General features: G+C 65.5%; 59 protein-coding genes, 1 tRNA gene, 1 pseudogene and 1 riboswitch (2 of these 62 only partly in view). Of the genes and pseudogenes, 34 read left to right on the top strand and 27 right to left on the bottom strand.

The window, feature by feature from the left end; translation table 11 throughout:
* A protein-coding gene (gene bla, locus FG91_RS20540) for a subclass B3 metallo-beta-lactamase (RefSeq protein ID WP_037519055.1) crosses the window boundary here: on the bottom strand, positions 1-567 show its 5' portion. Its footprint begins 348 nt before the window's first position; only the first 567 of its 915 coding nucleotides appear in the window; it begins with the start codon at positions 565-567; the stop codon falls past the left edge of the window.
* A gap of 93 nt (positions 568-660) precedes the next feature.
* Here bla and FG91_RS20535 point away from each other — a divergent pair, with 93 nt between their 5' ends.
* A complete protein-coding gene (locus FG91_RS20535) occupies positions 661-1,536 on the top strand; it encodes a LysR family transcriptional regulator (RefSeq protein ID WP_037518899.1) in 876 nt (291 codons plus the stop codon).
* Between the two features lie 54 nt (positions 1,537-1,590).
* Positions 1,591-1,797: a hypothetical protein gene (locus FG91_RS20530; RefSeq protein ID WP_037518897.1), complete on the top strand. Its 207-nt coding sequence runs from the start codon at positions 1,591-1,593 to the stop codon at positions 1,795-1,797.
* A 134-nt stretch (positions 1,798-1,931) separates the two neighbouring features.
* Here the strand turns inward: FG91_RS20530 and FG91_RS20525 are convergent, their stop codons facing one another.
* Entirely contained in the window at positions 1,932-2,282 is a 351-nt protein-coding gene (locus FG91_RS20525; protein ID WP_037518895.1) for a DUF2200 domain-containing protein, read from the bottom strand.
* A 198-nt stretch (positions 2,283-2,480) separates the two neighbouring features.
* Between FG91_RS20525 and FG91_RS20520 the strand changes: the two genes are divergently transcribed.
* Positions 2,481-2,684, top strand: a complete 204-nt coding sequence (locus FG91_RS20520; protein ID WP_037519052.1) for a DUF6980 family protein — start codon at positions 2,481-2,483, stop codon at positions 2,682-2,684.
* Positions 2,685-2,704: 20 nt separating this feature from the next.
* Here FG91_RS20520 and serB read toward each other — a convergent pair whose 3' ends face one another.
* Positions 2,705-3,589, bottom strand: coding sequence for a phosphoserine phosphatase SerB (gene serB, locus FG91_RS20515; RefSeq protein ID WP_037518891.1), 885 nt, complete (start codon positions 3,587-3,589; stop codon positions 2,705-2,707).
* On the opposite strand from serB, the gene miaA reads away from it, so the two are divergent.
* From miaA to FG91_RS20465, 10 genes are all read left to right on the top strand, one after another.
* Positions 3,588-4,562 (top strand): tRNA (adenosine(37)-N6)-dimethylallyltransferase MiaA, encoded by a 975-nt coding sequence (gene miaA / locus FG91_RS20510; RefSeq protein ID WP_037518889.1) that lies wholly within the window; start codon positions 3,588-3,590, stop codon positions 4,560-4,562. The genes serB and miaA overlap by 2 nt on opposite strands.
* 73 nt (positions 4,563-4,635) lie before the next feature.
* Positions 4,636-6,390 carry an acetolactate synthase 3 large subunit gene (locus FG91_RS20505; RefSeq protein ID WP_037518887.1) on the top strand — a complete coding sequence of 585 codons (1,755 nt, stop codon included), beginning with the start codon at positions 4,636-4,638 and terminating at the stop codon, positions 6,388-6,390.
* 5 nt (positions 6,391-6,395) lie between these two features.
* Complete coding sequence (gene ilvN / locus FG91_RS20500) at positions 6,396-6,914, top strand: acetolactate synthase small subunit (RefSeq protein WP_037518885.1); 519 nt, start codon at positions 6,396-6,398, stop codon at positions 6,912-6,914.
* Entirely contained in the window at positions 6,911-7,378 is a 468-nt protein-coding gene (locus tag FG91_RS20495) for a hypothetical protein (protein WP_037518883.1), read from the top strand. Before ilvN ends, FG91_RS20495 begins: the two co-directional genes overlap by 4 nt.
* Before the next feature lie 59 nt (positions 7,379-7,437).
* Positions 7,438-8,478 (top strand): ketol-acid reductoisomerase, encoded by a 1,041-nt coding sequence (gene ilvC / locus FG91_RS20490; RefSeq protein WP_037518881.1) that lies wholly within the window; start codon positions 7,438-7,440, stop codon positions 8,476-8,478.
* Positions 8,479-8,691: 213 nt separating this feature from the next.
* Positions 8,692-9,324 carry a DUF6151 family protein gene (locus FG91_RS20485; protein ID WP_235212121.1) on the top strand — a complete coding sequence of 211 codons (633 nt, stop codon included), beginning with the start codon at positions 8,692-8,694 and terminating at the stop codon, positions 9,322-9,324.
* An 18-nt stretch (positions 9,325-9,342) separates the two neighbouring features.
* On the top strand, positions 9,343-10,479 hold the full coding sequence (locus FG91_RS20480; RefSeq protein ID WP_037518880.1) for an 8-amino-7-oxononanoate synthase: 1,137 nt from the start codon (positions 9,343-9,345) through the stop codon (positions 10,477-10,479).
* On the top strand, positions 10,476-11,084 hold the full coding sequence (gene bioD / locus FG91_RS20475) for a dethiobiotin synthase (RefSeq protein ID WP_037518879.1): 609 nt from the start codon (positions 10,476-10,478) through the stop codon (positions 11,082-11,084). The genes FG91_RS20480 and bioD overlap by 4 nt, the downstream gene beginning before the upstream one ends.
* Before the next feature lie 156 nt (positions 11,085-11,240).
* Positions 11,241-12,497 (top strand): adenosylmethionine--8-amino-7-oxononanoate transaminase, encoded by a 1,257-nt coding sequence (locus FG91_RS20470; RefSeq protein ID WP_037518877.1) that lies wholly within the window; start codon positions 11,241-11,243, stop codon positions 12,495-12,497.
* Positions 12,498-12,750: 253 nt separating this feature from the next.
* Positions 12,751-13,581: a 23S rRNA (adenine(2030)-N(6))-methyltransferase RlmJ gene (locus tag FG91_RS20465; protein WP_037518874.1), complete on the top strand. Its 831-nt coding sequence runs from the start codon at positions 12,751-12,753 to the stop codon at positions 13,579-13,581.
* Between the two features lie 20 nt (positions 13,582-13,601).
* Here the strand turns inward: FG91_RS20465 and FG91_RS20460 are convergent, their stop codons facing one another.
* Positions 13,602-13,922: a hypothetical protein gene (locus FG91_RS20460; RefSeq protein ID WP_037518873.1), complete on the bottom strand. Its 321-nt coding sequence runs from the start codon at positions 13,920-13,922 to the stop codon at positions 13,602-13,604.
* A gap of 597 nt (positions 13,923-14,519) precedes the next feature.
* Here FG91_RS20460 and FG91_RS20455 point away from each other — a divergent pair.
* Complete coding sequence (locus FG91_RS20455; RefSeq protein WP_037518872.1) at positions 14,520-14,933, top strand: hypothetical protein; 414 nt, start codon at positions 14,520-14,522, stop codon at positions 14,931-14,933.
* A gap of 211 nt (positions 14,934-15,144) precedes the next feature.
* Here the strand turns inward: FG91_RS20455 and FG91_RS20450 are convergent, their stop codons facing one another.
* Entirely contained in the window at positions 15,145-16,251 is a 1,107-nt protein-coding gene (locus FG91_RS20450; RefSeq protein WP_052187984.1) for a helix-turn-helix transcriptional regulator, read from the bottom strand.
* A 196-nt stretch (positions 16,252-16,447) separates the two neighbouring features.
* Between FG91_RS20450 and FG91_RS20445 the strand changes: the two genes are divergently transcribed.
* The 8 genes from FG91_RS20445 to FG91_RS20415 all read left to right on the top strand — a co-directional run bounded on the left by FG91_RS20445 (position 16,448) and on the right by FG91_RS20415 (position 23,866).
* Positions 16,448-17,086 carry a YceI family protein gene (locus tag FG91_RS20445; protein ID WP_037518871.1) on the top strand — a complete coding sequence of 213 codons (639 nt, stop codon included), beginning with the start codon at positions 16,448-16,450 and terminating at the stop codon, positions 17,084-17,086.
* An 88-nt stretch (positions 17,087-17,174) separates the two neighbouring features.
* Positions 17,175-17,528, top strand: a complete 354-nt coding sequence (locus tag FG91_RS21185; RefSeq protein WP_052187983.1) for a hypothetical protein — start codon at positions 17,175-17,177, stop codon at positions 17,526-17,528.
* A gap of 128 nt (positions 17,529-17,656) precedes the next feature.
* Complete coding sequence (locus FG91_RS20435; protein WP_052187981.1) at positions 17,657-18,145, top strand: rhodanese-like domain-containing protein; 489 nt, start codon at positions 17,657-17,659, stop codon at positions 18,143-18,145.
* 203 nt (positions 18,146-18,348) lie between these two features.
* Positions 18,349-20,013, top strand: a complete 1,665-nt coding sequence (leuA, locus tag FG91_RS20430) for a 2-isopropylmalate synthase (RefSeq protein ID WP_037518869.1) — start codon at positions 18,349-18,351, stop codon at positions 20,011-20,013.
* Positions 20,014-20,124: 111 nt separating this feature from the next.
* On the top strand, positions 20,125-20,856 hold the full coding sequence (locus tag FG91_RS21915) for a hypothetical protein (RefSeq protein ID WP_152568199.1): 732 nt from the start codon (positions 20,125-20,127) through the stop codon (positions 20,854-20,856).
* A complete protein-coding gene (locus tag FG91_RS21910; RefSeq protein WP_152568198.1) occupies positions 20,853-21,449 on the top strand; it encodes a hypothetical protein in 597 nt (198 codons plus the stop codon). Before FG91_RS21915 ends, FG91_RS21910 begins: the two co-directional genes overlap by 4 nt.
* A 721-nt stretch (positions 21,450-22,170) precedes the next feature.
* Entirely contained in the window at positions 22,171-23,157 is a 987-nt protein-coding gene (locus tag FG91_RS21180) for a hypothetical protein (RefSeq protein WP_052187979.1), read from the top strand.
* Positions 23,158-23,245: 88 nt separating this feature from the next.
* Positions 23,246-23,866, top strand: a complete 621-nt coding sequence (locus FG91_RS20415; protein WP_037518863.1) for a hypothetical protein — start codon at positions 23,246-23,248, stop codon at positions 23,864-23,866.
* Between the two features lie 31 nt (positions 23,867-23,897).
* Here FG91_RS20415 and FG91_RS22105 read toward each other — a convergent pair whose 3' ends face one another.
* Positions 23,898-24,062, bottom strand: coding sequence for a hypothetical protein (locus FG91_RS22105; protein ID WP_161785683.1), 165 nt, complete (start codon positions 24,060-24,062; stop codon positions 23,898-23,900).
* Positions 24,063-24,539: 477 nt separating this feature from the next.
* Positions 24,540-24,743: riboswitch (cobalamin riboswitch) on the top strand.
* A 118-nt stretch (positions 24,744-24,861) separates the two neighbouring features.
* Between FG91_RS22105 and metE the strand changes: the two genes are divergently transcribed.
* The 4 genes from metE to FG91_RS20395 all read left to right on the top strand — a co-directional run bounded on the left by metE (position 24,862) and on the right by FG91_RS20395 (position 28,280).
* Entirely contained in the window at positions 24,862-27,174 is a 2,313-nt protein-coding gene (metE, locus tag FG91_RS20410) for a 5-methyltetrahydropteroyltriglutamate--homocysteine S-methyltransferase (RefSeq protein ID WP_037518861.1), read from the top strand.
* A complete protein-coding gene (locus tag FG91_RS20405) occupies positions 27,164-27,568 on the top strand; it encodes an acyl-CoA thioesterase (protein WP_443027750.1) in 405 nt (134 codons plus the stop codon). The genes metE and FG91_RS20405 overlap by 11 nt, the downstream gene beginning before the upstream one ends.
* A gap of 152 nt (positions 27,569-27,720) precedes the next feature.
* Positions 27,721-28,050: a DUF2384 domain-containing protein gene (locus FG91_RS20400; protein WP_037518857.1), complete on the top strand. Its 330-nt coding sequence runs from the start codon at positions 27,721-27,723 to the stop codon at positions 28,048-28,050.
* A gap of 8 nt (positions 28,051-28,058) precedes the next feature.
* Complete coding sequence (locus FG91_RS20395; protein WP_235212120.1) at positions 28,059-28,280, top strand: hypothetical protein; 222 nt, start codon at positions 28,059-28,061, stop codon at positions 28,278-28,280.
* Between the two features lie 134 nt (positions 28,281-28,414).
* Here the strand turns inward: FG91_RS20395 and FG91_RS20390 are convergent, their stop codons facing one another.
* The 3 genes and pseudogenes from FG91_RS20390 to FG91_RS20380 all read right to left on the bottom strand — a co-directional run bounded on the left by FG91_RS20390 (position 28,415) and on the right by FG91_RS20380 (position 31,267).
* On the bottom strand, positions 28,415-29,677 hold the full coding sequence (locus tag FG91_RS20390) for an RNA polymerase sigma factor (protein ID WP_037519037.1): 1,263 nt from the start codon (positions 29,675-29,677) through the stop codon (positions 28,415-28,417).
* A 135-nt stretch (positions 29,678-29,812) separates the two neighbouring features.
* Positions 29,813-30,163: pseudogene (locus FG91_RS20385) on the bottom strand (YciI family protein); the annotation flags it as partial.
* A gap of 90 nt (positions 30,164-30,253) precedes the next feature.
* The gene (locus FG91_RS20380) at positions 30,254-31,267 is read right to left on the bottom strand and encodes a GlxA family transcriptional regulator (protein WP_052188004.1); all 1,014 of its coding nucleotides are present in this window, start codon (positions 31,265-31,267) and stop codon (positions 30,254-30,256) included.
* Between the two features lie 127 nt (positions 31,268-31,394).
* Between FG91_RS20380 and FG91_RS20375 the strand changes: the two genes are divergently transcribed.
* Both FG91_RS20375 and FG91_RS20370 read left to right on the top strand, forming a co-directional pair.
* A complete protein-coding gene (locus tag FG91_RS20375; protein ID WP_037519033.1) occupies positions 31,395-32,222 on the top strand; it encodes an alpha/beta fold hydrolase in 828 nt (275 codons plus the stop codon).
* 53 nt (positions 32,223-32,275) lie between these two features.
* A complete protein-coding gene (locus FG91_RS20370; RefSeq protein WP_037518850.1) occupies positions 32,276-32,770 on the top strand; it encodes a hypothetical protein in 495 nt (164 codons plus the stop codon).
* A gap of 104 nt (positions 32,771-32,874) precedes the next feature.
* Here FG91_RS20370 and FG91_RS20365 read toward each other — a convergent pair whose 3' ends face one another.
* Positions 32,875-33,753, bottom strand: a complete 879-nt coding sequence (locus tag FG91_RS20365) for an OmpA family protein (RefSeq protein WP_037518847.1) — start codon at positions 33,751-33,753, stop codon at positions 32,875-32,877.
* Positions 33,754-34,059: 306 nt separating this feature from the next.
* Between FG91_RS20365 and FG91_RS20360 the strand changes: the two genes are divergently transcribed.
* Positions 34,060-35,031: an NAD(P)H-dependent flavin oxidoreductase gene (locus FG91_RS20360; protein WP_037518844.1), complete on the top strand. Its 972-nt coding sequence runs from the start codon at positions 34,060-34,062 to the stop codon at positions 35,029-35,031.
* On the opposite strand, the gene FG91_RS20355 is transcribed toward FG91_RS20360, so the two are convergent.
* From FG91_RS20355 to ccmC, 10 genes are all read right to left on the bottom strand, one after another.
* The gene (locus FG91_RS20355) at positions 35,026-35,508 is read right to left on the bottom strand and encodes an AHH domain-containing protein (RefSeq protein ID WP_235212119.1); all 483 of its coding nucleotides are present in this window, start codon (positions 35,506-35,508) and stop codon (positions 35,026-35,028) included. The genes FG91_RS20360 and FG91_RS20355 overlap by 6 nt on opposite strands.
* Positions 35,505-36,350, bottom strand: coding sequence for a hypothetical protein (locus tag FG91_RS20350; protein WP_037518842.1), 846 nt, complete (start codon positions 36,348-36,350; stop codon positions 35,505-35,507). Before FG91_RS20350 ends, FG91_RS20355 begins: the two co-directional genes overlap by 4 nt.
* A gap of 100 nt (positions 36,351-36,450) precedes the next feature.
* Positions 36,451-38,412, bottom strand: a complete 1,962-nt coding sequence (locus FG91_RS20345) for a potassium transporter Kup (RefSeq protein ID WP_037518840.1) — start codon at positions 38,410-38,412, stop codon at positions 36,451-36,453.
* Positions 38,413-38,451: 39 nt separating this feature from the next.
* The gene (locus tag FG91_RS20340) at positions 38,452-39,123 is read right to left on the bottom strand and encodes a tetratricopeptide repeat protein (protein WP_037518838.1); all 672 of its coding nucleotides are present in this window, start codon (positions 39,121-39,123) and stop codon (positions 38,452-38,454) included.
* Positions 39,120-39,548, bottom strand: coding sequence for a cytochrome c-type biogenesis protein CcmH (locus FG91_RS20335; RefSeq protein WP_037519029.1), 429 nt, complete (start codon positions 39,546-39,548; stop codon positions 39,120-39,122). Before FG91_RS20335 ends, FG91_RS20340 begins: the two co-directional genes overlap by 4 nt.
* Before the next feature lie 2 nt (positions 39,549-39,550).
* Positions 39,551-40,081: a DsbE family thiol:disulfide interchange protein gene (locus tag FG91_RS20330; protein ID WP_037518836.1), complete on the bottom strand. Its 531-nt coding sequence runs from the start codon at positions 40,079-40,081 to the stop codon at positions 39,551-39,553.
* Positions 40,078-42,048: a heme lyase CcmF/NrfE family subunit gene (locus tag FG91_RS20325; protein WP_037518835.1), complete on the bottom strand. Its 1,971-nt coding sequence runs from the start codon at positions 42,046-42,048 to the stop codon at positions 40,078-40,080. Before FG91_RS20325 ends, FG91_RS20330 begins: the two co-directional genes overlap by 4 nt.
* Before the next feature lie 100 nt (positions 42,049-42,148).
* The gene (gene ccmE / locus FG91_RS20320; protein ID WP_037518832.1) at positions 42,149-42,586 is read right to left on the bottom strand and encodes a cytochrome c maturation protein CcmE; all 438 of its coding nucleotides are present in this window, start codon (positions 42,584-42,586) and stop codon (positions 42,149-42,151) included.
* Complete coding sequence (locus FG91_RS22220) at positions 42,583-42,738, bottom strand: hypothetical protein (protein ID WP_162835129.1); 156 nt, start codon at positions 42,736-42,738, stop codon at positions 42,583-42,585. Before FG91_RS22220 ends, ccmE begins: the two co-directional genes overlap by 4 nt.
* A gap of 3 nt (positions 42,739-42,741) precedes the next feature.
* A complete protein-coding gene (ccmC, locus tag FG91_RS20315) occupies positions 42,742-43,476 on the bottom strand; it encodes a heme ABC transporter permease CcmC (RefSeq protein ID WP_037518830.1) in 735 nt (244 codons plus the stop codon).
* 253 nt (positions 43,477-43,729) lie between these two features.
* Between ccmC and FG91_RS20310 the strand changes: the two genes are divergently transcribed.
* On the top strand, positions 43,730-46,282 hold the full coding sequence (locus tag FG91_RS20310; protein ID WP_037518827.1) for a TonB-dependent receptor plug domain-containing protein: 2,553 nt from the start codon (positions 43,730-43,732) through the stop codon (positions 46,280-46,282).
* Between the two features lie 34 nt (positions 46,283-46,316).
* Here the strand turns inward: FG91_RS20310 and FG91_RS20305 are convergent, their stop codons facing one another.
* The 3 genes from FG91_RS20305 to FG91_RS20295 form a co-directional block, all read right to left on the bottom strand.
* A complete protein-coding gene (locus FG91_RS20305) occupies positions 46,317-46,670 on the bottom strand; it encodes a YbaN family protein (RefSeq protein WP_037518824.1) in 354 nt (117 codons plus the stop codon).
* A gap of 134 nt (positions 46,671-46,804) precedes the next feature.
* A complete protein-coding gene (locus FG91_RS20300; protein WP_037518821.1) occupies positions 46,805-47,854 on the bottom strand; it encodes a Glu/Leu/Phe/Val family dehydrogenase in 1,050 nt (349 codons plus the stop codon).
* Positions 47,855-47,966: 112 nt separating this feature from the next.
* Positions 47,967-48,043 (bottom strand) — tRNA-His (locus FG91_RS20295).
* Positions 48,044-48,157: 114 nt separating this feature from the next.
* Here FG91_RS20295 and FG91_RS20290 point away from each other — a divergent pair.
* Positions 48,158-48,841 (top strand): prolyl hydroxylase family protein, encoded by a 684-nt coding sequence (locus FG91_RS20290; RefSeq protein ID WP_052187976.1) that lies wholly within the window; start codon positions 48,158-48,160, stop codon positions 48,839-48,841.
* A gap of 90 nt (positions 48,842-48,931) precedes the next feature.
* Here FG91_RS20290 and FG91_RS20285 read toward each other — a convergent pair whose 3' ends face one another.
* Positions 48,932-49,675 carry an SIMPL domain-containing protein gene (locus tag FG91_RS20285; protein WP_200878497.1) on the bottom strand — a complete coding sequence of 248 codons (744 nt, stop codon included), beginning with the start codon at positions 49,673-49,675 and terminating at the stop codon, positions 48,932-48,934.
* A gap of 134 nt (positions 49,676-49,809) precedes the next feature.
* Here FG91_RS20285 and FG91_RS20280 point away from each other — a divergent pair, with 134 nt between their 5' ends.
* Positions 49,810-51,585: an ABC-F family ATP-binding cassette domain-containing protein gene (locus tag FG91_RS20280; RefSeq protein WP_037518818.1), complete on the top strand. Its 1,776-nt coding sequence runs from the start codon at positions 49,810-49,812 to the stop codon at positions 51,583-51,585.
* 175 nt (positions 51,586-51,760) lie between these two features.
* Here the strand turns inward: FG91_RS20280 and FG91_RS20275 are convergent, their stop codons facing one another.
* Entirely contained in the window at positions 51,761-52,246 is a 486-nt protein-coding gene (locus tag FG91_RS20275) for a DUF6456 domain-containing protein (RefSeq protein ID WP_037518816.1), read from the bottom strand.
* 87 nt (positions 52,247-52,333) lie between these two features.
* Between FG91_RS20275 and FG91_RS20270 the strand changes: the two genes are divergently transcribed.
* Positions 52,334-52,894, top strand: coding sequence for a helix-turn-helix domain-containing protein (locus tag FG91_RS20270; protein ID WP_037518813.1), 561 nt, complete (start codon positions 52,334-52,336; stop codon positions 52,892-52,894).
* A gap of 18 nt (positions 52,895-52,912) precedes the next feature.
* The gene (locus tag FG91_RS20265; protein ID WP_200878496.1) at positions 52,913-54,070 is read left to right on the top strand and encodes a glycosyltransferase; all 1,158 of its coding nucleotides are present in this window, start codon (positions 52,913-52,915) and stop codon (positions 54,068-54,070) included.
* A 61-nt stretch (positions 54,071-54,131) separates the two neighbouring features.
* Here FG91_RS20265 and secF read toward each other — a convergent pair whose 3' ends face one another.
* Both secF and secD read right to left on the bottom strand, forming a co-directional pair.
* Positions 54,132-55,112, bottom strand: a complete 981-nt coding sequence (secF, locus tag FG91_RS20260) for a protein translocase subunit SecF (protein WP_037518806.1) — start codon at positions 55,110-55,112, stop codon at positions 54,132-54,134.
* Positions 55,113-55,127: 15 nt separating this feature from the next.
* Positions 55,128-55,144 carry the final stretch of a protein translocase subunit SecD gene (gene secD, locus FG91_RS20255; protein ID WP_037518804.1) on the bottom strand. Its footprint extends 1,597 nt past the window's final position, so 17 of the gene's 1,614 nt are visible here — the last part of the coding sequence; its start codon lies beyond the right edge, outside the window — the gene reads right to left on this strand; its stop codon occupies positions 55,128-55,130.

Raw genomic sequence — 55,144 nt, 5'->3', positions numbered from 1 at the left:
CGCCTTGCCCAGCTTCAACACTTCACCATCCTTCACCACGCGCAGCCGCGTCACGGCTGGCCAGCTGCCGCCGTAAGCGAGTTGCGGGTCGTCCGCCGCATGTTTGCCCGTGCGCAGCCCTTCGGCGCCGCGCGCGCTCGCGACCACCGTCGCGCCGGTGTCGCGCACCAGCGCGGCGATCCCGCCGGCATGGTCGAAATGCGGTTCGGTGCTCAGAATAAATTTGATGTCTTTGGGATCGAAGCCGAGCGCACGGACATTGGCGAGGATCGCGGGCGCCGCCTGCGGCAACGCGCCATCGACCAGCACCAGCCCGTCGCCGGTATCGATCAGCGCGACGCTCAGCCCGCCGAAGCCGACGAGATAGCTCGTCCCGAAAATCTTCTCAGGTCTGGCAGGCGCCAGCCATTCGGCCGCACGCGAAGCCGCAATCGGCCGCGTTAACGGGTCGTCCGCACCCGGCGCAACCCCGCCCGCCACCGTCTGCGCCTTCGCCTCCTGGACGAGCGGCAGCGGCACATGGCTCACGCCCGCCAGCCAGGCGGCAATTGTCATCATCGCGATCATATCCGTCTCCTTCCCCGCCGGGATGCCGCGCCGCGCCGCCGCCCACAAAGCATGATTTCTCGACAAAGCCATGAGAATAATTGATGACAGGCCATGGACCGCGCCCAGCTCCCCCTGAACGCCCTCCGCGCCTTTGAGGCTGCGGCGCGCCACCTCAATTTCACCCGCGCCGCGATCGAACTCTGCGTCAGCCAGGGCGCCGTCAGCCATCAGGTCGCGCAGCTCGAACGCCGCCTCGGCACGCGCCTCTTCCACCGCCTGCCGCGCGGGCTCGCGCTCACCGACGAGGGCCACGCGCTCGTCCCAGTCGTCGCCGATGCCTTCGACCGCGTCGCCGCTACGCTCGACCAATATACCGATGGCCATTTCCGCGAGGCGCTCAAGGTCGGCGTCGTCGGCACCTTCGCGACCGGCTGGCTACTCCCACGCCTCGACGCCTTCGCGCGCCTGCACCCCGCGATCGACCTCCGCATCTCGACGAACAACAACCGCGTCGACCTCGCGGGCGAGGCGCTCGACTATGCGATCCGCTTCGGCGACGGCGCCTGGCACGGCACCCACGCCGAACCCTTGCTCGCCGCGCCGATGGCGCCGGTCTGCGCCCCCGCGATCGCCGCGCGCCTCAAGAACCCCGCCGACCTGATCCACGAGCGCCTGCTGCGCTCGTACCGCGCCGACGAATGGGCGCTCTGGTTCGCCGCCACGGGCGTCCCCGTCCCCGTGCTGCGCGGTCCCGTCTTCGACAGCTCGGCGTTGATGGCGACCGCCGCTGCCGCGGGTCAGGGCGTCGCGCTCGCGCCGCCTTCGATGTTCACCCGCGAACTCGCCGCCGAGCTGCTCGTCCAGCCCTTCGCGGTCACGATCGACGCCGGCCGCTACTGGCTCACCCGCCTGATGTCGCGCCCCGAAAGCGACGCGATGCTGCGCTTCCGCGGCTGGCTGACCGATGAAATCGCCGCGACCGCATAACCATCCCGCTTTCCCCACTGGACAGAATCATCGCGCTGCCGCTACCCGGCCGCCATGGGTATCACCGCAACGATCATGAACACCGCCACCGGCCAGCCGATCCAGAAAATGACCTTCGGCCGCATGCCGAAACCCTGGGCCAGCTTCAACCTCGCAACCGGCGAACTCGTCACCGCCGAACGGATCGACGTGGGCAAACCCGAACCCGGCAAATTCGCCGCGACGGTCCATGTATGGGTCAAGGTCAAGGCGAAGGACTGACGCCAGTCCTGTGGACGGCGCGGCCACTTCCAACCGCCGCGCCGACACAAATTTCCGCGCTAGTGTTGACGACGTAAACATCGATCGCATTTGAACAGCGCTAATGTTAACATTGTTAATATCGACGAGAGAAATCAGCTCCGCAAGATCTTCTCCATCGCCTTCCCTTTGGCGAGTTCGTCGATCAGCTTGTCGAGATAGCGGACCTCGCGCATCAGCGGCTCTTCGATATTTTCGACGCGAACGCCGCAGACCACGCCCGTGATCAGCTCGCGCGACGGGTTGATCGCGGGCGCATGCGCGAAGAAATCCTCGAAATTCGTCCCCTTGGCGAACTCGGCCTCGAGCGCTTTCTGGTCATATCCGGTCAGCCAGCGGAAAATCTCGTCAACCTCGGCTTTCGTGCGCCCCTTCTTCTCCGCCTTGGCAATATAATGCGGATAAACGCTCGCGACGCTCATCGAATAGATGCGGTGCTTCGTCATAGGACCTCCACATCGAACACCATAACCACCGCCCGCGCCTTCGTCATCCCGGACTTGATCGGGGTCCCGTTTGTCTACGCGCCGGGAGGGACTGATTGGTGGACGCTCCCCAAGCTTCGTGAAGAGGTGGGGAACGTCGTCTCCCGGCCATCGCGGTCATTGCTGGCCCCACATTTTCTGGCATAAGCAGATATGGCCATGACCATTTCTTGCTGCGAACGAATGAACGCTGATTTGCATCGCGAATGCCCGGTTCATGAGGACCGCACCGATTGTCCCGATGCATTCGTCATCGAGATGAATGGGGGCTTTGGCCTGATGGTTCATGACGGCGGAAGCAGCGCCGTGGAAATTGCATTCTGTCCATGGTGCGGAGCGAAGTTGCCTGCGATGGCCCGCTAACGGCCGATGGCCGCTACGCCCTACCCCAGCACCCAGCTCCGCCGCGGATAACCCTGCGCCCACAGCAATGCCGTCAAATCATGATGCCGGATCACCGCCGCCGCCGCCTCGCCCGCCGCGGGGTGCGGATAATAGCCGACCCCCAGCCCCGCCGAGGTGATCATCGGAATGTCGTTCGCGCCGTCGCCGACCGCCATCGTCTCGGCGAGCGGCAGGCCATGCTTCGCCGCCTCGGCCTTCAGCGTCTCCAGTTTCGTTTTGCTGTCGACGATCGGCTCGCGCACCTTGCCGGTCAGCTTGCCGCCGGCAATCTCCAGCTCGTTCGCGACCACCTTGTCGAACCCGATCGCCTCGCCCACCGGCCCGGCGAAGGCGGTGAAGCCGCCCGAAATCAGGATCGAGTGCGCGCCATGCGCCTTCATCGTCTGCACCAAGGTGCGCGCCCCGCGCGTCAGCCGCACGCGCTCCATCCGGCAATCGACCAAAGTCGTCTCGGGCATCCCCGCGAGCAATCCGACGCGCTCCTCCAGCGCGGCGCGGAAATCGAGCTCCCCGCGCATCGCGCGCTCGGTGATCGCCGCGATCTGCGGCTTCAGCCCCGCATAATCGGCGAGTTCGTCGATGCACTCGACGGTGATCATCGTCGAATCCATGTCGGCGATGATCAGCTTCTTCGTCCGGTCGCCCAGCGGCTGCACGACGATGTCGAGCGAACCATGGTCCATCAGCGCCAGTTCCTTGCGCGCGCTGACCAGGCTGCCGTGAAATACGATGTCCGCCGCGTCATGCTCGTCGATCCAGTGCGGGGCGCCGACATCGTGGCCCGTCGCGGCGAGCCGGTCGATCCCCTCGCGAACCACCTCGTCGGTCAGCTTTCCTGCTGCTATCAGCGTCGCGACGAACATGGCATCTCCTTCTTTCTCGACCGCCAACGCGCGGCCTCCCGTGGCACTTATCGCCGGACCCACCGCCAGCGGCAAGAGCGCTTTGGCGGTCGCGCTCGCAAAATCTCTTTGCGGGACAGGCCGGGACGCGCTCGTCGTCAACGCCGACGCGAGCCAGGTCTATGCCGACCTTCGCATCCTCTCCGCACGCCCGACCGGCGAAGAGATGGAGGGCATATCCCACCGCCTCTTCGGCCACATCGACGCCGCCGACGCGCATAATGCCGTGCGCTGGGCGGACGAAGCACGCGACATCATCGCCGAAGCACACGCTGCGGGGCAAATTCCCATCCTCGTCGGCGGCACCGGCCTCCACATGCGCACGCTGCTCCACGGCATCGCGCCGGTGCCCGAGATCGATCCCGATATTCGCGAGGCAGTCCGCGCGCTCCCCGTGGCCGACGCGCACGCCGCGCTGGCCAAGGCCGATCCCGACGCCGCCGCACGCCTGAACCCCGCCGACACCACCCGCGTCGCGCGCGCGCTCGAAGTCGTGCGCTCGACCGGCCGCACCCTCGCCGACTGGCAGCGGGCGATCGCGGGCGGCATCGCCGACCAGATCGCGCTCGCCCCGCTGGTTCTCTTGCCCCCGCGCGACTGGCTGCGCGACCGCTGCGACGCGCGCCTCGTCCAGATGTTCGAACGCGGCGCGGTCGAGGAGGCCGAAGCCCTGCTCGCGCGCGGCCTCGACCCCGACCTGCCCGCGATGCGCGCGATCGGCGTCCCCCAGATCGCCAGCCATCTTCGCGGCGACATCACCCGCGCCGAAGCGCTCGAGCTGACGCAAGCGGCAACGCGCCAATATGCAAAGCGCCAATATACGTGGTTCCGCAACCAGCCCCCCGCCGACTGGCTGCGCCACGTCGAGTCATTAAACATCGATTCTATCAAGGAATTAGCAATAATATTACGTGATAAGCTGTTGACAAGATAGAATCATACACCTATTGCCCGCACCCTGTTGCAGCGCACAAGCGCTGCCTTTTTGTATTGGAAGGAGTTTCGTCGTGACGGAAATGAGTGGTGCCGACATGGTGGTTCAGGCGCTGGTCGACCTCGGGGTCGATACAGTGTTCGGCTATCCGGGCGGCGCGGTCCTTCCCATCTATGACGCGCTCTACAAACACCCCACGATCAAGCACATCCTCGTCCGCCACGAACAGGCGGCGACGCACGCGGCGGAAGGCTATGCGCGCTCGACCGGCAAGCCCGGCGTCGTGCTCGTCACCTCCGGCCCCGGCGCGACCAATGCCGTCACCGGCATCACCGACGCTTTGCTCGATTCGATCCCGATGGTCGTGCTCACCGGGCAGGTTCCGACGACCTTGATCGGCACCGACGCCTTTCAGGAATGCGACACGGTCGGCATCACGCGCCACTGCACCAAGCATAATTATCTCGTGATGGACCCCGACCGCCTCGGCCCGATCATGCACGAGGCGTTTCATATCGCGACGCACGGCCGCCCCGGCCCCGTCGTGATCGACATCCCGAAGAATGTGCAGGTCGCGACCGGCACTTATTCGGTGCCCGAGTTCATCCAGCACAACAGCTATCGCCCGCAGGTCGAACCCGACGCCGACGCGATTTCGCAGGCTATCGACATGATCGCCGCGGCCGAGCGCCCGGTTTTCTACACCGGCGGCGGGGTGATCAACGCCGGCCCCGACGCGAGCGCCGCGCTGCGCCAGCTCGTTTCGCTCACCGGCGCGCCGATCACCTCGACGCTGATGGGGCTCGGCGCCTTCCCCGCCGACGATCCGAAATGGCTCGGCATGCTCGGCATGCACGGCACCTATGAAGCGAATATGGCGATGAACCGCGCCGACCTGATCATCGCAGTCGGCGCGCGCTTCGACGACCGTGTAACGGGCCGCCTCGACGCCTTCTCGCCCGATTCCAAGAAAATCCACATCGATATCGACCGCAGCTCGATCAACAAGATCGTGCCCGTCGACCTCGCCGTCGTCGGCGACGCCGGCCGCGCGCTCGATGCGCTGATCGCCGCGTGGCAGGACAAGGGCCATAAGGCGCGCGACCTTGGCGAATGGTGGCGCCGCGTCGACGGCTGGCGCGCGACGCGCTGCCTCGACTTCCCCGAAAAGAAGGAAGCCAGCGCCGAAATCATGCCGCAGCGCGCGGTGAAGGCACTGTTCGACGCGACGCGCGGCCGCGACCCGATCATCACGACCGAGGTCGGCCAGCACCAGATGTGGGCGGCGCAGCATTTCGGCTTCTCGGCCCCCAACCGTTGGCTCACCAGCGGCGGGCTCGGCACGATGGGCTATGGCTTTCCCGCCGCGGTCGGCGCGCAGATCGCGCACCCGAACCGCCTCGTCATCTGCATCGCGGGCGAAGCCAGCTTGCAGATGAACATCCAGGAAATGGGCACGGTCGCGCAGTACCGCCTGCCGGTGAAGATCTTCATCCTCAACAATGAATGGATGGGGATGGTCCGCCAGTGGCAGGAACTCACCTATGAAAGCCGCTATTCGAACAGCTATTCGGACAGCCTGCCCGATTTCGTGAAGCTCGCCGACGCCTATGGCTGGACGGGCCTGCGCATCGACAATCTGGGGCAGCTCGAGGACGGCATCAAGAAGATGATCGAGACCCCGGGTCCGGTGATCGTCGACTGCCGCGTCGCGCAGCTCGCGAACTGCTTCCCGATGATCCCGTCGGGCGCGGCGCACACCGACATGATCCTCCAGCCGAGCGACGTCACCGGCACGATGGACGACGAAGCCAAGGCACTGGTGTAACTCACATGAAAATCAAAACCGAAGCCGGCGAGCGCCACGTGCTCGCCATCACCGTCGATAACGAAGCCGGGGTGCTCGCCAAGATCACCGGGCTGTTCACCGCGCGCGGCTATAATATCGAAAGCCTGACGGTGGCCGATATTACCGCCGACCACGCGCTGTCGCGCATCACCATCGTCACCTCGGGCCCGCCGCCGATCATCGACCAGATCATCGCGCAGCTCGACCGGCTCGTCCCCGTGCACAAGGTCATCGACCTCAACGACGCGGGCGAGGCGCATGTCGAACGCGAAATCGCGCTCGTGAAGGTCGCGGGCACCGGCGACAAGCGCATCGAGGCGCTGCGCATGGCCGACGTCTTCCGCGCCAAGGTCGTCGACACGACGCTCACCAGCTTCATTTTCGAAATCACCGGGACGAGCGACAAGGTCGACCGCTTCATCGCCTTGATGCGCGAATGCGGGCTGGTCGAGGTCGGCCGCACCGGCGTCGTCGCCATCGCCCGCGGGTCGGAGGCGCTATGATCGGCTTGTTCCTCCCGATGGCGCTTTCCATGGCGCCGGCGGCTGCCGACCGCCTCGACCTGAGCCGGATCGCCAGTACGACGACGATGGAAGGCACCTGTCGCAAGCTGATCCTTCCCGGCGGTGGGGACAACACCTCCCGCTGCGCTGGCAAGATCGCCCACATCACGTATCGCGACGGCCGCTCAAGCTTTCGCATCGCGGTGGCCGGCAACATTTTGATCGGCTTCTACGGCAATGAGAAGGCTGCAACCGGCGACACCGCCACGTTGGTCGTAACCAATATCCTCGTCACCCCGCCCTTCGGCAGGGGCGCCGATGTCCTCAATGCGGAGGGCGAGTGCCGCTTCACCGCCCCCGGTGCCGGCCCCGCTCAAGTCGAGTGCAAGGCGACGAGACCGGGGGAAGCTTACGAGCTTTCATTCGCATCCGATGGCAAACCCCCGACCGTAGAGCGGCCCTAGCCTCTCTGGTTCTTCGCAATTTCGCCTCCGGGCAGTTCACACCAAGGAAAAGAATTATCATGCAAGTCTACTACGATCGCGACGCCGACCAGGATCTGATCAAGGGCAAGAAGGTCGCCGTCGTCGGCTACGGCAGCCAGGGCCATGCGCACGCGCAGAACATGCGCGACAGCGGCGTCAAGGAAGTCGCCATCGCGCTCCGTCCCGGTTCGGCAACCGCGAAGAAGGCCGAAGCCGCCGGCTTCAAGGTGCTTTCGAACAAGGAAGCCGCCGAATGGGCCGACGTGATCATGATCGCCGCCCCCGACGAGCATCAGGCAAAAATCTACGCCGATGACATCGGCCCGAACATGAAGCCCGGCGCAGCGCTCGCCTTTGCGCACGGCCTCAACATCCACTTCGGCCTGATCGACGCGCGCCCCGACATCGACGTCTTCATGGTCGCGCCCAAGGGCCCCGGTCACACGGTGCGCAGCGAATATCAGAAGGGCGGCGGCGTCCCCTGCCTGATCGCGGTCGCGCAGGAAGCACAGGGCGCGGGCGCGTCGGGTAACGGCTTCGCCAAGGCGCTCGCCCTCTCCTACGCCAGCGCCGTCGGCGGCGGGCGCAGCGGCATCATCGAGACGACCTTCAAGGAAGAGTGCGAAACCGACCTCTTCGGCGAACAGGCGGTGCTCTGCGGCGGCATCACCCACCTGATCCAGGCGGGTTTCGAAACGCTCGTCGAGGCGGGCTACGCCCCGGAAATGGCTTATTTCGAGTGCCTCCACGAAACCAAGCTGATCGTCGACCTCCTCTATGAAGGCGGCATCGCGAACATGCGCTATTCGATCTCGAACACCGCCGAATATGGCGACATCAAGACCGGCCCGCGCATCATCACCGACGAAACGAAGAAGGAAATGAAGCGCGTCCTCGCCGACATCCAGTCGGGCCGCTTCGTGAAGGACTTCGTGCTCGACAACCAGGCCGGCCAGCCCGAACTGAAGGCGAGCCGCAAGGCGGCCGCCGCGCATCAGCTCGAAAAGACCGGCGCTGAACTCCGCGCGATGATGCCGTGGATCGCCAAGAACCAGCTCGTCGACAAATCGAAGAACTGACGCAAATCCTCCCTGTGGCCGCAAGCCATGGGGAGGGGGACCGCCGCGAAGCGGTGGTGGAGGGGCGGCAACGTCGCGTTACAGCCTCTCCGTCAGCGCTTCGCGCTGCCACCTCCCCATCGCTGCGCGACAGGGAGGATTGGAACAATAGTTGATGACCTCCAGCCCTGACCCTCCAAAGGCTTCCGCAATCGTGGGCAACGGACTAGGGGGATGGCGATGACATCCGATCTCTCCTTCGCCTGCGACTGCGGAACCGTTACCGGAACGATGCGCGTCACGTCCGGCGAGGGCGACCATGTCGTCTGCCATTGCACCGACTGCCAGGATCTCACGCACCATCTCGGCCACGCCGAACGCCTGCTCGACGCGCACGGCGGCACCGCACTCTACCAGACGCGATGCGCCCGCATGCGCCTCGACACCGGGCGCGACCGCCTCGCCTGCCTCCATCTGACCGACGCTCCAACGCTGCGCTGGTACGCCGCCTGCTGCCGCACGCCGCTGTTCAACACATTCAAGAACGGCAAGCTCCCCTTCATCACCATCCTGACCGCAACCTGCGATCCGGCAAGACGCGAGCAGGTCTTCGGACCACCACGCGGTCATCTCTTCACGCAGGACGCGATCGGCGACGCCAGCCAGCTGCCCAAAATGGGCACGCCGACGCTGATGCGCCGCTTTTTCGTCCGCGCGATCAAGGACATCGTCTCGGGCGACCGGCGGAAAGCCGCGCTCTTCGACGCAACAACCCTCGAACCGATCGCAACCCCGCACCGGCTGACCGGCGAAGAACGGGCGGCGCTGGAAGGGCGCCGAACCAAAGCGGGCCCCGATCCCACTTAAAAACATCGACAGGACAGAATGACCAACTCTCCCTTCACCGCCCATCACGCCGATCTCGCGGCGCTCGCGCATGACAGCCGCCGCCGCACCCTCGCGCCGCGCGCCGGCCGCGATTTCGCATCGAACGACTATCTCGGCCTCGCCGATAGCGAAGCGCTCCGCGAAGCGCTCACGGCAGGCATCGAGCGCGGCCTCCCCGCAGGCTCGGGCGGCTCGCGCCTGCTCCGCGGCAACCACGCCGAGCATGAAGCGCTCGAAGCGCATGCCGCGCGCCATTATGGCAGCGAAGCCGCGCTCTTCTTCCCCACCGGCTTCGCCGCCAACGCCGCGCTGTTCGCGGCGCTCCCGCAGCGCGGCGACCTCGTCGTCCACGACGAACTCATCCACGCGAGCGCGCACGACGGCATGAAGCTCGGCCGCGCCGGCCACGTCGCGGCGACGCACAACGACGCACAATCCTTCGACGACATCATCGCGCGCTGGCGCGCCGGCGGCGGCGCGGGCACGCCGTGGATCGCGGTCGAAAGCCTCTACAGCATGGACGGCGACCGCGCCCCGCTCGCCGATCTCGCCGCGGTCGCCGACCGCCACGACGCGGTGCTCGTCGTCGACGAAGCCCACGCGACGGGCGTGTTCGGCCCCGGCGGCGCCGGCCTCGCCCACGGCCTCGCACGCCGCGACAACCTCATCACCCTCCACACCTGCGGCAAGGCGCTGGGCGCCGAGGGCGCCTTGCTCTGTGCCCCCGCGATCGCGACCGACTTCCTCGTCAACCGCGGCCGCCCCTTCATCTTCTCGACCGCGCCTTCGCCGCTGATGGCGTGGCTCGTCCGCCACGCGATCGAGATCGTCGCGAACGAGCCCGAACGCCAGGCACGCCTCCACAGCCTCGTCCGCCACGCCGCCGAGCGCCTCGTGCCGCTCGGCATCCCCGCCAGCGGCACGCAGATCCTGCCCGTGATCATCGGCGACAACAACCGCACGATGCGCATCGCAGGCCAATTGCAGGGCGCGGGCTTCGACATCCGCGGCATCCGCCCGCCCACCGTCGCGCAGGGAACCGCACGCCTGCGCATCGCCATCACGCTCAATGTTGACGAAGCTAACATCGACGATATGGCCGACGCCCTTGCCTCGGCGATGGCCGCGGCATGACGCGCTTCGTCGTCACCGGCACCGACACCGGAATCGGAAAAACCATCTTTTCCGCCGCTTTGGCGCAGGCAAGCGGCACGCCTTACTGGAAACCGATCCAGTCGGGCCTCGAAGAGGAAACCGACAGCGAAGCCGTCGCCCGCCTCGCCGGCGTACCGATTCACCCCGAAGCCTACCGCCTCGTCACCCCCGCGTCGCCGCATCTCGCCGCCGAAATTGACGGCGTTAACATCGACGTCGACACGCTGACCCCGCCCCCCGGCAACCTCATCATCGAAGGCGCCGGTGGCGCGCTCGTCCCCGTCACGCGCACCACACTCTACGCCGACCTCTTCGCGACATGGCAGATCCCGGTGATCGTCTGCGCGCGCACCGCGCTCGGCACGATCAACCACAGCCTGCTCACGATCGAAGCCCTGCGCGCGCGCGGCGTCCCGATCCACGGCCTCGCCTTCCTCGGCGACGCGGTGGAAGACAGCGAGGCGATCATCGCGAAGATCAGCGGCGCCCGCCGCTTGGGCCGCCTGCCCACCATCGATCCGCTGACCAGCGAAACGCTCGCCACCGCATTCAGCGCGAACTTCGACATCGCCGACTTCCTCTAATTTTCGTCATCCCCGCGGAGCCGGAGGCGGCGCGCAGCGCCAACGCGGGGACCCAGCGCAACGAAAAACTCCGCCCGCAGGGTGACAATCTGAAACGTGAGGGCAGAACTGGGTTCCCGCTTTCGCGGGAATGACGAAGGAGTATAGGAACGCGCCATGAGCACCCCCACCTCCCCCGTCTGGCACCCCTTCACCCAGCACGGCCTCGGCGACCCCATCCCGCTGATTTCGCACGCCAAAGACGCGCGCCTCTACGACGCGAACGGCCAAAGCTGGATCGACGCCATCTCCTCTTGGTGGGTCACCACCCACGGCCACGCGCATCCGCGCATCATGACCGCGATCCGCGCCCAGACCGAAAAGCTCGACCAGCTCATCTTCGCCGGCTGGACGCACGAACCCGCCGAGACGCTTGCCGCCGAGCTGATCCGCATCACCCCCGACCCGCTCACGCGCGTCTTCTTCTCGGACTCGGGCTCGACCAGCGTCGAGGTCGCGCTCAAGATGGCGCTCGGCTACTGGTATAACATCGGCGAGGCGCGCAGCCGCATCCTCGTCCTCGAGCATAGCTATCATGGCGACACGATCGGCACGATGTCGGTCGGCGAACGCGGCGTCTACAACCGCGCCTGGCAGCCGCTGCTGTTCGACGTCGACACCATCCCCTTCCCGCACGAAGGGCTCGAACAGAGGGCGCTCGACGCACTCGAAGCCGCCTGCGCCCAAAAGCCCGCCGCCTTCATCGTCGAACCGCTCATCCTCGGCGCCGGCGGCATGCTCATCTATCCCGCATGGGTACTCGCCGAGATGCGCGCGATATGCGCGCGCCACGGCGTGCTCTTCATCGCCGACGAGGTGATGACCGGCTGGGGCCGCACCGGCACGCGCTTCGCCTGCGATCAGGCGGGCGTGATCCCCGACATCGTCTGCCTCTCGAAAGGCCTCACCGGCGGAAGCCTGCCGCTCGCGGTCACCCTCTGCATCGAGCCGATCTTCGAAGCGCATTTCTCGACCGACCGCGCCAAGACCTTCTATCATTCGTCGAGCTACACCGCGAACCCGATCGCCTGCGCCGCCGCGAACGCCAACCTCGAAATCTGGCGCGACGAACCCGTCCAGCAGCGCATCGACACGCTCGCCGACGCACAGGCCGCACATCTCTCGTTGCTCAGCCACGACCCGCGCGCCCAAAACCCCCGCCGCCTCGGCACCATCGCCGCGCTCGACATCGTCGTTTCCGACAGCGGCTATCTCTCGAACCTCGCCCCGCGCCTCATCGCTTTCTATCGCGACCACGGCGTCCTCCTCCGCCCGCTCGGCAACACGCTCTACGTCATGCCGCCCTATTGCATCACCGCCGACGAGCTGGCGCAGGTGTGGGGGGCGATCAGCGCCTCGCTCGGCACCATATAGGACAGTGGCGGGAAACGACCGATCCAAGTCATTCGACATTGGGCGGGTGCAGGTCCGCTACTGACAGACGCGGACGTCGAAGCGCCGCAGTCAAAGCCAATCGCATCCGGCTCCTTGAGGCCTTGTGCAGAATGCTTTGAAGGTTTCCGCCCGACTCTATACGGGCACCGGATTGGTTGCTTCCATCGCCTCGCGCCCGGCTTCCGTGCCCAGCCGTTGGTATAGAGGCAGATCGCCAGGATACTGAATTACAATGAATTATCGCCATAGCTTTCATGCTGGAAACAGCGCCGATGTCGTAAAGCACTGCCTGCTCATCGCCCTCGTGCGGGCGTTGCAGCTCAAAGAGAGCCCGCTCACCCTGATCGACACCCACGCCGGCTGCGGCCTGTACGACCTTGGCGGCGATGACGCGCAACGCACCGGCGAGGCTACACAGGGCGTAGTGCGCGCCTTTGCCGACACGAACCCGTTGCTGGACGACTATCGCGCCGCCGTACAGGCGGTAAATGCCGGGGAAGAGCCGCGCCTCTATCCCGGATCGCCGCGCTTCTTGGCGCAGCTTCTGCGTCCGCAGGATTTTCTGATCCTGAACGAGAAACATCCCGAAGACGTCTATGCCCTGCGAGGCGCGATGCGCGACACATCCGCCGCCGTGCATGAGCGCGACGCCTACGAGTTTTGGCTGGCGATGCTGCCGCCCCGCACCGCGCGCGGCGTGGTGGTGGTCGACCCGCCGTACGAGCAGACCGATGAACGCGCGCGTATCACCGCCACCCTCGCCGCGGCCCACCGCAAATGGGCGCATGGCGTGACGGTCGTCTGGTATCCGCTGAAAGACCGCGCCACGCATGTGCGGTGGAAGGCGCAGCTACGTAAGCTCGGCATCCCGAAGTTTCTGGTGGTGGAGCATTGGTTGTACGATAGCGATCAGCCCGACATCTATAACGGCGCGGGCCTTTTTATCGTCAACCCGCCCTATGCCTTCACGCAGGCGCTGCCGCCTCTGCTGGAAGCCCTGCGCGCCGCGCTGGCGCCGGAGGGGCATAGGGGCCAGATCACAACCGATTGGTTGGGCGATTAAGATAAACCTTCATCTTCCGTTTAGTCGCCGTTGGCATCAACCATGAAGACCGTCGGCTTGCCGCGAGAAGCCGGGTCCCATCCTGCCGACAATGCCGCTCGCACCCCTCGCGAGGCTATCGCGTCGTTGATCTGCGAACGCCCTTTCGGCAATCCTTTCAACAGGCGCTTTGGCGTCGGAAATTCCAGCACGGCTTCGCGTGGCATATCTCTCTGGCGCAAGGCGACCGTCATGCCCTTCCAGCCATCGGAAGAGGATAGTTGGGGCTCGCTCAGGAGTTCCCAGTCATATTTGACACCATCGATTTGGACGGTGCCGCCGCGGCCGTGCATGTGAAGCATGGGATGCCCTTAGCATGTTAGGCGCGGCGCTCCAGTCGGTTCACATCAAAGATCGGCTGCCGGAACATTTGCCGGTCAAGACAGCCGCTCCGCGGCGACGATATCGACCGATTGCTGCCATAAAGATCCTCCCTGTCGCGCAGCGATGGGGAGGTGGCAGCGCGAAGCGCTGACGGAGGGGTTATGACGCGCCGTTGCGACCCCTCCACCACCGCTTCGCGGAGTGTAGGGTTGGATTGCCCCCGGCAATCCAACCCTACACTCCGGGGGACTGGACGACCCAACACTCCCCCTCCCCACGGCTTCGCCGCAGGGAGGATCTTTATGGCCGCTCCCCACCCCATAGCAGCCTATCCCGATCCTCGTTGAAATTTCGCACCTGCCGGGATGACGCACCCGCGCTGCGACGAACGACCGGAACGGGGCTGGTTTTTCATTTCCGAAACACCATCTGAGTAACATCGGCCCCGCGCCGGGCCGCCGCATTCCCGTTCCCGCCGAAAGCGCAATGGGTTACGCCGGACGAGTTCGGCTTAGGTTCATCTCCGCACGGCAATCTGCGCCGCGGGGATACGGGGTATGGGAACGCGATCGATAATGAAGAAAACAGCCGGCCTCCTCCTCCCCCTCTTCGCGGCGCTCGCCTTCGCCGCGCCCGCACTGGCGCAGAATGACAGCTCGCTCGCGCAATCGGGCGAGCCGCCGCAGCGCACCTCGGTCCTCTATACCTATGGCGACGAACCGTGCCCCGAACCCAAAGGCGACGAGATCGTCGTCTGCGCGCAGCAGCCCGAGACCGAACGCTACCGCGTGCCCAAGGAATTGCGCGAGGAGCTGAAGGAAGACGTCCCCGCCGGCGGCGGCAGCTGGGCCTCGGCCGTCGACGGCTATAACAATGGCGCCGCGGCAGCGAGCCGCCCGAACAGCTGCTCGCCCGTCGGCAGCTACGGCTTCACCGGCTGCGCCGCCGCGGCGATGCGCGAATGGTTCGAGGCACGCCGCGCGCCCTAGGGTCAGGGCCTAGCCCTCCGCTCGTCGCATATACCCCGGACAGGGTATGACACCCGCAACAGATCGATGATACCCGCCGCCGATCAACGGCTTGCCTCGGCCTGCCGGTGGATGATGGTGGGCACGGCGTTGCACGGCAACGACGGCGCCCGGCCTGAGGGGGGATATCGGCGGCACGCGACCCGCCGCCGGTATCTTCCGTTCCGTTCCTTCAGCGCAGCAAACGGTTCACCAGCGCCGTCAGTTCGGCCTCGCGGGCGACATCGCTCTTGCGCAGGATCGACTTGATCTGCGTGCCCAGCGTTTGCGCGCTCGTGCCGCGCCCGGCCGCGATATCCTCGCGCGCCTCGCCGTTCGCGAGGCGCAGCGCGATCTCGGCCTCGGCCGCGGTCAGGCCCAGCGCCGCGCGCAGCGGCACGATCCGCATCGCCGGAATATCCACGGCGCGCCGCACAACGACCAGCACGCGCGGGTCGAACCCGAAATCCCATTCGCGTCGCGGCAGGCGAAAAAGTTCGCACAATAACCCGTCTCCGCCCTCCTCCGGCGAGGCGATCCAATGCTGCTGCATCGCCTCCCCGTCCAGCGCGCGCGCCAGCGCCGCCTGCAACGCCGCATCGGCATCGCGGCGCGCGGCGCCCAGCCGGCCGCGGCGCAGGCGCAGCGCCCCACCGGCACCGTCGCCGACGATCGCCTCGGCCGCCCCCGACAATGCGGCGACCGCGCCCTGCCGATCGATCAGGAACGCAGCGACGCCGATCGCGTCGAACGCGCCGACGGTCATCGCGGCGCCGCGCTGCGCCATCGCCTGCTGCATGCGCACCGCCGCCAGCGCATAGGTCGCGCCCGCGGCGAACAGCTTGCGGTCGCGCCGCCCGGTGCGGCCGTCGCGCTCGGATCGCAGCGCCGCCAGCCCGACGAGCAGCCCCTCGCCCTCGACCAGCACGGTCTGGCAGCCTTGGACGCCGTCCCACTTGCGGATATGCTCTTCATAATCGTCGGTGCCGCTGTGCTGGCGCGCGATGTCGTAATGCGCCTCGCTCAATATTTCGAGCGGCCGGCCGCCCGCGGCGACGCGCCAGTTGACCTCGGGCCGCCACCCCTCGATTTCCACGAACTCGCGCTGATAGGCGGGGTCGATATCGGGCATGAAGTTGAACAACGTCGCGTCGTCGCCCAGCCCCAGCAATTGCGCGCGCGACGACCCCGTCCGCCGCGCGAACAGGCGCAGCGCCGCGTTCCAGCCGTCCTCCTCGAACGGCGCCGCCAGAAAGGCATTTTCGACCTCGCCCGCTTCGCGGACGAACAAGCTATCCATCGACGTCGGCCCCCCAGCCTTCGTGCCCAGCTTCCGTAACTTACCGCATTGCAGCATGAAAGCGGGCGCGGCACAAGCGCCTTGCGACGGCGCACCGCCGTGGGACGAAATCGCAACGCTGCGTTTCCGTCGGGCTTATTGACGCCGTCCCTCGCCTTCGCCTAGCTTCGCGCCGCCCTCAACAGGAGACTTCCTCATGCGTCGCATCGTCCCCCTCGCCGCCCTCGCACTCGCCGTCGTGGCGACCCCGATCGTCCTCGCGCAGGGCGGTTCCGCCCCCGGCGCGCCCGACAAGACGCGCGTCACCGCGGGCACCTACGCCGCCGACGCCGGCCACACGATGGTCGTGTGGGAAGTCGATCACCTCGGCTTCAGCAAATATACCGGCATCTTCGGCGACGTGACCGGCACGCTCGTCATCGATCCCAAGAATCTCGCCGCCGCCAAGGTCGACGTCACGATCCCCGTGGCAAAGGTCACTACCGCCAGCGCCGGGCTGACCAGCCACCTGCTGCGCGCCGGCAAGGACGGCGGCAAGCCCGACTTCTTCGGCGCTGCCCCCGCCGACGCCAAATTCGTCTCGACCAGCGTCGTGCCGGGCAGCGACGGTGACGAAGCGAAGGTCACCGGCAATTTGACGCTCAACGGCGTGACCAAGCCCGTCACGCTCGACGTCGATTTCCACGGCGCGGGCGTCGGCATGAACAAGAAGGAAACCATCGGTTTCCAGGCCGAAACGACGATCAAGCGCAGCGATTTCGGCGTGTCGATGGGCATTCCCTACGTCAGCGACGCGGTCGAACTCGAAATCCACGCCGCGTTCGAAAAGCAGTAAGCCGCTCACGCCAATCTGTCACACGCGCTGCGTATGAACGGGGCGGGACCTTCGCGGGTCCCGCCCCTTTTCGTACAGGAGCCATGTGATGAGCGAACTGGTACGCGAAATTGTCGAAGTGAACGCCTCGATCGACGGTGACGAGGAAAATCCGCTGCTGGTCGTCGAGGTCGAGGGTCTCGCCCCCACCGCGGGCTGGGCGAATATCCGGCTCGACCCGCATGTCTACATCACCCCGCCCGACGACGGCGTGCAGGATTTCGACCTCGTCGGCGATCGCCCTAAGGACGCCGCCGAAGTCCTCAGCGAAGTCGAGGCCGCATGGGAAGGCCCGCTGCTGGACTGGTGCATCGGCGTACGCATCCACGCGGTCGACAATTTGATCGAGGACGAGGTTTTCGAACCGTGGGACGAAGACGACGACGCGAGCGAAGCCGCCTGATCCCGCCCCGCCACCACCCCCTGCACTGCGCCGGACCGCGAAGCCGCTTTGCGGTCCGGCGACATTTTCGGTTCATCGCAGAGCCAGCAAGCACGGCGTAGCCTCCTCCTATTCAAGGGAGGATCACCATGCGCACGCTGCTTCTCGCTCTCGCCCTCACCGCCGCCACCCCCGCGCTGGCGCAGGCCAATCCGCAAATCGACTATCCCGCCTTCCAGACGCTGACCGCCAGCGTCGCCCCCGCGCGTGCGACGCGCCTCATCGCCTTCGACGCGTTCAAGGCCGAGGCCGCGAAGCCCGGCACCCTGCTCCTCGACGCGCGCTCGAAGGACGCCTTCGCGCGCGGCCACATCAAGGGCGCGGTCAACCTGCCGCTCACCGACTTCACCGCCGAGAGCCTCGCCGCGGTCGTTGGCGCGAACGCCGACCGTCCCATCCTCATCTATTGCAACAATAATTTCTCGAACCACCGCAGCCCCGTGCCGCTCAAATCGGCGGCGCTCGCGCTCAATATCCAGACCTTCATCAACCTCGTCGGCTACGGCTATCCCAACGTCCGCGAGCTCGCCGACGTCGTCGATTTCAACGATCCCAAGGTCGAATGGGTGACAGGCTGAGCCCGCCCGCGACGCAATTTTCACACTCCCCCCTTGCCAAACGCGACATTTTGAACCAATAGCCTCCCCATGCGCGGCAACGCCCTTCTTCTTCTGCGACTTACACGCCCTTGGGCGTGACACTGGCTGCGCGCTAGTCGCGGCCACCCGCTCAAGGGTCCGATCGACACAGCATCGCAACCACCAGAAGAAGTTTTAACACCATGACCATGCTCCGCGACCCCTCGGTCAAGTACAGCGCCTTTCCGCAGGTTCCCTTGAGCAACCGCGAATGGCCCGGCCGCGTCACCACCAAGGCGCCGATCTGGCTCTCCACCGACATGCGCGACGGCAATCAGGCGCTGATCGACCCGATGGATGCCGAGAAAAAGGCGCGCTTCTTCGACCTGCTCGTCCGCATCGGCCTGAAAGAGATCGAAGTCGGCTTCCCCAGCGCCGGCGCGACCGAGTTCGACTTCATCTCGGGCCTCGTCAAATCGGGCCGCATCCCCGACGATGTGACACCACAAGTGCTGACCCAGTCGCGCGCCGACCTCATCCGCACCAGCTTCGACAGCCTCGCGGGCGCCAAGACCGCGATCGTCCACGTCTACAACGCCGTCGCCCCCGCCTGGCGCAAGATCGTGTTCGGCATGGATCAGGCCGACATCAAGCAGATCGCGATCGACGGCGCGAAGCAGCTCCGCGACAATGCCGCGCGCCTGCCGCAGACCAACTGGCGTTTCCAGTACAGCCCCGAATGCTTCTCGACGACCGAGATCGATTTCAGCATCGAGGTGTGCGCCGCGGTGATGGACATCCTGCAACCCACCACCGACAACCCGATCATCCTCAACCTCCCCGCGACGGTCGAGGCGGCGACCCCGAACATCTACGCCGACCAGATCGAATATTTCGGCAAGAATCTGCCCGGCCGCGACAAGGCGATCATCAGCCTGCACACGCACAACGACCGCGGCACCGGCGTCGCGGCGGCCGAACTCGGCCTGCTCGCGGGCGCCGACCGCGTCGAGGGCTGCCTGTTCGGCAATGGCGAGCGCACCGGCAACACCTGCCTCGTCACCATCGCGCTCAACATGTACACGCAGGGCGTCGACCCGCAGCTCGACTTCTCGAACATCGACGAGGTCATCCAGACGGTCGAATATTGCAACCGCCTGCCGGTGCACCCGCGCCACCCCTATGGCGGCGAGCTCGTCTACACGGCGTTCTCGGGCAGCCATCAGGACGCGATCAAGAAGGGCTTCGCCGCGCGCGAGCGCCAGAATGACGAGCGCTGGGAAGTCCCCTACCTCCCCATCGACCCCGCCGACCTCGGCCGCAGCTATGAAGCGGTGATCCGCGTCAACAGCCAGTCGGGCAAGGGCGGCGTCGCGTGGGTGCTCGAACAGGACAAGGGCCTGAAACTGCCCAAGAAAATGCAGGCGAGCTTCAGCCACGTCGTGCAGGCCTTGGCCGACGAGACAAGCCGCGAACTCGGCGCCGAGGACATCTGGGGCGCCTTCGACCACGCCTATCTGGTCACCGAGGGCAAGCGCTTCCAGCTCGTCGACTGGTCGGAGAGCCACGCGGGCACCGACCGCATCTTCGCCGGCAAGCTCACCATCGACGGCACCCCGCGCAGCGTCAGCGGCCGCGGCAACGGCCTGATGAGCAGCGTCATCGCCGCGCTTGCGGAGTCAGGCGGCCCGATCATGGACATCGTCGACTATAGCGAACACGCGATCGGCCAGGGCAGCAATGTGCAGGCCGCGGCCTATGTGGAGTGCCGCACCGCGGACGGGAAGAGCCTGTTCGGCTGCGGACTCGATACCGACGTCGCGACGGCGAGTGTGCGGGCGATCTTGTCGGCGGGAAATGGGGCCTAATCGCCTTCAGACCCTATCTAATGGGCATTCATTTCATTGCTTCTCAGCGATCCGTGGTTACATAGCATTTTGACAGGGAAGTTTTGATAGTCGTGCAGGATGGGAATCCGAATGAAATTTGAAGCCGACAGCATTCAAGGCGTGCTGTTTGTTGCGACGGGGCAGCATCAGGAAGATGCACTCCAACTTTGGGGTTCACTTTTCCCGGATGATGCACCGGATGGTTTTCAACGCGCCGTATCTTCACCATCTCTTTTATCAACTGCTCAGGGTGATCGAGATGGGCTGCTGACCATAATCAAAGCACAGGTCGGACGCATTGACATTTCCGTCGTTCAATCTCCGCCAGAAGGGGCGTCTGACTTGGTCGGGCCACCTCGAATTGCAGATATTGCCGGTGGCGCAGCTAAAGTGTCGGAGCTCGTAAAGAGAATAGCTGGCCGCTCGAAAGTGTTCCGCGCTGCAGTAGTTCTCGACCTTGCCAAAACGGTAGAGGCTGGCGCCGAGGCGGCAGAGATATTGAAATGCGTTCCCGACTTCCCATTCCCTAACAACGCTATTGACGTAAGCTTACAATTCAACTCGAGGAAGAATTTTGAGTTCTCTTCCGATTTCGAGATGAATCGTCTTTGCGCGTGGAATGCAGGTCAAGTTGGCTTTATACAAGGCCCTGACGCTCAACCTCAGGCTATGGTTATGACGCCATATGTGGGCTTTAGGATCGACGTTAACAGCGCCCCGCAAGTACCTCTCCCGTTTGATGCGATAGATCAAGCTATAGATGATTTGGTAGCGGAAGCGCTGGCCATCGCCGATGCTGGTGTGAATAGGTTTTTATCATGAATACCAGTAGCGCCCCGTTCGTTATTACGCCGTGGAAAACATCAAGTAGCTCGTCCGAAATAGATCCCGGCCGAAGCGATATTTGGTCGGACAAGGCTTACCGGACAACTTCGTCCAATGTCAGTACTTTTTCTGGGAGCTTCGCGACCCATCGAAGGATGATCGAAGAAAGCGCTACTTCGTTCGAAAACGTGAGCCCGTTAGTGTATATGCGTTTCCCGAAGGTCCCTGAAGCGTCCGGGACGAACTCCTCGCACAGCCTCTTTGCATCGGTCGCGGAGCACTATAAAAAAATTGAAGATCAGCTATCGCTCCTGGGATCTTCAGACGATGAAGATAGCGCCATAGAGGAAGGAGCGATAAACTCAGCGTTAGCTGTAGTTGGGCAACTTCGATGTCGAAATCTAGCACCCCCGTCGCTTTCTTGGCATGGGGGAGATGCAATTGTCATGCTTTGGGCACTGGGGGACACGACATACGCGATAACGGTTACTGATGGAGAAGTCGGTTACGTCGTACGGCGAAATAAAAAGGCCATTCGTATGGCCGATTCCATCAAGCTTGGCTCTTTCAAATTGGCCGATTTTCGCTAAGCATGGCTGTAGAAATTACGGACGCTGACGAGATTTCTCGCTGCATTATATTTGACCGTGCGTTTCAGGATGAAATACACGTTGATGAATACTTGTGGCGTTTTGACGGAAAATCGCCGGAAGGAGTTTATCGCGAGTCTGCAGTACTACGAAGGTTAGCGCCAACTCCCGACGACGTGCACAGAATCGGCTGCGGGATCGCCGCTATTCAGAACGAACGGAAGCAGCAACCCACCGGACCTAGTCGCCGATATTATTGCGGATTTCGAACGGCGCCATATGTGGCGTTGCCGAAAGCTGGCGAAGGCTTCTTTATAATTTTTACAGCAGATGGCGAGGGAGACGCCGCGCACGTGGACGTCGCGCTCAACGTGACTGTCGACGGGCGAAACGCGCGCGCCAATTGCCGTACGAATGCGGGGCTTGCATTAGCGGAGCACTTCGGACCTCCTGCCCCCCATCGATGCGAATGTGATGTCGGCGATGGAAATCATCCCTTTTCCCTTTGGGGAGAGCAATGCCTCTATGGGGGGCTCAGGGACAAATGGCCACAGCTTCATCTTGTCGATAATTCCCCGCCTACTGACCAACCCGATGCGGGGCCTTCATTGCTTGACCCACCCAGCTAAAGGTCAGACGAGCGCCAACTCGAAAAGCCCTTTCCTACATTTCACCCATATGGTTCATTCTATCGGTTTCATCTAACCGAAAGGACGAATCGATGGACGACGCCGCGCATAATCCCGCCACCATCCCCGCCCCCGGCAGCTATCACTGGACGCCGCGGCTCCAGCGCGACTTTCTCGAAGCCTTCGCCACCAACGGGTCGGTGAAGATTTCGGCGGCCAAGGTCGGCATGTCGCCGTCCGCCGTCTATCAGCTGAAGCAGCGGCCCGAGGGGGCGGCGTTCAAGCTCGGCTGCGCCGCGGCGCTGCTGATCGCGCGCGGGCGGCTCGTCGACGAGCTGCTCGACCGCGCGATCTGGGGGCATGACGAAACCGCCGAGATCCAGCGCGAGGAGGGCCGCAGCTACGCCAAGCGCCGCCGCATCGACTCGCGCCTCGGCCTCGCGATGCTCGCGCGGCTCGACAAGATGGTCGAAACGCGCGCCTCCCAAAAAGGAGGATGGGCCGGCGAGGAGATGCTCGCGCAGATCATCGCCGGCGACTGGCCGGGCTTCCTCTCGCTCTTCGACGCAGCCGAAGCTGTGACGCCGGGCGGCGCCGGGGCGGAAAACACCGACGCCGAGGGGCAGAAGGACGGAATGGCGTCCGCCCTCGCCCTCTGGCTCGCCACGCACGACAACCGCGCCAACCCGCTCGCCACCCTGTGGCGCGGCACCGCAATCGCGAATGAAGTTGCCCAGATTTCCGCCATTTCCGACGAAGCCCCCGATGCCGAACCGACCCCCGAGGAAGAGGCCGCCGAAATGACCGTCTGGCACGACGAGGAACGCAATGAATGGCGCACCAACTTCCCGCCGCCCGACGATTATGTCGGCATCGAGGTTGGCGTGTTCGGCGACGCCGACTATGAACGCACGCTCGACGCGACCGAAGAAGACGCCTGGGAAAGCGCCCGCGCCGAAGCTTTCGAACCCCTGCGCATCGCCGGCGAAGCCGCCCGCCGCGCCTTCTTCGCCTTCCCCGCCCCCGCCAACGATCCCGAACCCGCGGGCGCGAACCGGCGCAAGCAGGCCAGCGGCTAAGCCGCGCGCCCTCGCCGCCGCACGCCGGACAGGCCAGTGCGTGACCATGTTAGGCAGATCGTTACCCCCGGACGGATAGGAACCGGTCATGGCCGCGCCAAACCCATCCCTCGAACGCGAATTGCAAGGCTTCACCGCCTGTTTTCGCGCCCAGAGCGGACACCTCATCTTCTCGACCGCGCCGGGCGGCGAAGGACGGGTGGTGTCCGAGGACGAAGCGGTCGGGTTCTGGTGCGACTATGCCGCGCTCGCCCACCGGCACGCTCGCCGCTTCGGGCTTTCGGTCTGGGCGTCGGTCGTGCTGCTGATCCTGTTCGGCACCCTCGGCGTCAAATATAAGGCGCCGCTGTTCATGGGGCTCGCGTTGCTCTCGATGTTCGGCTGGTGGTTCACCGCGATCGCGCAGCGCATCATCCGCGCCCGATTCAAATATCGGGTGTGGGAAACGGTCGCGCATCACACCCCGGTGCGCGCGCTCACCCGCGACGAAAAGATCGCGCGCGGCTTTGCGCTCAGCGCGCGGCAATGGCTCGGGCTCGGCGTGGCGCTTATCGTCTATAGTGCTTTGAATGCCCCGTCGCGCGCGCTGCCGCCCGTCTGGCGCGACCTGCAGACGGTGGCGATCGGGGTGCTGATATACGGCTCGATTGTCGGCCTGCTCGCTTATGGCGCCTTCCGGCTCGTCCGGCGGCTCCGCGGGCGCGGCTGAGGTGGCGTCGGCGAGCGGCTCGCCCTGCGCCTCAGTCGACGACCCAATAGTCGGCCGCGCCGCCGGGCTCATAGCCGCGGCGGCAGATCATTTCGCCTTCGCTCGTGAGCTCGGCCCATGCGCCAATCGGCTCGCGCTCCATCATCACGAGCGCCGCCGCGACATCCTCGGCCTCGAACGCGACGCGCTTTTCCATTCCGAACCAGGCATCCTGGTATCGCAGGACAAAGGTCGTCAGTGCGGGCCTGTCGGCTTGTATTTCTGGACGCGGCAGACAGTCGCATTCGCCGTCGTTGGAGCCGCTGGGGTATTGCTGGGGGAGCTTCATTGGGGGAGAGCCTTCGGTGGGGGAAACGAAGGGGGCAGTCCCGTCGGCCTGTTCAGCCGTGACCACCGCCGGGGGCGAAGATTTTGGGTCGGCGATGCGTCTCCTGCGTCACACGGACATATGGACGGCACCACGAAGGGCGGCACACGACCTCGAAAATATACGCCATATCATTGTCATACTACCCAGTATCATCAGTAGTCCGTTCGACGGGTCGCCATTTCGAATCGACAAACGACTTGACGATGGCATCGCGCGCCGGGCCGGGGCGCCTCCCGGTCCGTGCCCCGGAAATGCGATATAAAGAATTCTTTATATGTGCGTTGACAGATCCCGTCGTTGCGCTATGTTTCAAGCTGTCGAGGTTCTCCGCACCGTTTGCACGGCACGGAGCTAAGACGGGAAGCCGGTGCAAAACCGGCGCTGCCCCCGCAACTGTAAGCGGTGAGCGGCGGTCGATACGTGTCACTGGTCCGGCAAGGGACCGGGAAGGCCAGACCGCTGCGTCGATCCGTGAGCCAGGAGACCTGCCTCGTCAGATACGTCCTCCGGCGGGGTGTCCGGTCAGGCCGCATGCATGGCTGCGCCCGACCCTTGCTTTGCGGGCGCACAGTCCCGTGCGTACGCGTCTGCCCGGCGCCTTGCCCCTTGCAAGGTGCTTGAAGAAATGACTGTCAGCGTCGCCACCCTCGGCTTCCCCCGCATCGGCCTCCGCCGCGAGCTCAAATTCGCGCTCGAAAGCTATTGGGCGGGCAAGACCACCCTCACGGAATTACAGACCGCCGCCGCGGGCCTCCGCGCCCTCGGCTGGGCGCGCCAGAAAGCGCTCGGCGCCGACATCCTGCCCTCGAACGACTTCTCGCTCTACGACCATGTGCTCGACACCAGCGCGCTGATCGGCGCGATCCCGCCGCGCTATGACTGGAGCGGCGAGAGCGTCGACCCCGACCTCTATTTCGCCATGGCCCGCGGCGCGCAAGGCCCCGCCGCCTGCGGCCACAGCCATAACACCACCGCGCAGGAAATGACCAAATGGTTCGACACCAACTATCATTTCATGGTCCCCGAACTCACCGCGGGTCAGACCTTCCAGATCGCCTCGACCAAGATCTTCGACGAATTTGAGGAAGCGAAAGCGCTGGGTTACCCGACGCGCCCCGTCCTCCTCGGCCCCGTCTCCTACCTGATGCTCGCCAAGGGTAAGGCGGTCGAGCCGCTCGCGCTCTTGCCGCAGCTCCTCGACACCTACGCCGAAATCCTCGCCCGTCTCGCCCAGGCCGGCGCCGAATGGATCCAGATCGACGAGCCGTGTCTCGTCCTCGACCTCAGCGCCGAGCAACGCACCGCCTTCGAGCGCGCCTACGCCCGCCTTGCCACCCGCGGCCCCAAACTCATGCTCACCACCTACTTCGGCGGCCTCGGCGACAATCTCGATCTCGTCGCCGACCTCCCCGTCCACGGCCTCCACCTCGACCTCGTCCGCGCGCCGGGCCAGCTCGAACCTGCGCTCGCGAAGCTCCAGCCGCACGTCCTGCTCTCGCTCGGCGTCATCGACGGCCGCAACATCTGGCGCGCCAACCTCCCCGACCTCTACTGGCGCTTCAAGGAGCTGGCGGGCAAACGCGACCTCATCATCGCGCCCAGCTGTTCGCTTCTCCACACCCCCGTCGACCTCGCGCTCGAAACCTCGCTCGACCCCGAAATCGCGCAGTGGCTGAGCTTCGCGGTGCAGAAGATCGAAGAACTCGCAGCGCTCGCCAAGGCGCTGAACGAAGGCGAGGACGCGAGCTTCGCCGCCTTCTCGGCCTCGCGCATCGCCGCGGTCGCACGCCAGACCTCGCCGAAAATCCACGACCCCGCGATCGCCGCCCGGCTCGCCGCCCTGGACGAAGCCGCAACCCGCCGTGCCTCCCCCTTCACCGCGCGCCGCGATGCTCAGCAAAAGCGTCTCTCCCTCCCTGCCTACCCCACCACGACGATCGGCAGCTTCCCGCAGACCCCCGAGGTCCGCAAGGCGCGCGCCGCGCATATCAAAGGCGAGATCGACGACGCCGCCTACGACCGCTATCTCCGCGTCGAAACGCGCGCCGCGGTCAAATGGCAGGAGGAAATCGGCCTCGACGTCCTCGTCCACGGCGAGTTCGAGCGCAACGACATGGTGCAATATTTCGGCGAACAGCTCGCCGGCTTCGCCTTCACCCGCGCCGGCTGGGTGCAAAGCTATGGCTCGCGCTGCGTCCGTCCGCCGATCCTCTACGGGGACGTCTCGCGCCCCGCACCGATGACCGTCGGCTGGTGGCGCTACGCACAGGACCAGACAGACCGCCCGATGAAGGGCATGCTCACTGGCCCCGTCACGATCCTCAACTGGTCCTTCGTCCGCGACGACCAGCCGCGCGAGACAAGCTGCCGCCAGATCGCGCTCGCAATCCGCGACGAGGTGCAGGACCTGGAAGCCGCCGGCGCCGCGATCATCCAGATCGACGAGGCTGCCTTGCGCGAAGGCCTCCCGCTCCGCCGCTCGGAGTGGCAGCATTACCTCGACTGGGCGGTCGAGAGCTTTCGCATCACATCGTCGGGCGTCGCCGACGACACCCAGATCCACACGCATATGTGCTATTCAGAGTTCAACGACATCATCCGCGCGATCGGCACGATGGACGCCGACGTCATCTCGATCGAGACCGCAAGATCGCAGATGGAGCTGCTCGACGCCTTCGCCAGCTATGCCTATCCGAACGAGGTCGGCCCGGGCGTCTACGACATCCACAGCCCGCGCATCCCGGCGGAGCGCGAGATGACCGACCTCCTGACGCTCGCGGGCAAGCATGTCCCGCCGCGGCAGATCTGGGTGAACCCCGATTGCGGGCTCAAGACGCGCAAATGGGACGAGGTGCGCCCCGCCCTCGTTGCAATGGTCGCCGCAGCGCAGGCGATGCGCTCGAAAGCGCGGATCAAGGAGGCCTATGATGCCAGCTGAGGCCATAATGCCCGACGGCCAGCCCGCCGTCCGCGTCACCGCGATGCCCGCCAACGCCAACGTCTATGGCGACATTTTCGGCGGCTGGCTGATGGCACAGATGGACCTTGCGGCCTCGTCGGTGGCCTCGCGCCACGCGCGCGGCCGCGCGGTGACGATCTCGGTGGAAGGCATGTCCTTCCACCGCCCCGTCTTCGTCGGCGACGAGGTGTCGGTATTCGGGCGCCTCGTCAAAGTGGGCCGCACCTCGATGCACGTCGAGGTCGAGGCCTGGGCGCGCGATCGCCATGCCGACGAGGACAACAAGGTCACACAGGCGGTCTTCATCTTCGTCGCGGTCGGCCCCGATCGCCGCCCGCGCGCCGTCCGCCCGCTCGCCGATGAGATCGTCTAGGCCAAAGCGCGCCGCCGGGAGCCACTCCCCGGCGGCGCCTTACAATGGCCTTATGCCGTCCCCATATGTATATGATCGCGGCACGCGTTCTTCGTAGGCCGCCGCGACTGAGAGACATGCGCGCTCCCGCTTACAAGGAGGAGCCGCGCATTATGAATCCCGAAACGAGCCCCGCCGACCCGACCGTCACCGACGAAGCCGCGGCCCCCGCCAAGACGCGGTCGAACAGCTTCTTCCGCCAAAAGCGTACCCCGCTGCCCCGCGACGATGCGCGGCGACAGGGCGATATCAGCCAGCTCGCTTTCCTGACGATGGGCGGCCGCGATCCCGCGATCGCCTTCCTCAACACCGAAAACGCCGAACTCGGCGGCCGCCCGCTCGCCGTCGCGACCGCCAGCGACACCGGCTACGAACAGGTCGCCGCCGCGATCCGCGCCTGGGCACCCGACGCGGGCCCCGCGCGCGATCCGGGCTTCGAATGAGCCGCGCGATGAACCTGACGCTCCCCGAGAGCGAGGTGAAGCAAATCTGCCTGTCGCAGGGCGTCAGCATCAGCGCGATCGAACCGCTGCAATCGGGCGGCACCCGCCTCGTCTGCACCACCGCCACCGGCGCCGAGGAAATGCGCCTGCGTCTGCGCGGTCACATCATCGACGGCGCGGTCACCCGCCACCGCTTCTACCGCCCGCCGGGCTCACAAGGAGGATATTAGCCCAACGCCGCCGCAGCAGCAGCAACCCCGTAAACCCAGCCCGAACAGCTCGGCCATTGCCGGTTCGGGCGCGAAATCATCGAGGATGACGAGCGGCTGCGCTTCGGTCCCGGTCGTCTCCAGACGAACCGGCGTCATTCGGTGCATGCTGCGGCGCGCGCCAGCAGAAAGTCGCGCTCGCGCTCGTTGCTCGAGAGCGCTGCCGCTGCCTCAAACTGTGCCCGTGCTTCGCCCGGCCGCCCGGCGCGGAACAGGAAATCGCCGCGCGCGGCAGGCAGCGGCGCATAATTGCGCAGCGCCGCCGCATCGGCGATCGTGTCGACCAGCCGCAGTCCGGCTTCGGGACCGAACGCCATGCTGTGCGCGACCGCGCGATTGAGCTCGACCACCGGCGACGGCATTACCTGTCCCAGCCGGTCGTAAAGGCCCGCGATACGCTGCCAGTCGGTTGCCTCCGCCGTCCGCGCCCGGGCATGGCACGCCGCCAGCGCAGCCTGCAGCGCATAAGGCCCATCAGCCCCGTCCAATGCCTCAACCCGATCGAGCGCATTGAGCCCGCGGCGGATCAGCAACTGATCCCAGCGCGCCCGATTCTGTTCGGTCAGCGGCACAAACCGCCCATCGGATCCCGCCCGCGCCGTCAACCGCGACGCCTGAATTTCCATTAGCGCGAGCAACCCCAGCACCTCAGGCTGTTCGGGCATCAACCCGGCGAGAATGCGCCCTAATCGCTGCGCTTCACCGCACAGCGGCGGACGAACGAGAGAGGGGCCCGTGGTGGCCGCATAGCCTTCGTTGAAGATCAGATAGACGACCTCAAGCACCGATCCCAACCGCGCCTGAAGCTCGGCACCGCGCGGAACCTCGAACTGGACCCCCGCCTTGGCAATCGCCTTTTTGGCGCGCGTGATCCGCGCTGCGATCGCGGCGTCGTTCGACAGGAAAGCCCGTGCGATCTCCTCGACCGTCAACCCGCCGACCAGTCGCAGCGTCAGCGCAGCGCGCGCCTCGGGCGAAATTACCGGATGGCAGGCGGCGAAGATCAGCCCGAGCAGTTCGTCGCCGAGCGGATCGTCGAGCGCCGCCTCGACAGCCTCCACGCTCATATCGCGCTCCTCATCGAGTTCGCGGGCGATTTCGGCATGTTTCCGCTCCCGCATCGCGTGGTGCCGGGCACCGTCGATCACCCGCCGTTTCGCCGCCGCGGTCAGCCAGGCGCCCGGATTATCGGGCACCCCCGACTTCGGCCATTCGGTCAGCGCGATCAGCAGCGCCTCCTGCGCCAGCTCCTCGGCGCGGTCGACGTCGCGCGTCATCCGGGCGAGCGCGGCGATGAGCCGCGCCCGCTCGATCCGGAACACCGCTTCGATCGCACGGTGGGTCTCATTGGCCGCCATGCCTGCCTTCTCGAACAATGAAGCAGGAGAGGCAAGCATGGCGACCGGCATCGATTATTCGCTGCTGAGCTTCTCGCGCAGCTTCTGTTCCTGCTCGGCAAGTTCGGGCGTCATCGCGTCGCCGAAATCCTCCATCTCGTAGAAGGGGCGGATTTCGAGTTCGCTCGGTCCGGGCATCGGGTTCGGGCAACGCTTCGCCCACGCGACCGCCTCATCCATATCCTTGACCTCCCAGACCCAATAGCCCGCGACAAGTTCGCGCGTCTCGGCAAAGGGGCCGTCGATCACCGTCCGGCTCGCGCCGTCGAACGCAATGCGCTTGCCCGCCGACGAGGGTTTCAACCCATCGCCGTCGACCATCACACCGGCGTTCACCAGTTCCTCGTTAAACTTGCCCATCGCCTCGAACATTTCGGTCATGTCCTCGGTCGGCGGCAGGCCCTTTTCGCTATCCTCGGTCGCTTTGACAAAGACCATTACACGCATCGTCCATCTCCTCTTTGATCGGGCCAACAGCGGCTCCTGCCAACACGACGAACGAGCCGCCGCCAAATCGACACAAGCCAGGAAAAAAATTCAGGCGACCTCCGCCAGCGACTGCGGTGTCGAAAAACGCTGCCGATATTCGTGCGGCGACAGGCCGATCAGGCGGTGGAACAGTTTCCGGAACGCCGCCGCATCCTCATACCCCACGGCCCACGCGATCTGGTCGACCGTGCGCTTGGTGAATTCCAGCAATTCGCGCGCCTTGCCGACACGCAGATGCTGGACATATTCGACCGGAGTCATGCCGGTGGCGGCCTTGAAGCGGCGCTGAAAGGTGCGCTCTTCCATCCCGGCCTCGCCCGCCATCTCTGCGACCGCGACCGGCCCAGCCCCCCGCGCCTGCAACCAATGCTGGACGCGCAGGATCGCCTCGTCACCGTGCGTCAGCTTCGGCGCAAAGCTCGCATAATTTTTCTGCTCGCGCCCCGACGGGTCAATCAGCAGGAAGCGCGCGGTCTCCATCATCACCGTCGGCCCCAGCAAGCGTTCGACGATGCGCAGCCCCAGATCGGTCCACGCCATCAGCCCGCCCGCGGTGACGATGTCGCCATCGTCGATCACCATGCGGTCGGCCTCCATCCGCACGTCGGGAAAGCGGCTGCGGAACTCCTCGGCGAAAAACCAGTGCGTCGTCGCCGGCCGCCCCGCGAGCAATCCCGTCGCCGCCAGCGCAAACGCCCCGCCACAATTCGACGCGAGCACCGCGCCCTGCGCATGCCGGTCGAGCAGCCAGCGCGCATAGGGCTCGACCTCGCCCGGTTCGAGCAGCTTATGCAAGCTGCCCGGCGCGATCAGCACCGCGGGCGAATTGCCCGCCGCCTCATCGGGATGGCTGTCGTACCAGCGCGCGAAGCCTCCCGCTTCCTGCAACCGCCAATGGCTGACACGGATCGGGCTGCGGCCGTGATCCACCGCAAAGCGCCCCGCGACGTCGAACAGGTCGGTGATCCCATATACCATCCCCATCTGACAGTCGGGATAGGTCATCATCCCGACCTCGATCAGCGGCACGGTCGTCGCGTCCGGCACCTTCAGCTTGGGCATATCGGCTCCTTTGTCGGAATCGGACCGCATAATGTCGTATCCGCCAATCCCGCGCAAGCTCGGTTCGGCCTATCTCCAGATCACCGGGACGGAAACCCGCCCTTCTCGAAACGAAAGGAACCACGACATGACCACCATCACCACCAAGGACGGTACGAACATCTTCTTCAAGGACTGGGGTCCGAAGGACGCCCAGCCAATCGTCTTCTCGCACGGCTGGCCGCTCAGCGCCGACGCCTGGGACGCCCAGATGGTCTTCTTCGCCAATCAGGGCTTCCGCACCATCGCCCACGACCGCCGCAGCCATGGCCGCTCGGATCAGGTCTGGGACAATAATAACATGGACCAGTACGCCGACGACCTCGCCGAACTGATCGAACAGTTGGACCTCAAGGACGTGATCCTCGTCGGCCACTCGACCGGCGGCGGCGAAGTTACCCGCTATATCGGCCGCCACGGCACCGCCCGCGTCGCCAGGGTCGCGCTAATCGGCGCGGTCCCTCCGCTGATGCTTAAGACTGAAGCCAACCCCGGCGGCCTGCCGATCGACGTCTTCGACGGCATCCGCAAGGGCACGTTCGACAATCGTCCGCAGTTCTTCAAGGATCTGACTTTGCCCTTCTACGGCTATAACCGCGACGGCGCGGTCGTCTCCGAAGCGGTGCGCGACGACTTTGTGCGGCAGGGCATGAACGGCGGCCTCAAGGGCCTGCTCGACAGCATCCGCGCCTTTTCGGAAAGCGACTTCAACGAAGACCTCAAGAAGTTCGACAAGCCGACGCTCGTCCTCCACGGCGACGACGACCAGATCGTGCCGATCGGCGCTTCGGCGCTCTCAACGGTCAAGATCGTCAAGCAGGCGGTGCTCAAGGTCTACGAAGGCGCCGACCACGGCCTCACCGTCACCCATCAGGACCGGTTCAACGCCGACCTCCTCGACTTCATCAACAGCTGATCCGGATATGCGGGGCGACGACCCGTCGTCGCCCCCAACAGGGAGTAAAGACAATGATCCTCGGTTTGACCATCCCGCAGTTCACCGCGCTGCACGTTGCGATCAGCTTCGTCGGCATCGGCGCCGGTCTCATCGCACTTCCCGCCTTCGCCCGCGGCCACATCCTGCCCCGCACGAACGGCGTGTTTCTCTGGACGACCTTGCTCACCAGCCTCACCGGCTTCCTCTTCCCGATCGTCGCCTTCACCCCGGCGCTCGGCACGGGGATCGTCTCGACGCTGGTGCTCGCGGTCGCCTTCTGGGCCTGGTACGGCCGCAAGCTCGCCGGCCGCGCAGCGACGGTCTATGCGATCAGCGCCACTGCCGCGCTCTACCTCAACCTCTTCGTGCTGGTGGTGCAGTCGTTTCTGAAGGTCCCCGCGCTCAATGCGCTCGCCCCGAACGGAACCGAAGGCCCCTTCGTCGCGGCACAGGGCGCACTCCTTCTCGCTGCGATCCTGTTCGGCACACTCGCCGTGAAGGCCAGCCGCCGCCCGGTCGCAGCCTGACCAACCCCCAAACAACGAAGGGCGGCCCAACGGCCGCCCTTCGTTGCGTCACGACCGCTTCCGGCCGGAAATGTACGGGGTGGGCGCCGCCCACCCCGCGCATCTTACATACCGTCGAGGCCCTTGCTGACCAGAATATTCACCGCAACGCGGCGATTCTGGGCCTTGCCTTCGGGCGTCGTGTTGTCCGCCGCCGGGTCGGCTTCGGCCATCCCGGTGGGGGTCAGCATACGATAGGGCTTCCAGCCGCACGCCTGCTGAAGATGATTGACGACGCGGCTGGCGCGCTTTTCGCTGAGCACCTGATTGAGTTCCTGGCTGCCCGTCGAATCGGTGTAGCCGACGACCAACAGCAGGGCGTTGTCCATCCCATCGGCCTGCGACGCCGCGCTGCAGAGATCGGCCTTCGCCTGCTCGGACAGCACCGCCTTGCCGGTGTCGAAGTTCACGTTCGTCGTGCCTTTGACATTATACTGGTCGATATCGCCCACGCGGCTGCGCAGCGCCTCGGTCGCCGCCGTCTGTTCGGCAAAGCGCTGGTCGGTGCCGGTGTGGATCATCGATGCAGTGCGCAGATCCTTGCTCTTGAGTTGGACCTGGCTTGCCACCAGTCCGCCATCCCACTGCAACGTGTCGATGGTGACGGGCAGGCCGTTGAGCAGTTGAGCTGAGCCAAGCTTGTCGCGATCGAGCCCAAGGAACCCGCCACTGCTCTTGATCTTCGTATAGTCGGCGATCGCCACGGTCGTGCTGTTGCCATCGGCGGTCGCGACCTTGATCCGGCCATCGGTGCGCGCGGCGATGATGCCCTCGACCTTGGGACCCTTGGTCATCTGGTCGGGCGAAGGCAGCGTGCCGACAACGGTCGCCATGACTTCGCCATCGTTCGGGGCCTGCTCTTGGGCAGCGAGACTGCTCGTTGCAGTGCCCGCCAGCAAGGCCAGCATCAAAAACATTTTCGGACTCTTGGAAACGGCGCCCATATACTTCTCCTTCAAAACTGCCGCCCGCGCAGATGGGCCCGCGTATTCGCGTGGTCCGTTCTGGGACAAGATTACTCGCGGTGAAGTCGAAAGTTGCGCAGGTCGTCGTATGCACGGTGCGACGAACCGATAAGACCGTGTCGCAAAAGCGTAATTTTTTTGTTTTGCACGTTTACGAGGGCATAAATTCAGTGATCCGCGTCCGCCGACGCGGCGATCACCCGCCACCCGCCCTGCCCGATACCCGCTTGCACAGCTTTCCGTTTACGTTAAGGTTAGTTTCAAACTGCAACCGGAGAGTGATTCATGGCCCTTCCCCCGATTTTCGACCGCCTGCGCTTGCCCGTTATCGGCTCGCCGTTGTTCATCGTGTCGGGACCCGAACTTGTCATCGCGCAGTGCAAGGCGGGTGTCGTCGGCAGCTTCCCGGCACTCAACGCGCGCCCGCAGTCTTTGCTCGATGAATGGTTGCACCAGATCACCGAGGAACTCGCCGCGTGGGACCGCGACAATCCCGACCGGCTCTCGGCGCCTTACGCGGTCAACCAGATCGTCCATAAATCGAACGACCGGCTGCTCGACGACATCGCGACGTGCGAGAAATGGAAAGTGCCGATCACGATCACCTCGCTCGGCGCGCGCGAGGAGCTCAATCAGGCGGTTCATGGCTGGGGCGGCATCACGCTGCACGACATCATCGACGACCGGTTCGCGCGCAAGGCGATCGAAAAGGGCGCCGACGGCCTCATCCCCGTCGCCGCGGGCGCGGGCGGTCATGCCGGCCGCCAGTCGCCCTTCGCGCTGGTGCAGGAAATCCGCGAATGGTTCGACGGACCCGTAGCCTTGTCGGGCGCCATCGGCCACGGCCGCTCGATCCTCGCCGCGCAAGCATGCGGCGCCGACCTCGCCTATATCGGCAGCGCCTTCATCGCGACCGCCGAAGCCAATGCCGAGGAAAGCTACAAGAACGGCATCGTCGAAGGGCGCGCGGGCGACATCGTCTATTCGAACCTCTTCACCGGCGTTCACGGCAATTATCTCCGCCAGTCGATCGTCGCTGCGGGCATGGACCCTGAAAACCTCCCCGAAGGCGATCTCAAGACGATGAATTTCGGCTCGGGCGGCAACACCAAGGTCAAGGCGTGGAAGGATATCTGGGGTTCGGGCCAGGGCATCGGCCCGGTCACCGCGGTGCGCCCGGTCGCCGAATTTGTCGCCGAACTCGAAGCGCAATATCTCGCCGCGCGCCGCGAACTCGAAGCGAAGGTCCGCCTATAAACCCCCGAACAGCCTGTCGATCGCCTCATCGAGAAACGGGCGGTCAACGAACAACCGCATCGGGTCGCGCCGGTTGAGCCAGAAGCCCGCGCCGTGCCGGTCGGTCAGGGCGCGGCGCGTGGTGTCCTGCAACAGACGCAGTCGCATGACCGCGGTGCGCCGCGCGGCGCGCAGGTCGGCGGGCGCGTGAAGCGCGAAATGCGCTCTGATCCCTTCGACCCGCGCCGCGACGACATCGCTATAGCCATGGTGCGGCCCGCGGTGCAGCGCATGGCCCGACCGCAGCGCCGCCGGCTCGCACGCGGGGAGCATTAACCCGTTGCGACCGAAATGCTGGAGCGCGAAGCCCTCGCGATAAAGTTGCTCGAACATCGCCGCCATTTGCGGGCGCTGGACCAGGATGATGGGGATGAGGTGATGGCGCTGGAACCCGGTTCGCGGCGGCGGTGCGCCCTGCCATCCCCGCGGCGGTCTCAAGCGTCGCGGCCGAACTCGACAACCACCGTCGACCGCTGGTTTCCGCTGCTCGCGCCCGGCGACAGGTCGATCCATTCGCCCGCCTCCAGCCCGCGCATCGTCCGCGCATGGCGGACCGGGCCGTTGAGCATCATGTCGAGCGCAAGCCGCGACAGCCGCCGGACCATTTCGGCGACCGTCCAGCCGACGGGAATCCGCGCTTCCAGTTCCTGCCCCGCAAACACCACCAGCCCCCGTGTTCCCATGCTGGCATCGACGCCATTCTCGCGGCGCCGGAACGCGACGAGGTGAAGCACCGGCGGCATTCCGCTGGCCAGCATCTCGGCAATCGAAGCGCGAAATTGCGGGGCATCCGACCACAGCCGTGCCGGCGACCAGAAGATATGGCTGGCATCGAACAGGTCGATCAGCAGCACCATCATCTTGAAAAATTCACGCATCCGCGTCGGCTGCTCGGTCGAGGGGCCCGGCGACCCATCGCGCCTGGGGTCACGCTCGGGGATAAAGACCCAGCACGCCCCGCTCTCGCGCCATCGTCGTGGCAAGCTCGCCGCAAGCAGGCTGGTCGACGGATGGTCGGGATCGGCGAGGTCCAGCGCGGCATCGGCGGCGGGGCCGGCCAGAACCGACACCGCCCCGAACCTCAGACGAAAACGCGGCGCCGCAACACGCGCGGCAACATCGTCGCCGTCGCCGTCGACCCGTTCGGGCCGCAGCCCCATGCGGCGCAGCGCGGCTTCGACGGCCTCGCTCGAACCGCCCTGCATCGCCGCGCCGACGATCAGGGCAAAGGGTTCCGGCGGAACCGGCAGGATCAGAGCGTCAGGGTTGCCGACATCCATGCTATTGCGCGGCCTTTTTTGGGTCACCCCTTGCATTGCAAGACTGGCCCCAATGTACAAATGCTTATTGCCAGATGTCGGGAAGTTAATCTTCGCGACTTCAGATCGCGACCTGGCTGCCCAACTCGACCACGCGATTGGTCGGCAGGCGGAAATATTCCATCGCGCTTTCCGAATTGCGCAGCATCCACGCGAACAGCTTTTCGCGCCAGATCGGCATGCCGGGCTTGCTCGCCGCGATCAGCGTCTGCCGCGACAGGAAAAAGCTGGTTTCCAGCATCTTGAACTCGCCGCCGCAGCTCGTCACGCGGGTCAGCGCCTCGGGCACGTCGATCGGCTGCATGAAGCCGTAATTGAGCACCAGCCGGTGGAAGCCCTGCCCCAGATCCTCGAGCAGGCAGAATTTCTCCTCCTGCACGAACGGCACGTCGGCGATCTTGATCGTCAGCAGGATGATCCGCGCATGGAGCACCTTGTTGTGCTTGAGGTTGTGGAGCAGCGCGTGCGGGACGCCGTCGCTGCTCGATGTCATGAACACCGCGGTGCCCGGCACGCGCGTCGCGCTGTTCGCCGCCGACTTCACGAACACCGGGATCGGCATCGCGCCTTCGGCCATCTCCTGCTGCATCAGCTTGCGTCCGCGCGACCAGGTGGTGAGCAAGGTGAAGATGGTCAGGCCGATCGCGAGCGGCACCCAGCCGCCGTCGGGCACCTTGATCAGATTGGCGCCGAAATAGGCGATGTCGACGATGAAGAAGACCGCGAGGATCGGCAGCGCCTTCCACGCCGGCCATTTCCACAATGTGAAGAGCACGACGCTGAGCAGGCAGGTATCGATGAACATCGCGCCCGTCACCGCGATGCCATAGGCCGCGGCCAAATTGCTCGACGATCCGAAGAAGAGGACGAGGATGATCACCATCACCATCAGCCCCCAATTGACGATCGGGATATAGATCTGCCCCTGCGCCGACGCGCTCGTATGTTCGACGCGCAGGCGCGGCATGAAGCCCAATTGGATCGCCTGCTGGGTCAGCGAGAAGGCGCCCGAAATCACCGCCTGGCTGGCGATGATCGTCGCGAGCATCGCGAGGATGACGACGGGCACCTGCCATGCATCGGGCATCATCTGGAAAAAGGGATCGGCGATCAGGTCGCCGCGCGGCCCCATCTCGGCCTCGAGCACCATCGCGCCCTGCCCCATATAATTGAGCATCAGCGCCGGCAGGGCAAAGGTCAGCCAGCTAAGCCCGATCGGCCCGCGGCCGAAATGCCCCATATCGGCATAGAGCGCCTCGGCCCCCGTCACCGCGAGCACGACCGCGCCGAGCGCGATAAAGGCGGTGAAACCGTCGACATAGAAGAAGCGCAGCGCGTTCACCGGGTTCAGTGTCTCGAGGATGATCCCCGGATGGTCGACGATGTGAATGAGCCCGAGGATCGCGAGCATCGTGAAATAGGCGAGCATGATCGGCCCGAACAGCATCCCGACCTTCGCCGTCCCGCGCGACTGGATCGCGAACAGCCCGATCAGGATCGTGAGCGCGATCGGCACGATATAGGGCTCGAACCCCTTGTTGACGTAGCTCAGCCCCTCGGTCGCGGAGAGCACCGACATCGCCGGGGTGATCATGCTGTCGCCATAGAAAAGCGCGGTCGCGAACACCCCGAGCAGGATGATCGGCCATGTCCAGCGCTTCTCGCCTGACGAGCGGCTGATCAGCGCGAGCAGCGCCAGGCTGCCCCCCTCGCCCTTGTTGTCGGCGCGCATGATCGTCAGCACATATTTGAAGGTGACGACGAGCATCATCGACCAGAAGACGAGGCTGAGCACGCCATAGATGTGCAGCCGGTCGGCCTCGATCGGATGGTGCCCGGCAAAGGTTTCGCGGAACGCGTAGAGCGGGCTCGTTCCGATGTCGCCGAACACGACACCGATCGCGCCGACGGCAAGCTTCAGCTTGCCATCGCTGTGATGTCCATGCCCGTAATGGGCCGTTTCGGCGCCAGCAGTCACGGCGCCCGCGGCGCCGCCCGCCGCCTGTTGCGACTCAGCAGTCATTGCGGGCCTTTAGACGAGCCTGAGCCTTTGTAATAGGTTTCAATTTGGGACGTCCGGCACCGGCACGCCCGCCGGGGTTTCGGTGGGCAGCTGCGGCCCAAGCGCCTGACGCAATTGCGCCAGCCGCATCTCGAGGTCGGGTCGCCACGGCGCATCGGCGGGGCTGCGCGCGAGCAAATCGCTCCACACCGTCTCGGCGCCTTTCAGGTCGCCGCCCTGCGCCAGCGCCAGCCCCGCGAAAAAGGGCGGCGCGGGATGCGACGGATCGCGCTTCGCCGCCTCGTCGAACGCCAGCGCCGCCGCGGGCGACATCACGCCGCCGCCATGCGCTGCCAAGGCGTTGCCAAGTCCGACCCACAGATCGACATTGTCGGGATAGGTCTTCAGCCCCTTTTCGAGCGTCTTCGCCGCGAGTTCGGTCTTGCCCGTGCGCGCGAAACCGTCGGACATGCCGAGCCACTGCGCCGCGGGACCAAAGCGTTCGGACATGCCCTGCCGCTGGTCGGTGATCGCCTCACCAAACCCCTCGGGCTCCTCGGGCGCCGCGACGGGCTTGCCGGGCAGCGACGGGTGCCCCTGCAACGCATAGCCCGCGAGGCCCAGCATCACCGCCGCCCCCGCCAGCGGCCGCGCCGCGGCGGGCAGCTTGCCGAACCAGAAGATGCCGCCGATCGTCAGCAGGGCAATGAGTACGACCCACAGCCAGATCATGTCGCGCCCTCCTCGTCGTCGTTCGCGCCGCGGCGGAAACGGCCAAAGGCCAGCCATCCGCCGAGCGCGAGGAAGAGCAACGGCCCGAGCCACAGCAACGCCGTGGCGCCGTCGAACGGCGGGTCATAGCTCACCCAATTGCCATAGCGCGCGACAAGCCAGGACTTGATTTCGCCCGGGCTTTCGCCCGCCGCGATCTTGCTGCGCACTTCGTGGCGCATATCGCCCGCGAGCGGCGCATCGGAATCGGCAATCGACTGCCCCTGACAGACGAGACAGCGCAACTCTTCCATGAGCGCCTTGGCGCGCGCTTCCTGCGCCGGATCCTTGAGCTGCTGATAGGCGTAGGGCGCGGGCGGCAGGCGGTCCTGCGCCGCCAGCGGCACCGCGAGCGCGGCCAGCCAGCAAAGAAGAACGAACCGCAAATTCACTTCATCGCCTCGAGTTTCGCGACGATCTCAGGCACCTGATCCGCAAGAATAACGCCCTGAATCTGTTCGCGAATAATCCCCTTGCCATCGATCAGGAAGGTTTCGGGCACGCCCGACGACCCCAGCGCGATCTGGACGCTGCTCTGCATGTCCGCCCCAACGCGGTCGAAGGGATTGCCATATTCGCGGAGGAACATCGCGACATCCTCGGGCCGGTCGCGGATCGCGATGCCATCGATCGGCACCCCCGCGGCCTTCAGCGCCTCGAGCTGCGGCGCCTCGGCCCGGCACGGGATGCACCAGCTCGCGAAGACATTGACCAGCCGCGGGCGCCCGTCGGCGAGCTGGCTGCTCTTCAGCCCCTCGACACCCGCCGTCGCGGGCGGCAGGTCGAACAGCGGCATGGGCTTGTCGATCCACTGCGACTGGATCAGCGTCTCGGCGGGCGTCACCAGCCGATAGATGAAGGCGCCGAACAGCAGCCCCATGATCGCCAGCGGTACGAAAAGGACCCAGCGATTCTTCATGGCGCGAAACGCTCCTGTGATTTGCGGCTGCGTCGCGCGCGCCAGATATTCAGTAACTGCGCGCGGCCGAGCAGCGACAGCGCCGCGCCAACCGCGATCAGCGCGCCGCCGAGCCAGATCCACCACACCAGCGGCTTCCACCACAGGCGGATCTGGTAGCGGTCGGCGCTGCCGTCGTCGCTCGTCACCGGCTGACCGAGCACGGCATAAAGCTGCCCGCCCGGCCGCGTCAGCAGCGCCGCTTCGTTGGTTTCGGTCGGTGCCGTGCCCATCAGCCCCGGAAACGTCCGCGCCTCGGGCCGCATCGTGAAGCTGCCCCCCGACGATGTCGTCGCGACCAGCGTGCCCTCGATCGCGGTATAATTCGGCCCCGCCACCGGCTTCACGCCGACGAACTTCACCGCGAAATCGCCGACCTTCACCACGTCGCCGGGCGCCGCCGCGACCAGTCGTTCCTTGATGAAGGCGCTCTCGGCGCCCATGCCGGCAAGGCACACCGCGACGCCGAAATGCGCGGTCACCATGCCCCATGTCGGCAGCGGCGTGCGGCGCAGGTTACGCCCCCACAAGGGCGCGAGGCTCGCGACCGCGACGATACCCGCGACGGTCATGCCGAGCAGCGGCAAAATCCCGACCTTGCCGCCGAACAGGATCAGCGCGAACAGCACCGCCGCACCGGCAAAGATCGCCAGCGGCAGCCGCGACCACAACCGCTTCCCGTCATCCTTGCGCCAGCCGAGCAGCGGCCCTGCAACCATCACGAGGCAGAGGACCAGCGCGAGCGGCCCCGCGACCTTGTTATAATAGGGCGGGCCAACCGAAATCTTCTCGCCCATCGCCTCTGCGACGATCGGATAGAGGGTGCCGAGCAGGACGAGCGCGAGAATCGTCGTCAGCAGCAGATTGTTGATGACAAGCGAGCCTTCGCGGCTGAGCAACGCGAATTTCTTGCCCTCGGCCACGCTCCCCGCACGCAACGCGAAGAGGGTCAACGCCCCACCGATGTAAATCGCCATCAGCGCGAGCAGGAACGTCCCCCGCTCGGGATCGACCGCAAAGCTGTGGACGCTCGTCAGCAGCCCCGACCGCACGATGAATGTCCCGACCATCGACATCGAAAAGCCGATCACCGCGAGCATCACCGTCCACGCGCGCAGGGCGTTGCGGGTGGCGGTCACCGCGACCGAATGGAGCAAGGCGGCGCCCGCAAGCCACGGGATCAGCGAGACATTCTCGACCGGGTCCCAGAACCACCAGCCGCCCCAGCCAAGCTCATAATAGGCCCAGTAACTGCCCGCGGTGATGCCCAATGTCAGGAAAATCCAGCTGCCGAGCACCCACGGCCGCATCGCGCGCGCGAAAGCCGGGCCGATCTCGCGCGTAATCAGCGCGCCGACGGCAAAGCTGAACGCGACCGACAGCCCGACATAGCCGACGTAAAGCGTCGGCGGATGGAAGGCGAGCCCGATGTCCTGGAGCAGCGGGTTGAGCCCCTGCCCGTCGGGCGGCGCCACGGGCAACCGCTTGAACGGGTTCGACGAGAAGAGGAGAAACGCAAAGAAACCGAGGCTGAGTGCCGCTTGCGCTGCCAAAGTCGCGACCAGCGTGTCCTCGCGCAGCCGCTTTTCGAAGATCGCGATCAGCCCGCCCGACAGCGACAGGATCATGAGCCACAGCAGCATCGACCCTTCGTGATTGCCCCAAGTCCCCGCAATCTTGAAGATCATCGGTTTCAAACTGTTGCTGTTGCGCGCGACCAGCTCGACCGACATGTCCGATCGCACGAACAATGCGATCAGCAGGCCAAAGGCGGCCGCGGTCAGCACCCCCTGCGCAACGCTCGCCGGCCGCACGAGGGCCGCCAGATCCTTCGAACCGCCACGCAGGAACAATGTCCCCGCGACGAGCGACAGGCACGCGAGCGCAGCCGCGATCCACAGCAGAGCGAGACCGAGTTCGGCAATCACTGGAAAAGCTCGTCGTCCCAGCGAAAGCTGGGACCGCTATCGTTCTGCTCGGACGCCAGAGATCCCAGCTTTCGCTGGGATGACGTGAATTTCGGGGCGATCATGTCGTTGCCGGCGCTTTCATATTCTTCGGCATATCGCCCATCTGCGGCGGCATATAACGCTCGTCATGCTTGGCGAGGATGCGGTCAGCGACGAAGGTCCCGTCGGCGCGCATCCGGCCGTCGGCGACCATGCCGCTCTCCTCGCCGAACAGGTCGGGCACGATGCCCTTATATTCGACCGGCACCGACGCCTTGCCGTCGGTCGCAACGAAACGGATCGTGAGGCCGTCGGCCTGCCGCTGAATGCTGCCCTTGGCGACCATACCGCCCAGCCGCATCGGCTCGCCGACCGCGGCCTTGCCACCCTGAATTTCGACCGGCGTGCGGAAATAGGCCGCCTCGGCGCGCAGCGCGCTCGCCGCCAGCACCCCGGCGCCGCCGATGCCGCACAGCGCGACCAGTGCCAGAATCAGCCGTTGATGCTTGGCCTTCACTTACGATCCTTTCGCAGCGCATCGCTGCGCTTCTCGGCCTTTTTCATCGCGCGCCAGCTCGTCCACAGCACCGCGCCGGTCAGCACGACCGTCAGCCCATAGGCCGCGGCGACAAACGCCCATTGCCCGCCCCCGCTGATCACCCCCGTCACGCGTCAAATCCCCTCGTCATCCGCCAGTCGTCGCAATCGCGCCGCGACGCGGTTGTCGGCGATGATCCGCCGCATCCGCATCAAGACGATGGCGCCGAATAGCAACGAAAAGCCGAGCACGGTCAACCCCAGCGGCCACAGCAGCGCCCTGTCGATGCTCGACCCGCCCAGGGTGATGCTCGGCCCCTGATGCAGGCTGTTCCACCACACGACGCTGCGGTTGATGATCGGAATATTGATCGCGCCGACCAGCGCATAGATCGCCGCGCCGCGCGACAGCGAACCGCCTTGCCGTTGCCCGTCGTCGCCGCTCGTCAGTGCGATAAAGCCCGCGTACAAAAACAGCAGGACGAGCATCGAGGTCATCCGCCCGTCCCATTCCCACCAGGTGCCCCACGTCGGGCGCCCCCAGATCGATCCGGTCGCAAGGCACAGCGCGGTGAACAGCATCCCCGGCACCGCGATCGCGCGCGCGGCGATGCCCGACAGCGGGTGCCGCCAGACAAGCTGGATCAGCCCGGCGATCGCGAGCGACGTCCAGCCGCCCATGCCGAGCCACGCCGACGGGACATGAACATAGAGGATGCGTGCGGTTTCGCCTTGCTTGTAATCGCCCGGAACCATCGCGAGCCCGGCCCAGGCCCCGCCCAGCACAAGCAACAGCCCGGCACCGAGCAACCACGGCGTCAGCGGCTTGGCAATTTGCAGAAAGCGGGTGGGGTTGGCGTAGGCGTGCATCGCGCGCCGAGCCTTAAGCCAGCGTGCCCCGGTGGTCCAGCCAATTACATGGGCCGCTGGTCACATAGGCCGCTCGCAACTTTGGTATCGATACCACGGAGATTCGATAATTTAATTACTTAGCATCGCAAGTATTTGCGTCATAATTACCACAATTGGCATAAAAACGTAATAATTTTCGCGAATTGCGCTAGCCTCACCGCCGCGAGCATGGAAGCTTCGTCCCGCCAACAACAGCAACAGGGGCCGCCACATGCATAAAGCCGATCAAATCTCCTCGCTGGCTCTCGCCGCCGCGCTCGTCGCGGGTGGTTGGAGTATCCCGGCCTTCGCACAGGAGGGTGCAGGCGAGGTTTCGGACGGTGCGACGATCATCGTCACCGGGACCCGACGCACCGACCGGACCGTCGCCGACAGCACGGTGCCGATCGACGTGATTTCGAGTGAATCGCTCCAGAACAGCGGCACGACCGAAACCAACCGGCTGCTCAATCAACTCGTCCCCTCTTTCAACTTTCCGCAGCCGTCGCTGACCGACGGCACCGACTCGCTACGGCCCGCGACGCTGCGCGGGCTCTCGCCCGACCAGGTGCTCGTGCTCGTCAACGGCAAGCGCCGCCATCTCTCTTCGCTCCTCAACCTCAACGGCTCGATTGGTCGCGGGTCGGCGGGCGTCGACATGAACACCATCCCGCCGCTCGCCATCGAACGCATCGAAGTGCTGCGCGACGGCGCCGCGTCGCAATATGGGTCGGACGCCATCGCCGGCGTCATCAACATCCAGCTCAAGAAACGCGAAGGCGGCCGGGCGCAGATCAGCTTCGGCAAATATATCACGACGATGGACGATGTAGCAGAGGTCGCCAGCGTCGCACCGACGGCGGCGGCCGGCGTCGATCCCGTCATCACCTTCACCGGTAAGGACCGCAAGCGTCGCGACGGTGACACCTATACGTTCGCGACCAACGTCGGCCTGCCGATCGGCGAGGGCGGCTATTTCAACTTCACCGCCGAATATAAGGACCGCTCGCCGTCCAACCGCTCGGGCGCGGACATCCGCCGCCAATATGCCGGCATCGGCGACCCGCGCGAGACGACGTTCAACCGCTATTCGCACCGCTTCGGCGACGGCGAATCAAAGGATCTCAACTTCTTCGTCAACGCCGGGATGGACGTCGGCACCGACTGGGAACTCTACAGCTTCGGCAGCTACGGCATCCGCGACGCCAACGGCGCGGGCTTCTATCGCCGCGCGCTCGATCCCCGCAACGCCGACTGGGCCAATGGCGGCCAGCCCTTCTACCCCGACGGCTTCCTGCCGCTCATCACCAGCCGGATCGAGGACATTGCGATCGCCGGCGGCATTCGCGGCGAAACGGGCGGATGGAACCTCGATCTTTCGGTCAACTATGGCTCCAACCGCCTCGATTACGGGGTCGAGAACACCTTCAACACCTCGCTCGGCGGCCTCGCCAGCCCGCGCAAGTTCGACGCGGGCGGGCTGCGTTCGGGGCAAACGTCGGTAAACTTCGACGCGACCCACGGCATCGACTTCGGCATCGGCGACACGACGCTCGCACTCGGCGGTGAATGGCGAAACGAAAATTACCGGATCGTCCCCGGCCAGCTTGAAAGCTATGTTGCGGGTCCGTTCACCTTCACCAATGGTGCCGCACCGGGCGCGCAGGTCTTCCCCGGCTTCTCGCCGACGACCGCCGTCGACAAATCGCGCGACAGCTTTGCCGGCTATGTCGAGCTCGACGCCGACATCAGCGAGATATTCAACGTCCAGGCGGCCGGCCGCTACGAACATTTTTCGGATTTCGGCGACACGGTGAACGGCAAGCTCGCGGCGCGCCTCGAACCGGTCGAAGGCCTCGCGCTGCGCGGGTCGGTGTCGACGGGCTTCCGCGCTCCGGGCATGGCGCAGCAATATTTTTCGACCACCTCGACCAACAATGTGAACGGCGTGCTGATCGAAATCGGCACCTTCCCGGTCGGATCGCCGATCGCCGTCGCGCTCGGCGCCGAGCCGCTGAAGCCTGAAAAGTCGGTCAATTTCGGCGGCGGGATCGCGTTCAACATGGTGCCGGGGCTCAGCCTGACGGTCGATTATTATCGTATCAAGATCAAGGACCGCATCACGCTTACCGAAAACCTCCAGGGCGCCGACGTGGTTGCGATCCTGCAGGCTGCGGGCGTGCAGGGCACCTCGGCGCGCTTCTTCATCAACGGAATCGATACGCGGACACAGGGGCTCGACATCGTCGGCAGCTATCGCCTGCCCGACTTCGGCATCGGCAAGGTGACATTGACCGCCGGCTATAACATCAACGAAACCAAGATCACCGACCGCCGGACGTTCAGCGGCTTCACCGCGCAGCGCCTGTTCGCGCGGCCCGAAAGCTTCCGCCTGACCGATGGCCAGCCGTCGAACAAGCTGAACGTCGGGTTCGACTGGGAATCGGGGCCGGCGGGGCTGACGCTGCGCGCGAACCGCTATGGCAAGGTGTTCCTGCCGGGGCCCAGCCTCGACATCACCGTCCCCAAGGGCGCGGCGCCGGGCGACATCACGCTCACGCCCAAATGGGTCGTCGACCTCGAATTCCGTTTCCGCCCCGTCGAACCGGTCCAGCTCGCCATCGGGGCGAACAACCTGCTCGACGAATATCCCGACCGCCTGCCATTCGGAACGGTGAACGGCTTCAACTTCGGCCTGAACAACAGCTTCCTGCCCTATTCGTCGCAGTCGCCGTTCGGGTTCAGCGGCCGTTTCGTCTACGGACGCTTGTCGGTCGACTTCTGATCGGACGCGATCTGCGGGCAGGCAAGGCCGGGGGCTATGCTTCCGGCCTTGTCCATATCCAGCTTCCGGTGACGGCGGCGGCGATCACCGGCACCATCACCCACGGCCAGGGCGAAAAGATCGCGGCGAGAACAATACTGAAGGCAAAGGCGGCCGTCGCGGCAACTTTGCCTTTACGGCTGATGGCGCCCTTCGCGCGCCACGCGTCGATATGGTGCCCAAAGTGCGGGTGCGTCAGCAGCCAATTCTCGAGCCGCGGCGACGAGCGCGCGAAGCAAAAGGCCGCAAGGATCACGAACGGCACCGTGGGCAGCAGGGGCAGGAAAGCGCCGATCGCGCCAAGCCCCAACGACGCCCAGCCCGCGACCAGATAAAAATGCCGTTTCATCGGGGGCTGGCTTAGCGGAAATCGCACATAACAAAACCCCTCCCGCTTGCGGGAGGGGCAGTGAGGCTTGCGAACTTGTTCGCTAGCCGCAACGGGGAGGGCTCGCGTTAGTCGCTCGCCCTCTCCCAAACGGTTCAACCCCGCCCGATCAGCTTCTGCGCCATCCGGTCGGCTACCGACGCCGCCGGCGTGCCGCTCGCCTTGCTCTCGGCCCAGATTTCGGCGAGCCGGCCGGGGATCAGGTGGATGCGGCTTTCGACTTCCTCGCGGCTGCCCTGCCCCAGATATTCGAGTGCGACGTTGATGATGCCGCCCGCGTTGATCACATAATCGGGGGCATAGACGATGCCGCGATCGTGGATGCGCTGGCCGTCCGCCGCGGTCGCGAGCTGGTTGTTCGCGCCGCCCGCGACGATCGGCACGCGCAGTTTCTCGATGCTCGCCTCGGTCAGAATCGCGCCGAGCGCGTTCGGGCTCAGCACATCGGCCTCGATCTCCATGATCGCTGCCGAATCGGCCAGCTCGGCACCGAGTTCGTCGGCGAGGTCCTTCGCGCGCGCCAGATTGACGTCGGCGAGGGTCAACTTCGCGCCTTCCGCCGCCAGCCGCCGTGCGACACCGCCGCCGACGCTGCCGACGCCCTGGATCGCGATCCGCACATCCTTGGCGCTGTCGGTCTTCAGCCCTTCGCGAATCGCCGCCTTGATGCCGAGATAGACGCCGAGCGCGGTCAGCGGACCGGGATCGCCGCCTGCTTCGCCGCTCGCTACCGGCAGGCCGCTGACATGCTTGGTGTGCTTGGCGATCTGGACCATGTCGGCGTCAGTGATCCCGACATCCTCGGCGGTCACATAAGCGCCGCCAAGCGATTCGACCGCACGGCCGAACGCCGCCAGCAGTTCGGGGGTCTTCGCGGCGCCCTCGTCGGCGAGGATCACGCCCTTGCCGCCGCCCATCGGCAGCCCCGCCATCGCATTCTTATAGCTCATGCCGCGCGACAGGCGCAGCGCGTCGGTGATAGCCGCGCCGCGCTGCGGATAATGCCAATAACGCACGCCGCCCGCGCCGGGGCCGAGGTGCGTCGAGTGGACGGCGATAACCGCCGTCAGCCCGCTGGCGCGATCGCGGAACATGTGGACATGTTCATGATCGTCGAAATCGGCGAAATCCCAGACTGCGGACATTGGCTCATCCCCATATACGAAATTGGTGCATAAGAAAATTACGTCAGGACGCAATAATGCAACGAGCGCGACGAGTCACCCCAAAAGCGTCTATGCGCGATGATAGAGAAAATGGGGCGACCAACGGGGCTCGAACCCGCGACCTCCGGTACCACAAACCGGCGCTCTAACCAACTGAGCTATGGTCGCCACATAAGCGAAGAGCGGCGCGCGAAGCACCCTCGACAGCGCGCGGCGAATAGGCGCGCATCCCCCCGCTCGTCAAGCATTGTTCGCACGCGCTTCCCTGCTAAAAAGCGCGCCATGGCTGCGAATGATCATGTCGACATGGCGACCTCGGGCGCCGACCGCACCGCCGAACGGCTCGCCGCCGTCCCCGGCATCCGCCGCGCGCCGACGCCAAAGCTGCAGCAGTTCATGCTGTCGGGCTTCCTCGACGCCGAAACCTGCGCCGCGCTGATCGCGCAGATCGACCGCGACGTGCGGCCCTCGACGATCGCCGATCCGAACGGCGACGACGCCTTTCGCACCAGCACGACCTGCGACCTCGATCATCGCGACCCGATCGTGGTCGCAGTCAACAACCGCCTCCACGACCTCACCGGCATCCCGCGCGAATATGGCGAGCCGATGCAGGGCCAGCGCTACGACGTCGGACAGGAATTCAAGGCGCACACCGATTATTTCGACCCGCACGGCGCCGACTGGGAAACCTATTGCGCGATACCCGGCCAGCGTAGCTGGACGCTGATGATCTACCTCAACGAACCCGCCGCAGGGGGCGCGACACGCTTCCTCGCGACCGGCAAGATGCACCAGCCCGAGGCGGGCAAGCTGCTCGCATGGAACAATGTCCATCTCGACGGCACCGCCAACCCCGACACGCTCCACCATGGGATGAAGGTGCGCAAGGGCCGCAAATACATCATCACGAAATGGTTTCGCGAGCGCCCCTGGCCTTGGGCCGAGGGGGAGCTGGCGATTTGACGTCATCCCAGCGAAAGCCAGGATCGCCCGCGACATAGCGCAATGACGATGGCGGCCCCAGCTTTCGCTGGGGCGACGCCTATCCTTGGATTACTTCACCAACCGATACTGGAAATTCAGCGTCAGCGTGTTGCCGACCTGCCCCGGCTCGACCGGCGTCGCCTTGGCGTCGGCCGCCATCAGGCCGCGCGCATAGGGCATAGGCGGCTGCGGGCCGCCGAAGCTGCCTTCGCTGATCGACACCAGCTCGACGCCGCGGAAGCCCGCGAGGCGCGCATAGTCCTGCGCCTTCGCCTCGGCCGCCTTGATCGCGGTGCCGCGCGCGCCGACGAGCTGCGCGTCGGGATCCTTCATGCCGAACGACGGGCCGTCGATATTGGTGCCGCCCGCGGCGACCAGCGCGTCGAGCAGCGGACCGATGTCGGCGATCTTCGCCGTCGTCACGCGCACCATGTTCGACACCTGATAACCCAGGAAGCGCGGCGGCTGGCCGTCGCCGCGGTTGTTATAGTCATATTGCGGCGACAGGTTGATGCCGCTCGTCTGGATATCCTCGGCCTTGATCCCGCGCGCCTTTGCGGCGGCGATCAGCTTGTCCATCGCGGCGGCATTCGCGCGCATCGATTCGACCGCGGTCGGGGCGGTCGTCGTCACGCCGGCGCCGACAGTCGCCTGGTCGGGACGCGACCGCACTTCCTCGCTGACCGCGAAGGACAGGATCGGGCCTTGGGTCGTTGCTGCGGTCACGGTCGAACCTCCTTGTTGGGCGATCGCGGGGGTTGCCGCCATCAGGGCCAGTCCGGATGCCATAGCGGCGAGCATTTGCTTCGTCATTTCATTCTCCTGTGAACCGGGCTTTCGGTCATCTCTGATGTCCGCCCCGTAACGCAGACGGAGCGAACCCGTTCCGGCCTTTGTGCGCAGCGCGCTTGCATGATGCTGAACGCGCCAGTAGCGAGCCGTTCATCATGGCAGCACCGATTTTATCATATGAAGGCCTCGGCCTTGTGCAGGGCAGCGGCTGGCTGTTCCAGGATCTCGACATTTATGTCGGCGAGCGCGACCGCCTCGCGCTGATCGGCCGCAACGGCGCGGGCAAGACGACGCTGCTCAAGCTACTCGCGGGGCAGATCGACGCCGACAAGGGCAAGCGCGTGATCGTGCCGGGCACGCATGTCGTGATGCTCGAACAAGAGCCCGATTTTTCGGGCTTCGCAACGCTGATGGATTTCGCAGTCGCCGCACCCAACGCCCCCGAAGCCTATGAGGTCGCCGCGATCGCCGACCAGCTCGGCATCGACATGAGCCGCACCGCCGCCAGCGCCTCGGGCGGCGAACGCCGCCGCGCCGCGCTCGCGCGCGCGCTGGCCCAAAACCCCGACGTGCTGTTGCTCGACGAGCCGACGAACCACCTCGACCTCGCCGCGATCGACTGGCTCGAAAGCTGGCTCGCGCGCTACACCGGCGCGTTCGTCGCGATCAGCCACGACCGCACCTTCCTCACCCGCCTGACGCGTCAGACGCTGTGGCTCGACCGCGGCAGCATCCGCCGCAAGGAAATCGGCTTCGGCGGCTTCGAGGAATGGAGCGACGCGGTCGCCGCGGAAGAAGCCCGCGCCGCCCAGCGCCTCGATTCGAAACTGCGGCTCGAGGCACACTGGCTCGAACGCGGCGTCACCGCGCGCCGCAAGCGCAATCAGGGCCGCCTCGAAAAGCTGAAGGAAATGCGCGCGACCCGCGCCGCGATGATCGGCGGCCCCGGCGTCGCCAAGCTCGGCCTCGCCAACGACGATGTCCGCTCGAAATCGGTGATCGTCGCCGAGGGCGTCTCGAAAAGCTTCGGCGACCGCACGATCATCAAGAATTTCGATTTCCGCGTCCAGCGCGGCGACCGCATCGGCATCGTCGGCGCGAACGGCGCGGGCAAATCGACCTTGCTCAAGCTGCTGACCGGCGAGATCCAACCCGATACCGGCAGCATCACCCTCGCCCCGACGCTCGATGGCATCATCATCGACCAGCAGCGCAGCCTGATGTCGCCGGACAAAACCGTCCGCGACATCCTCTCCGACGGCGGCGACTGGGTCGAGGTGCGCGGCGTCAAAAAGCATATTCAGGGCTACCTCAAGGAATTCCTCTTCGACCCCGGCGTCATGGAGGCCAGCGTCGGCGCGCTGTCGGGCGGCGAACGCTCGCGCCTCCTCCTCGCGCGCGAGTTCGCCCGCGAATCGAACCTGCTCGTGCTCGACGAGCCGACCAACGACCTCGACCTCGAAACGCTCGATCTGTTGCAGGAAGTCATCGCCGACTATGCCGGCACCGTGCTGCTCGTCAGCCACGACCGCGATTTCCTCGACCGCACCGTCACCGTGACGCTCGGCCTCGACGGATCGGGCAGGGTCGACATCGTCGCGGGCGGCTACGCCGACTGGGAGGCGAAGCGGATCAAGCCCAACAGCGTCAAAGCCAAGGCCGCAACCGCCGCCCCGCCGCCCCCGCCGACGGCGCGCAAGAAATTGAGCTACAAGGACCAGCGCGACTACGACCTGCTGCCGGGACGCATCGAAGCGATAGAGACGGAGATGGCGGGTATCGAAACCGACCTTTCCGACGGCAGCCTGTTCACGCGCGACAATGCGCGCTTCAATGCGCTGACAGCGAAACTCGACACGCTGCGGGAGGAAAAAGCGGCGGCGGAGGATCGCTGGCTGGAATTGGCCGAGGAGGTCGAGAGCCTTCAGTGAACCTTCCCCCTCGATGGGGGAAGGATATGAAGCCTTATCGCGAAGCGATTAGGCGAAGTTGGATGGGGGTGATGCTGCGTCATTGCACCGCCGCTTCAAGCCGAGACCACACCCCTACCGCTGCGCCTAGGCAGCAAGCTGCCAAGTCTCGCTGCCTCCCCCATCAAGGGGGAGGTCATAAACCCGTCCCATAAAACCGCGCCAGCCGGTCGAGCGCCAGTCCCAGCACCAGCTTGCCCGACCGCGCCGGCCAGCCCAGCGCCTTCTCGGCCCCACCAATCCCCTCGCCCGCGCAGATGACGCGCCAGCAGATGTCGGCCAGCCCCGGTCCCGCCGCGTCGAGCGCCGCGTGAAAGCGCCGGTGCGCATCGATCCGCGCCAGCGACGCATCCGCCGCCCGCGCGCCGCCGCGGCTTTTGCCCGGCGGTGCGGCATCCCAGCGCATCGTCACCCGCGCCGATAACCCCGCGCGCTCATAATCGCCGCGCAGCCTCTCGCCCGCGCCGAGCTGCGCCGACGTCAGCAACCCGCGTGACGCCAGCCATGCGATCGGGCTTTCGGCGACATTGACCGTCACATGGCGCATCACCTGCGGCCCCGCCTTTCCCGGATCGATCCGGTCATCGGGGTGAAGATGCGTTTCGAGGCGCCGTGCGGTCATGCGATTCTCCTGTTCTGCACACCGGGCTTGACACTGGAATATTTTGTAGGAAAGAAGAAACCGATTTGGTTATTTGAGGGTTTTGCGATGATCAACAGCATCCGCTCGGTCCGCCGCGCCAAGGGTTTGACGCTCGAGGAGGTCGGCCAGCGCTGCGTTCCGCCGACCACCGCGCAGACGATCGGGCGCCTCGAAACGGGCACGCGCACGCTCTCGCTCGGCTGGATGAACCGCATCGCGGCGGCGCTCGGCGTCGATGCCGCCGAACTCGTCCAGCTCCCGCAGGACACCCAGCTCACGATCACGGCGTTGCTCGGCGCCGAGGGCGCGCAGGCGCCGACGCGCGTCGAACAGGCGCTCACCGCGCGTCCCGGCGAGGATATGGTCGCGGTGCGTGTCACCTCGTCGATCGGTGACTATCGCGCGGGCGACGAAATATGGTGCCGCCGCATCGAGGGCGACTGGGCCAGCGTGCTCAACCGCGACCTGCTCGTCCCCCGCCCCGCCGGCCGCTTCTTCTTCGCGCGCCTGCTCAACGTCGACGGCGAAAAGCTCCACCTGCTCCCGCTCGGCACCGGCCAGCGCCAGCAGGTCGTCAGCAACCCGCCGTGGGCCGCGGTCGCCGTCCGCCTGCTCCGCTCGCTCTGAGTGTCCGCCGCTCCGTCCTTGCGCGTCCTTTCGATCGCAACCCTGTTTCCCGACACGGCGCGGCCCAACTTCGGCCTCTTCGTCGAGAAAAGCCTGCGCGCGCTCGCGGCGCAGCCCGGCATCGAGCTCACGATCGTCGCGCCGGTCGGCCTGCCGCCCTTCCCGCTCTCACTCCACAAACGCTATCGCGCGCTCCGTAGCCTTCCGCGAAGCGAGGTCTGGAACGGCCTCACCGTCCTCCGCCCGCGCTTCACGCTGATCCCGCGCGTCGGAGCAAGATTCAATCCGGCAAAGGTCGCGCGCGCCGTGCTGTCCGCGGTGCGCGGCCGGTCCTTCGACGTGATCGACGCGCAATTCTTCTACCCCGACGGACCCGCCGCGATGCGCGTCGCGGATACGCTCGGCCTGCCTTTCTCCGCCAAGGCGCGCGGCGCCGACATCAGCCACTTCGGCCATGATCCGGCGACGCAATCGCAGGTGATCGAAGCGGGCCGGAAAGCCGCCGGTCTGCTCGCCGTCTCCGAAGCGATGCGCGGCGACATCGCGGCGATCGGCATCGACCCGGCGAAAGTCGCCGTCCACTACACCGGAATCGACACCGCACGCTTCCACCCCGGCGACCGCGCCGCCGCGCGTACAACGCTCGGCATGGGCGGCGCCCCCGCAATCCTCACCGTCGGCGCGCTGATCAAACGCAAGGGTCAGGCGCTCGTCATCGAGGCGCTGCCCGCGCTGCCCGGCGTCCACTACTGGCTCGCGGGTGCGGGCGATGAGGAAGGCCGCTACCGCGCACTCGCGCAAAAGCTTGGCGTCGGCGCCCGCGTCCATTTCATGGGGCCCGTCGCCAACGCCGACCTGCCGCAGCTTTATCGCGCCGCCGCCGCCGTCGTCATGCCGTCGGTCAGCGAAGGCCTCGCCAATGCGTGGGTCGAGGCGCTCGCTTGCGGCACGCCCATCGTGATCAGCGACGCGGGCGGGGCCGCCGAGCTGGTGACGTCGCCAATCGCCGGCCGGATCGTCGAGCGCACGCCCGGCGCGATTGCCGAGGCCGTGCGGGCCGTTCTCGCGAATCCGCCCTCACCGTCCGACGTCGCGGCCAGCCTGGGCGGCCGCTTCGACTGGGACCGCAACGGCCGCGAACTGGCGACGCATCTCCGCCGCTGCGCAAGTCGCTAGATACGGCAACGCCGGCCCACTCTCAGAGCAGGCCGGCGCCGTTTTTTTCAAGCTTCGGGGCTCAGACGACCGCGCCGTCGTCCTTGCGCTCGACGCGCTCGCCGCCGTCCATCCCCGCCGTCGTGCGCGGCACGAAGCTATGCGGGCCGACTTTCAGCCACACGAGGATCGGCGTCGACATCAGGATCGACGAATAGGTGCCGACGAAGACGCCGAGCAGGATCGCTGCGGTGAAGCCGAAGATCACGTCGGGGCCGAAGATCAGCAGTACGCCGAGCGCGAGCAGCATCGCAACGCTCGTCATCACCGTGCGCGACAGCGTCTCGTTGATGCTGAGGTTCAGCAGCGGAACGATGTCCATCTTGCGGTATTTTTTGAGATTCTCGCGAATGCGGTCATAGACCACGATCGTGTCGTTCAGCGAGTAACCGACGATCGTCAGCAACGCCGCGACGCTGTTGAGGTCGAACTGGATCTGCGTCACCGCAAAGAAACCAAAGGTCAGCGCAACCTCGTGGAACAGGCGGCCGAGCGCACCGACGCCGAACTGCCATTCGAAGCGGATCCAGATATAGATCGAGATGCCGAGCATCGCGAGCGCGAGGCTGATCGCACCCGTGCGCAGCAATTCTTCGGACACCTTGCCCGACACGGTTTCGACCGAACCCGCCTTCGCGGTCGGGAACGCCTTCTGGATGCCCGCCACGAGTTGCTGCCCCGCACGTTCGGCGGCCGCCTTGTCGCCGTCGGGCAGCGCGGTGCGGATCGACACGGCCTTGTCCGATCCGAACTGCTGGATCGTCGCTTCGCCAAGACCGATATCGCCGACCTTTTCGCGGATTTCGTCGATCGGCGGCATCGTCTGGGTGAATTCGACGCGGACCGACTGACCGCCGACAAAGTCGATGCCCAGGTTCAGCCCCTTCACCGCGACCAGCGCGATCGAGATGATGACCAGGATGATGCTCATCGCGGAGGCGAGCTTGCGCCACCGCAGGAAGTCGATGTTCGTGTCGTCGGGGACGAGTTTCAGCAAGCGCATGATTCGCTCCCTCCCTTAAATGTTGATGGTCG

Origin of the sequence: Sphingopyxis sp. LC81 (assembly GCF_000756375.1) — a bacterium.
In the GTDB taxonomy this organism is placed as follows: Bacteria; Pseudomonadota; Alphaproteobacteria; order Sphingomonadales; family Sphingomonadaceae; genus Sphingopyxis.
This window is presented reverse-complemented; position numbering and strand designations above follow the sequence as displayed.

What these genes read in the sequence shown, in the direction of transcription:
- ccmC (WP_037518830.1), bottom strand. Translation starts at nt 43,476, where the DNA reads ATGCACGCCTACGCCAACCCCACCCGCTTTCTGCAAATTGCCAAGCCG.
- FG91_RS20380 (WP_052188004.1), bottom strand. Translation starts at nt 31,267, where the DNA reads ATGCCCAAGCTGAAGGTGCCGGACGCGACGACCGTGCCGCTGATCGAG.
- FG91_RS20305 (WP_037518824.1), bottom strand. Translation starts at nt 46,670, where the DNA reads ATGAAACGGCATTTTTATCTGGTCGCGGGCTGGGCGTCGTTGGGGCTT.
- metE (WP_037518861.1), top strand. Translation starts at nt 24,862, where the DNA reads ATGACTGTCAGCGTCGCCACCCTCGGCTTCCCCCGCATCGGCCTCCGC.
- FG91_RS20400 (WP_037518857.1), top strand. Translation starts at nt 27,721, where the DNA reads ATGAATCCCGAAACGAGCCCCGCCGACCCGACCGTCACCGACGAAGCC.
- FG91_RS20310 (WP_037518827.1), top strand. Translation starts at nt 43,730, where the DNA reads ATGCATAAAGCCGATCAAATCTCCTCGCTGGCTCTCGCCGCCGCGCTC.
- FG91_RS20285 (WP_200878497.1), bottom strand. Translation starts at nt 49,675, where the DNA reads ATGACGAAGCAAATGCTCGCCGCTATGGCATCCGGACTGGCCCTGATG.
- FG91_RS20405 (WP_443027750.1), top strand. Translation starts at nt 27,164, where the DNA reads ATGCCAGCTGAGGCCATAATGCCCGACGGCCAGCCCGCCGTCCGCGTC.
- FG91_RS20330 (WP_037518836.1), bottom strand. Translation starts at nt 40,081, where the DNA reads ATGAAGAATCGCTGGGTCCTTTTCGTACCGCTGGCGATCATGGGGCTG.
- FG91_RS20460 (WP_037518873.1), bottom strand. Translation starts at nt 13,922, where the DNA reads ATGCTTCACATGCACGGCCGCGGCGGCACCGTCCAAATCGATGGTGTC.
- FG91_RS20350 (WP_037518842.1), bottom strand. Translation starts at nt 36,350, where the DNA reads ATGGATGTCGGCAACCCTGACGCTCTGATCCTGCCGGTTCCGCCGGAA.
- bioD (WP_037518879.1), top strand. Translation starts at nt 10,476, where the DNA reads ATGACGCGCTTCGTCGTCACCGGCACCGACACCGGAATCGGAAAAACC.
- FG91_RS20340 (WP_037518838.1), bottom strand. Translation starts at nt 39,123, where the DNA reads ATGATCTGGCTGTGGGTCGTACTCATTGCCCTGCTGACGATCGGCGGC.
- FG91_RS20390 (WP_037519037.1), bottom strand. Translation starts at nt 29,677, where the DNA reads ATGGCGGCCAATGAGACCCACCGTGCGATCGAAGCGGTGTTCCGGATC.
- FG91_RS20525 (WP_037518895.1), bottom strand. Translation starts at nt 2,282, where the DNA reads ATGACGAAGCACCGCATCTATTCGATGAGCGTCGCGAGCGTTTATCCG.
- FG91_RS20495 (WP_037518883.1), top strand. Translation starts at nt 6,911, where the DNA reads ATGATCGGCTTGTTCCTCCCGATGGCGCTTTCCATGGCGCCGGCGGCT.
- FG91_RS21185 (WP_052187983.1), top strand. Translation starts at nt 17,175, where the DNA reads ATGAGCGAACTGGTACGCGAAATTGTCGAAGTGAACGCCTCGATCGAC.
- FG91_RS20345 (WP_037518840.1), bottom strand. Translation starts at nt 38,412, where the DNA reads ATGACTGCTGAGTCGCAACAGGCGGCGGGCGGCGCCGCGGGCGCCGTG.
- FG91_RS20275 (WP_037518816.1), bottom strand. Translation starts at nt 52,246, where the DNA reads ATGACCGCACGGCGCCTCGAAACGCATCTTCACCCCGATGACCGGATC.
- FG91_RS22105 (WP_161785683.1), bottom strand. Translation starts at nt 24,062, where the DNA reads ATGGAAAAGCGCGTCGCGTTCGAGGCCGAGGATGTCGCGGCGGCGCTC.
- FG91_RS20530 (WP_037518897.1), top strand. Translation starts at nt 1,591, where the DNA reads ATGGGTATCACCGCAACGATCATGAACACCGCCACCGGCCAGCCGATC.
- FG91_RS20470 (WP_037518877.1), top strand. Translation starts at nt 11,241, where the DNA reads ATGAGCACCCCCACCTCCCCCGTCTGGCACCCCTTCACCCAGCACGGC.
- FG91_RS20415 (WP_037518863.1), top strand. Translation starts at nt 23,246, where the DNA reads ATGGCCGCGCCAAACCCATCCCTCGAACGCGAATTGCAAGGCTTCACC.
- FG91_RS20435 (WP_052187981.1), top strand. Translation starts at nt 17,657, where the DNA reads ATGCGCACGCTGCTTCTCGCTCTCGCCCTCACCGCCGCCACCCCCGCG.
- ilvC (WP_037518881.1), top strand. Translation starts at nt 7,438, where the DNA reads ATGCAAGTCTACTACGATCGCGACGCCGACCAGGATCTGATCAAGGGC.
- FG91_RS20535 (WP_037518899.1), top strand. Translation starts at nt 661, where the DNA reads ATGGACCGCGCCCAGCTCCCCCTGAACGCCCTCCGCGCCTTTGAGGCT.
- FG91_RS21915 (WP_152568199.1), top strand. Translation starts at nt 20,125, where the DNA reads ATGAAATTTGAAGCCGACAGCATTCAAGGCGTGCTGTTTGTTGCGACG.
- FG91_RS20290 (WP_052187976.1), top strand. Translation starts at nt 48,158, where the DNA reads ATGGCTGCGAATGATCATGTCGACATGGCGACCTCGGGCGCCGACCGC.
- FG91_RS21180 (WP_052187979.1), top strand. Translation starts at nt 22,171, where the DNA reads ATGGACGACGCCGCGCATAATCCCGCCACCATCCCCGCCCCCGGCAGC.
- FG91_RS20480 (WP_037518880.1), top strand. Translation starts at nt 9,343, where the DNA reads ATGACCAACTCTCCCTTCACCGCCCATCACGCCGATCTCGCGGCGCTC.
- FG91_RS20445 (WP_037518871.1), top strand. Translation starts at nt 16,448, where the DNA reads ATGCGTCGCATCGTCCCCCTCGCCGCCCTCGCACTCGCCGTCGTGGCG.
- FG91_RS21910 (WP_152568198.1), top strand. Translation starts at nt 20,853, where the DNA reads ATGAATACCAGTAGCGCCCCGTTCGTTATTACGCCGTGGAAAACATCA.
- FG91_RS20270 (WP_037518813.1), top strand. Translation starts at nt 52,334, where the DNA reads ATGATCAACAGCATCCGCTCGGTCCGCCGCGCCAAGGGTTTGACGCTC.
- miaA (WP_037518889.1), top strand. Translation starts at nt 3,588, where the DNA reads ATGGCATCTCCTTCTTTCTCGACCGCCAACGCGCGGCCTCCCGTGGCA.
- FG91_RS20455 (WP_037518872.1), top strand. Translation starts at nt 14,520, where the DNA reads ATGAAGAAAACAGCCGGCCTCCTCCTCCCCCTCTTCGCGGCGCTCGCC.
- FG91_RS20450 (WP_052187984.1), bottom strand. Translation starts at nt 16,251, where the DNA reads ATGGATAGCTTGTTCGTCCGCGAAGCGGGCGAGGTCGAAAATGCCTTT.
- FG91_RS20280 (WP_037518818.1), top strand. Translation starts at nt 49,810, where the DNA reads ATGGCAGCACCGATTTTATCATATGAAGGCCTCGGCCTTGTGCAGGGC.
- FG91_RS20485 (WP_235212121.1), top strand. Translation starts at nt 8,692, where the DNA reads ATGGCGATGACATCCGATCTCTCCTTCGCCTGCGACTGCGGAACCGTT.
- FG91_RS20370 (WP_037518850.1), top strand. Translation starts at nt 32,276, where the DNA reads ATGATCCTCGGTTTGACCATCCCGCAGTTCACCGCGCTGCACGTTGCG.
- serB (WP_037518891.1), bottom strand. Translation starts at nt 3,589, where the DNA reads ATGTTCGTCGCGACGCTGATAGCAGCAGGAAAGCTGACCGACGAGGTG.
- FG91_RS20520 (WP_037519052.1), top strand. Translation starts at nt 2,481, where the DNA reads ATGACCATTTCTTGCTGCGAACGAATGAACGCTGATTTGCATCGCGAA.
- FG91_RS20375 (WP_037519033.1), top strand. Translation starts at nt 31,395, where the DNA reads ATGACCACCATCACCACCAAGGACGGTACGAACATCTTCTTCAAGGAC.
- FG91_RS20360 (WP_037518844.1), top strand. Translation starts at nt 34,060, where the DNA reads ATGGCCCTTCCCCCGATTTTCGACCGCCTGCGCTTGCCCGTTATCGGC.
- leuA (WP_037518869.1), top strand. Translation starts at nt 18,349, where the DNA reads ATGACCATGCTCCGCGACCCCTCGGTCAAGTACAGCGCCTTTCCGCAG.
- FG91_RS20300 (WP_037518821.1), bottom strand. Translation starts at nt 47,854, where the DNA reads ATGTCCGCAGTCTGGGATTTCGCCGATTTCGACGATCATGAACATGTC.
- FG91_RS20465 (WP_037518874.1), top strand. Translation starts at nt 12,751, where the DNA reads ATGAATTATCGCCATAGCTTTCATGCTGGAAACAGCGCCGATGTCGTA.
- FG91_RS20395 (WP_235212120.1), top strand. Translation starts at nt 28,059, where the DNA reads ATGAACCTGACGCTCCCCGAGAGCGAGGTGAAGCAAATCTGCCTGTCG.
- ilvN (WP_037518885.1), top strand. Translation starts at nt 6,396, where the DNA reads ATGAAAATCAAAACCGAAGCCGGCGAGCGCCACGTGCTCGCCATCACC.
- secF (WP_037518806.1), bottom strand. Translation starts at nt 55,112, where the DNA reads ATGCGCTTGCTGAAACTCGTCCCCGACGACACGAACATCGACTTCCTG.
- FG91_RS20365 (WP_037518847.1), bottom strand. Translation starts at nt 33,753, where the DNA reads ATGGGCGCCGTTTCCAAGAGTCCGAAAATGTTTTTGATGCTGGCCTTG.